The organism is Selenomonas sp. oral taxon 137 str. F0430 (assembly GCF_000183625.1).
Classification (GTDB): Bacteria; Bacillota; Negativicutes; order Selenomonadales; family Selenomonadaceae; genus Centipeda; species Centipeda artemidis.
In genome coordinates, this window is sequence record NZ_AENV01000005.1 from 425,260 (window position 1) to 482,930 (window position 57,671).

Sequence of the window (57,671 nt, forward strand, 5' to 3'; positions counted from 1 at the left end):
AATAAAAAAGTTGCAGAATCGCGCAAATTATATTACAATAAAACAAAATAAGAAGACAGAACTCATGCACAAGGGGGCGGAGGAATGGAATGACGATAGAGATGCTGCGCAGCCGTTTCGCCGCCCTTTCGCGCCGTGATATGCACATGGGCGCAGCCTTGCTCGTTGCCGCGGCGGCGCTTCTCTATCTCGTGCAGACGCCCGCCTCGTCCGCAGTGATTGAGCCGCCTATGCAGATGCGCGCGCAGGAAGAGGACGAGACGCGGGAGATCGTCGGACTGGACGCGGCGGCACGTCGTCCCGAGCTGCGCAATCCCTTTACCTACTCACACGAGACACGCGGCGAAGCGGCGCATACGCCGGGAGTGTCACCGCCTTCGGATGAGAAGCGGGCGGGCGCGGCGGAGAATTCCGCGCCGCTGATGCTCGCAGACCGCATGTCCGCGACTGCGCCCGCTTTGCCGGACGGCACGGCACAGCCCGCCAAAGAGCTGCGCCCGATCCTGCGCGGCACGGTGACGGGGGCGGACGGCAGATGCATTGCCATCCTTGCGATGGGGGAGGAGAGCGCCGCCGTTGCAGCGGGTGATACATGGCGGGACTATGCGGTGGAGGATGCCCACGATAATGCCGTGACACTGCGGCGCGGAGCTGAGACACTGACGCTGCGGCGGGAATAGGAGCGGACATATGAAGCGTTTCGTCATCATGGGGCTCGCTTGTCTTGCCCTCCTCGTTCCCGCACGGCTCTATGCCGCGCCCGTGACCATCGACGTGACGGGCGGCGATGTCCGCACCGTTCTGCTCGCTGTCGCGCGCATGGGCAACGTGCCGCTCATCGTGGACGACGGCGTAACGGGCGCGGTGACCGCGCATCTGACGGGCGAACCGGAGGAACTGCTGCACCTCATCGCGGCAGCGCGCGGCATTCACATCGAGCGGCGCGGCGACGTATTCCTTGCGCTCGGCGCGGAGGCGCGCACGGAGAACCGCCGCGTCCACATCTATCCCGTGCGCTTTGCCGACCCCGCGGAACTTGCGTACGCCGCAAATTTATCCCTCGGCGGTGAAGGAAAACGCGGAAACATGTCGAAAACTAACGATGAGAGTGGAAATGAGGTCTCAGCGTCCGATACCGGGCGGCGTGTGCTCGTCGATACCGCGACGAACACCCTCCTCTTTTACGGTACGGAAGCTGAGGCGTTTGCTGTGCGCGAAATTATTTCCGCGCTCGACGTGAAACCGCGGCAGGTATCGCTCGAGGCACGCGTCGTCTCCGTCTCGAAGGCGGCGGCAAAGCAGCTCGGGGTCGACTGGACGTGGTCGGCGCTCCCACAGTATCCAAGCGTCGATGCCGGCGGACGCGTCACCGGGCGCAGCACCGGCGGCGGCAGAACGGGGACGAGCGCACCGGGCATCATACGGTTCGGCAGAGGTCCTGCGGGCGTCCCGTATGAATTTTATTATTCGGCGGCGATCAGTGCGCTCATCACGGACGGCAAGGCAAAGATGCTCGCCCGTCCGAACGTGACCACGGTGCAGGGGCGCGAAGCCCTCATCAACATCGGCGCCGAGGTGCCCGTCCCGCGCACAACGATGTCCGATCATGTGACGACCAGCGCGATCGACTACCGCGAAGCGGGGATCATCCTGCGCTACACGCCGCGCGTAACGGCGGACGGCACGATCACAGCGCGCGTCCACACAGAAGTCAGCACCCCCGTCTATGTCGAGGAGCTCAAAGCGTATCGCTTTCAAAAGCGGAGTGCGGATACGACAGTGCGCCTGCGCGATGGCGAGACGATGGTGATCGGCGGGCTCATCGACAGCGACGAGTCGCGTTCGCTCTCAAAGATTCCGTTTCTCGGCGATCTGCCCGTCCTCGGTGCATTTTTCCGCAGCGTGCGCACGAACAAAACGGAGTCCGAGCTGATGATATTCCTCACCGCTCGCGTGTTAGATGAGAATTGATATTTGCAGGAAGCAAAGAAAAGAGGAGATGTAAGTGGCGATTAGAATACTTCTTGCGGACGATCATGCGCTGCTCCGCCAGGGGATCAAGCGCGTGCTGAATTTTGAGGACGACCTCGAGGTCGTCGGCGAGGCGGAGGACGGACAGGAAGCCCTCGCGCGGACACTTATGCTGAAGCCCGACATCCTCCTGCTCGACATCAACATGCCGGGGCTGACGGGACTCGAGGTCACGAAGCAGCTCAAACAGGCGCGCTCGCGGACGAAGATCATAGCCCTCACCATCCATGACAGCGACAACTACGTCCTCGAACTTCTCAAGAACGGCGCGCTCGGCTACCTCCTCAAGGATGTCGAGCCAAATGTGCTCATCAAGGCGATCCATATGGTCAACGAGGGCAATCCCTTCGTCTATCCCAAACTTGCCGAACGGCTCTTCGGCAGTACGGCGGTCTACGGTGATGTGAGCCGCATGGCGAAGGAGATCTGGGATGAGAGCCGCGGCGAGCGGCTGACCCCGCGCGAGATGGATGTGCTTGGCTGTATCGCAAAGGGACTGTCGAACCAGGACATCGGCAAGGCACTAGGACTCAGCGAAAAGACGGTGAAAAACCACCTCACGAGTATCTTCCATAAGCTCAAGGTCAATGACCGCACACAGGCGCTGGTATACGTTCTTAAAAATAAAATAGTCACTTTGGAATAAAAAGAAGCGGTTCACATGAAATTGATGTGAACCGCTTCTTTTATATTGTTTTCTGAAAAAAGAATAAAGAAAAAGAGCCGCCGGCAATCCACTGCTCGGGCGTGCTCTTCTTCTTGGAAAGGGATGCTCGCAGGTCGGGAAAACCTGCGGCTTGAGAAATGGGATGTAAGGACTTTGCCTTACAAGAGGAACGCAGGGAGACGTTCCTTTAGAGGGATGATCAACAGGGTGAAGATGTCGGGGAGGACGTTTCGTATCCCTGTTGACATTTGTATCATACCATATTGATTTCGAAAAAATTTGTGACTAAAGTCACGCAAAAACAAAATAATTCGATTAAAAATCGATTCATATAATAATGGCTTACGTTAAAATAGTGGGGCAGCAGAAAGCCGGAGAATTGAAACAATTCTATGTAAGAACCGGCACATCCTCTCTAAAATATAACACCCGATTGCGTTGCTTTTTGTGTGAAAGAATCGTATAATGTGAGATAAGGGTTATCAAGTGGAGACGCACCCGGAAAGAGCGTTTCCCGGAGGGAGGCATCCCTTCTTTGGTGATGGAGGAGGAATATTCATGAATGATTACTTAAGAATCGCTCAGGTCATCGGACGTGAGATCATTGATTCGCGCGGCAATCCGACGGTCGAGGCGGAAGTCGTTCTCGTCGACGGTACGATCGGACGCGGCGCGTCTCCCTCCGGTGCGTCCACGGGCGAGTTCGAAGCGCTCGAACTGCGCGACGGCGACAAGTCGAAATACGGCGGCAAGGGCGTTTCCAAAGCCGTCGAGAACGTCAACGAAAAGATCGGCCCCGCCCTTGAGGGACTTGAGGCGGCGGACATCTACGCCGTGGATCAGGCGATGTTCGACGTGGACGGCACGAAAGATAAATCGAATCTTGGCGCGAATGCAATCCTCGCGGTCTCCATTGCGGCATCCGATGCAGCGGCGAAGTCCGAGGGCATTCCTCTCTATCGCTTCTTCGGCGGACTTCAGGCGAATGTCCTGCCCGTGCCGATGATGAACATCCTCAACGGCGGCGCACATGCGACGAACTCCGTGGACACGCAGGAATTCATGATCATGCCCGCGGGTGCACCCACGTTCCGTGAGGCGCTCCGCTGGTCGACCGAGGTGTTCCACGCGCTCCAGTCCCTCCTCAAGAAGGAAGGCAAGACCACGGCGGTCGGCGACGAGGGCGGCTTTGCGCCCGACCTTGACTCCGACGAGGATACGATCGAGCACATCCTGAAGGCAATCGAGGCGGCAGGCTATAAACCGGGCGAGGACTTCGTGCTCGCGATGGACGCGGCATCCTCCGAGTGGAAGGACAAGGAAAAGGGCAAGGGCTTCTATCATCAGCCGAAATCCGGCAAGAAGTTCACGTCCGACGAGCTCATCAAGCATTGGGAATCGCTCGTCAACCAGTTCCCGATCTACTCCATCGAGGACGGGCTCGACGAAGAGGACTGGGACGGCTGGAAGGCGATGACGAAGGCGCTCGGCCACAAAGTTCAGCTCGTCGGCGACGATCTCTTCGTCACGAACACGGAGCGTCTGAAGAAGGGCATCGAGATCGGCGCGGCAAACTCCATCCTCATAAAGCTCAATCAGATCGGCTCCGTCTCCGAAACGCTCGAAGCGATCAAGATGGCGCACAAAGCGGGCTATACCGCCGTCACCTCCCATCGCTCGGGCGAAACCGAGGACACGACGATCGCGGATCTCGCCGTTGCACTCAACACGGCACAGATCAAGACGGGCGCACCGTCGCGTTCCGAGCGCGTCGCGAAGTACAACCAGCTCCTGCGCATCGAGGAAGAACTTGGCGCGAGCGCCGTTTATCCGGGCAAGCGCGCATTCAGCTTCATGAAGTAAGAGTCCCTTTAGGACAATAGAAAAACCACCGCTGCGGCGGTGGTTTTTCTTGTGGGGTGCGCGTATCTTCATAGGACTGTTACAATCTCCGACATCTCCTTACGCACCTCGTGACGCGGCGAGGGGACGCCGTTTTCCGCCGGATAGCCGACGGGGAAGATCGCGATGAGGTCATAGTCCGCCATCTCGGGGAAGAACTCCTTGAGTTTCGGCGCGTCAAAATGACCGACCCATGTCGAGCCGAGCCCCTCGTTGTGAATGGCGAGCATGATATGCGTTGCGACGATGGCGGCGTCCACGTCGGCGAAATTGCGTGCGTCGTACTGCCGTATCCATGCCTCGCCCGGCTTGCCGCCGACGACGAGGAAGAGCCCCGCGCCGAAGGTGAATTTCGTCGTCTCCGCGAGTTTGGCACAGGCCTCCGGGCTCTCTACCGCCCAGACTTTGAATGGCTGCTTGTTGACTGCCGTCGGCGCAAGCCGTGCCGCCTCGAAGATGCGCCCCATTACGTCGTGCGGGATCTGCTTGTCCGAAAGTGCGCGGCAGGAGAACCGCTCTTTGATGAGTTCGCTGTATTCCATATGATGACCTCCTCGATTACCGGATACATTCATTATACCACAGGACGAAAATCTTTTTCAGCAGAAAATAAGAAATCCATGTTATTCTGAGCACATTATCATATGGGGAATGAGAGGTGCAATATGCGGAAGAAATTCTCTGCGGCGCTTGCAGTCGCCGTCCTTGCAGCGGGGATGTTTGTTCCAATGCCGCGCGCGCAGGCAATCGACGCGTGGGCGATCGCGGCACAGGCACTCGGCGTATTCGGTGCATATAAGTCGTCGCTCGCCGCCGTGCTTGCGATGGGCAACGATGTCCATGCGCAGGTGGAAAGCAAGCGGCAGGATCTCGCAGAGCAGGGGCGGGCAAAGAACGAAAGCGACATTCATCTCGTGGACGGCATCATGGAACGTCTCGTAGAGCACGGCGATTATGTGCTGCGTGCGAACTCCCTGCCCTTTACATGGGCACTGACAGACAGTCCGGTCTTTAATGCGGCGTGCTATCCGACCGACTACGTGACCATCAACCGTGGACTCGTTCATGGGCTGAACGGGAACGTGGACGAGCTCGCCGCCGTTCTCGGGCATGAGATGACGCACGGGCTCCGACAGCACAGCGCGCATAACTATGCAAAGGCGGCGGCACAGTACTACGGCATGGCGTTCCTCAACATGAACACGGGACTCATGGACTGGGGAAAGATGAATGCACTTGTCAACTATTCGATTGCCAAGAATGTTACGCTCCCTACGGAGTACGAGGCGGACGAGGGGGGCTTCCGCATCATGACGAGCGCGGGGTTCAATCCCGGCGGCGGCGCGGCGGCAATGGCACGTATGGGCTATTATCTCACCTACGAGACGCAGGAGCTGCAGGAGTACCAAGATCCGACGCAGAAAGATCTGCCGCAGGATGATTTCTCTGATCATCCCGCGACGGAAAAGCGCGAAAACCGTCTCGCGCAGTATATGACCGACTACAGTGCGGGGCACGTTACGGTCAAAGACCGCAAAACGGTCTGCATCGACGGGACGCCGCTCTTTACCGTAACGTGGACGGACGAGAACTACGACAACAGCCCCGAGAACGCATACCTTGCCGCAGGAGCGCTCGCGCGTGCCTTTCATGACTTCGATGCGGCGGAGGATTGGGGGCTCGCCCTCACGCGGGACGGCGGCGCGACGCTGCGCGGCGACGCGCGTGTGAACGAGCTGCTTTACTATTTTTTGAAGACGTCGCATACGGGCGGACAGCTGCGTGACCTCGTGCAGGCAGCGTATGCGGGCGAGGCGGCGAGCGGTGCACGGGAGAAGCTGCGTGCCGAGGAACAGTCGCGTGCAGATGCCCGGGCGAAGGAACGAGCAGCGGTGGAGGCGGCGGATGCCAAGGCGATCGAAAAGATGCGCGAAAACAGCGACGCCTACAGCGACTACGGCGACACGGCGCGCGCCCTCGCCCTCATGGAGCGCGTCTTTGCCTCCCCCAATGACAAGGATCGCGCGCTCAGCTATGTGATTCGTGCGCGTGCCTATGCCGCGCGCGGCGATGCTGCCGCTGCGCTCCAAGATGCCGATCGGGGCGTCGCCGAGGGCGGGAAGAACGTCCTCACATGGGTGAACCGCGCGGATGTGCGCCGCACGCTCGGCGACCGCGAGGGCGCGCTCGCCGACTGCATGAAGGCAATGGAAGTGGACGCGAAGAGCCCGTATGCCTACCTCATAGCGGGGGAACTTTATGACGAGATGGAGGATACCGCGCAGGCACAGACGTATTTCAAGAAACTCTACGAGGTCGAGCCGCGTGCCGTTGCGCGTATTCCGGACACATACTTGAAGGACATTGACAAGAAAGCATACGATAAACGCATAAAGGAGCAGAAACAAGCGCGCGAAGAACGGGAAAAGGCGCTGCGGGAGAAAAATAAAAAGGAAAGCAAAATAAAATCCTGAGCATTCGAAAAGGGCTGCTGCACGCGCATATGAAACGCCGTGCAGCAGCTTTTTTATCGGATGATGTCTGCACAGAGCTGCAGAGCTGTCGCACCTCATTATCGGTACACCTCGTATGGGAGCTCTGTGCTGCGCGGTTATATATTCCGGCATATAAAATACATATACAATAAAAGGTTTTTTGCAAAATATATCGAAATAATAAAATTATTGTGCATTCATTGTAACCATACGACTTCTTTGTTGTCTTACACAATAAGATGAAGTCCGCAGTCAGGAGGAATCGTTATGACAAAAGAACTGCCGAAATCCCCGCCGCCAAAACAAGAGGTCGGCGTCATCCTTGGATGGATCGAGCGCATGGGCAACCGCATCCCCGACATCACAATGCTGTTCATCTGCGCCTTCGTCATCACCTGTATTTTATCCGCAATCCTATCGCAGATGCATTTCGACTACATCCATCCCTCGACGCACGAACCGATTGCGGTCAATAATATGCTGGACCCCGCCGCGCTCGTCACGTTGCTCACGAAGATGGTGACGAACTACACGGGATTCCCGCCGCTCGGCATGGTCATCGTGGCGACGCTCGGCATCGGCATCGCGGACGGCTCCGGCTACATCAATACGGGGCTCAAGAAAATCCTCGCCGTCACGCCGAAACGCCTCATCACGCCCATCGTCATCCTCGTCGGCATGGCGAGCCACCTCGCGCCGGACTCGGGCTATATGATTATCATCCCCATCGCCGCGTACATGTTCTATGCTTCGGGCAAGCATCCGCTCGCGGGCATCGGCGCCTCCTTCGCGGGCATCGCGGGCGCCTTCGCCGCCAACTACACGCCGTCGGCGATTGACCCCGTCATTCAAGGGTTCACGCAGATGGCGGCGCAGATCATCGACCCGACTTATGAGGTCAACGTCCTGTGCAACTACTTCTACGCGCTCGGCTCGACGTTCATCGTCATCGCGGGCTGCTGGTGGGTCACGGAAAAAGTCGTCGAACCGTGGTGCCGCAAGGCCTGCCCCGTGGACGCGGACATCGACGTCCCCGCGCAGAACCTCTCCGTCACGCCGCGCGAGAACCGCGCGTTCTATATCGCGAGCGCGTTCCTCGTGCTGCTCCTCGTCGGGCTCGTCCTCGCCCTCCTGCCCGAGGATTCCATCCTGCGCGACCCGGCGGGCAATATCGCGAGCTTTAAGGCGCCCGTCATGCAGTCCATCGTCGCCATCATCTTCCTGCTCGCGGCGGCGGTCGGCGTCGTCTACGGCATCATCAGCGGCAATTTCCGCAGTTCCAAGGATTTCACGCATTCGATGGAGGAGATTACGAAGACGCTCATTCAGCTCATCGTGTTCTACTTCTTCGCCGCACAGTTCATGTATGTGTTCGGCGCGTCCGGCATCGGCGCGCTGATTGCCATCGCGGGCGCGGAGTTCCTGAAGTCGCTCGCACTGCCGCCGCAGGTCACAATCTTCGGCATCATCCTCTTCGTCGGTATGCTGAACCTCATCATCACCTCGGCGTCGGCGAAGTGGGCCATTCTCGCGCCTATCTTCGTGCCGATGCTCATGGCCGTCGGCATCGCGCCGGAACTGACGCAGGCGGCGTTCCGCGTCAGCGACTCCGCCGTCAACGTCTGCACGCCGATGTTCGCGTTCTACCCGCTCATCATCGTCTACTGTCAGAAATACTATAAGGCGACGGGCGTCGGCACGCTCAGCTCGCTCATGCTGCCATATACGGCAACGCTGCTCGTCACGCTGACGATCACGCTCTATCTCTACTGGTTCCTCGGCATTCCGCTCGGCTTCCAAGCCGACTATGTGTATCCGCGCGTGATGTTTTAACACCTGTTGAAAGGAGACTCTCATGACCGACCGCGAAATCGAAGAAGCGCTTGTCGAGCGGTTTCTTCGCTATATCAAAATCCCGTCGCAGAGCGAAGCGAACGGCGGGACGAAGGTGCCGAGCACCGAAAGCCAATGGGATATGGCGCATTTGCTCCAAAAGGAACTCGCGGAGCTCGGCGCAGAAGACATCTCTCTGAGCGAGCACTGCGTCCTCACGGCGCGCCTGTCGGCAAATCTGCCCGCAGGGGCGCCGTCCGTCCCCGCCGTCGGATTCTGCGCACATATGGACACGGTGGACGTCTCGCTCAGCCCCGTCGTAAAGCCGCGCCGTCTGCACTATGAGGGCGGCGACATCGTGCTGAACGAGGAAAAAAACATCGTCATGCGCGCAGCGGAGCACCCGGAACTCGCGCCGTACGTCGGGCAGGAGATTATCGTGACCGACGGCACGAGCGTCCTCGGCGCGGACAACAAGGCGGCCATCGCAAACGTCATGACCGCGCTCGCGACGCTCGCGGGCGACGCTTCGCTCCCACACGGCGATATCTACGTCGCCTTCGTCCCCGACGAGGAATGCGGCCTATGGGGATCGAAGCACATGGACTTTGCGAAGTTCCCCGTCGCCTACGCCTATACGATCGACTGCTGCGCCCTCGGCGAGGTCGTCTATGAGACGTTCAACGCCGGCAGTGCGACCGTGACCATCCAGGGCGTGAGCGCGCATCCGATGAGCGCAAAGGGCGTGCTCGTCAACCCGACCCTGCTCGCCGTTGATTTCGTCAATCTCTTCGACCGCAGTGAGACGCCCGAATGCACCGAGGGGACGGAGGGCTATATCTGGTGTCAGACCATCCGCTCCAATCCGAGCACGGCGGTCGTCGAGCTCAACATCCGCGACCACGACAAGGCACGCTACGAGGGGCGCAAGCGACTCATCCTCGAAAATATCGAAAAGCTGCAAAAGCGCGAACCGCGCGCGCGCGTGACCTACACGATGGAGGACACCTACGGGAATATCGCGGACGCGGTGACGGACGCGAACCGCAGCGCCATCGACAACCTGTACGAGGCGATGAACCGGCTCGACATCACACCCAAGACCATCGCGATGCGCGGCGGCACGGACGGGTCTTTCATCTCGACGAAGGGCATTCTGACGCCGAATTATTTCACGGGCGCGCTGAACTTTCACTCGAACTGTGAGTTCCTGCCGATCCCCTCGCTGCGCAAATCGTATGAGGTGACGATGGAGCTGATTGCACTGGCGTGTGAAAAGGCGCAATAGTCGGCGAAGCGAAAGAACTTCTGATATTGTAAAAAGGCTGCTGCATGAATGCATTTTAGCACGCGTGCAGCAGCCTTTTTTTGTCAATCAGCCGCGCCGCCACCATGCATAGCACAGAGCCGCACACGCGACGACGGCGACGTCGACGACGCCGTAGGTGAAGGGAAAACCGCAGTTGACGGCGACAATGCCGAGCCCTGCCGCGGCGAGTCCGACGCTGATGTCGAGCGACCAAAAATAGGTCGCCGTTGCAACGCCTGCGCGTGCGGGCGGCGCGCTGCGCACCGCGAGCGTCTGGAATGCGGGCGTTGCTGCGCCGAACCCCATGCCGAGGAGCACTGCCGCCCCGAGCAGAGACAGTATGTCCGATGCATGTCCGAGACAGAAGAGACCGATCGCAAAGAGCAGCAGCCCCGGATAGACCACATAGTCCGCACCCTTGCGGTCAAAGATGCGCCCCACGAAGGGGCGCGTCACGACGATCGCGCCCGCATAGCACGCGTAAAAGAGACTTGTCTCCTCCGCGAGCCCGAGCGAGCGCGCATAGAGCGGGATGAAGGTGAGCACGCTTCCGTAGGCGAAGAACGTAATGCCCGCGACGGCGGCGGGTGCAAGGGCTTTTCGTTCGATGAATGTTTCGACAGAGAGCTTCCGCGTTTGCCCCTGCGGCAGGATGATTTCATCCGGCAGACGGAATGAACTCGCCGCGATCGCACAGGCGGCGAGCGCGGCGAGCAGGGCAAAGAGCGTCGCATCGGAAAAATACGCGAGCAGCAGCAGACCTACGAGCGGCCCCACGACCATGGCGAGATTCGTCGAGAGGGCGAAATAACCGATGCCCTCGCCCTTGCGCACCGCCGGGAGCATCATTGCCGCGAGCGTCGCCGCCGTTGTCGTCGACACAGCGAAGATCACGCCGTGCAGCAGCCGCAGACTGTAGATCGCCGACAGCGATGCGGCAAAGACGAACGCCGCCATCACAAGGAAGAACGCGAGGAGCACAGCGTGCATGAGTTTTCGCTTGTTTACTGCGTCGATGACGAGCCCCGCGAACGGCCGCGCGCTGATCGTGCCGATTTGGAAGAATGTCATCGCAAGCCCCGCCTCCACTTCGCCGCCGCCGTACTCGGTCATGATGACGATGGGCAGCGCCGCGATCATCGCATACTGCGCGATGTAGAGGAGGAAATTGCTCAGACTGATCCCGAGAAATTCCTTCGTCCATAATGGTTCACGCGGTTGTGTATTCATGTATGCCTTCCCCGTTCCGATTCCCGGATCCAATATACTACGACTGCAGCTGTCTGTAAAGCCGCACATAAAAATGACTGCATAATTCTTCGTATGAGATGATATTCTCATGAAAATAAAAGAAAAATGTTATTAAATATAAGTAACAAAACGCCGTTGATCTTATCATTGAGGGATACAGTGAAGATAAACGGTATTTTTTCGATAATGATTTATGGGAAATAAGTCCGGGGGAACTTATCCAAACAGGGAGGAATACGCCGATGTGTTACATGGGGAGCGGCGGAATGAAGATACGGAAATACTTGTGTGCGGCGCTCGCTGCAGGATGCGGTCTGTCCGCCTTGTGGGGAACAGCCGCCGCCGCGGCGGCGGAACCGCTCGCAGAGACGGCAAGCCCGCAGAAGTCCGGCATTTGGGTGAGCCGCTATACATTTATCGGTGAGAATCTTGTACCGGAGGAAGAGCTGCAAAAAATCCTCGTCATGCATCGGCATCGCTGCATGACGCCGGAAGAGCTCGACGGCACGGCGCAGGAAGTGACGAAATACCTGCGCTCGAAGGGGAGCTTCGTCGCGTTCGCCTATGTGCCGCCGCAGCGCTTTGAACGCGGCGTCGTGGAGATGCGCATCGTTCCGGGGCACTACGATACCATTATCATTAATAATACTTCTTACTTAACAGATCACGCAATTCGCCGCGAGATGGGCGTCACGACCGGCGATGCGGTGAAAAAAGAACCGCTGAACCGCGGCGTGTGGCTGACGAGCGACCTCTCGCGCGTTGAGGCGCGCACACAGCTGAAGGCGGGGAGCAAGCAGGGGACGACCGATCTTGTCGTAAATGTGAAGCCCAAGGGCAACCGTATGTGGGGGTACGTCGGTATCGACAACGGCGGGTACCGCTACACGGGGCGTTACCAGTACAGCGCATTCTTCAACTATGCGAGCCCGTTTCGGCAGGGCGACCTCTTCTCCATCGGCGGCGTCCGGAGCAACGGCGACATGTGGTCGGGCTCGGTTTCCTATGTAACGCCCGTTGCAAAGCAGGGGGAGAAGCTCGGCATCAGCTACGCGCGCTCGCATTACACGCTCGGCGGCGCGTTCACCGCGCTCGGATATATCGGCTCTGCCGAGACCCTCAGCGTTTGGTGGCAGCACAATTTCCGCCGCAGCCGCAATTTCAACCTCTACGGAACCGTGCGGCACGATTGGAAGGATCTGGACGAGAGTGCGTCGAGCATGTTCTACAAGAACCCGAAAAAGGCAAGCAACTGGGTCTTCGGCATCAACGGCGACAGCATCGACAGTTTTTGGACGGGCGGGCGCAGTACCTTCGCTCTGAACTACACGCACGGCGATATTCGATTTGACGATGAGATGCAGCGCCTCGCCGACCGCATGACTGCGCGGACGGGCGGGCATTTCGGCAAGTACAATCTCTCGCTTACGCGCCTGCAGAACGTGCGCGATCGGCTTGCGCTCTACCTCAGCTACAGCCGCCAATGGGCGGAGAAGAACCTCGACGCATCGGAGAAAATGTCACTTGGCGGTCCCTACGGCGTGCGTGCCTATCCGCTCGGCGAAGCGTCGGGCGACGACGGTTGGATGTGGACGTCCGAGCTGCGTTGGAACCTGCCTACGGGCGAGGGGGATAAAAATATCTGGCAGCTCATTGCCTTCGTCGACGGTGGTCATGTGATGAGCGTCCACAGCGGCGCGCCCGCGGGACAGCCGAACGGACGGAGTTTATATGGGGCGGGCATCGGCGTGAACTGGAGCAATGAGGCGAACTGGGTGGCGCACCTGCACTACGCGCGGCGCATCGGCGGCGCGCGTGCACTCTCTGAGCGCGACATCGGCGGACGGTTCTGGTTCCAACTCTATAAATTTTATTGATTCGTAATATCATATCGTGGGGAAATATGCGGCGTCCGGGGGGATATCCGCAGCTTGGCATCAATGGGGGAAATGTTATGCGTATCCAAAGAACACGCCGTCGGGCTGAAAAACGAAATACTTTTTTGGTGACACTACAGGATCGGATTCGCCGGCACCTCGGCGGCGGCATCGGTGCGGTCACGGCGGGAGCATTTATGCTCGTGGGAAGCGGACACGCCCTTGCACTGCCCCAGGGCGGTGAGGTCGCTGCGGGCGCCGCAGAGATTGCGCAGCACGCCGCGGAGATGGCGATCACGCAGGCGACGCAGAATGCCGTCATCAACTGGAACTCGTTTAACATCGGCGCGGGTGAGCGCGTCAATATCCTTCAGCCGAACGCACAGGCGGCGCTGCTCAACCGCGTCCTCGGCGGCAGCCCGTCCGAGATCTTCGGCACATTGCAGGCGAACGGGCGCGTGTTCCTCGTCAACCCCGCGGGCGTCCTCTTTGCCCCGGGCGCGCATGTCGACGTCGGATCGCTCGCCGCGACCACGATGAACATCACGAACGCCGACTTTATGGCGGGACGCTACGCCTTCCTCGGCACATCGGACGGCAAGGTCATCAACCGCGGCTCCCTCATCGCGCAGAATGAAGGAACGATCGCCCTCCTCGGACAAGACGTCCGCAACGAGGGCGTCATTGTCGCACGCAAGGGGACGGTCGCGCTCGCTGCGGGGGAAGCGGTGACGCTCGACTTCAACGGCGACGGCAAGGTCGGCGTGATACCGGGGAAAGCCGCGCTCGCACAGGTCGTCGAGAACAAGGGGCTCGTCGAGGCGGACGGCGGACTCGTCTTTATGTCCGCGGCGGCAGGCGATGCGCTCACAAGCTCCGTCATCAATCAGGACGGCATCGTGCGTGCGGGCAGTGTGGACGGCAGGACGGGCACGATCCGCATGACTGCGGGAGAGGTGCGTCTTGGCGCGGGAAGCCGTACGGACGCGGGCGGCGCATCGGGCGGACATATTGAGATCGGCGGCGGTTGGCAGGGCTCGGGCGACCTCGCACACGCACGGAATGTGAACATCGTGCAGGGCGCAGAGGTGCATGCCGACGCGCAGGCGGACGGCGGCACGGGCGGCACCGTCGCCGTATGGTCAGACAGGCGCACGGACTTCCGCGGCGCGATCTCTGCGCGTGGGAAAGGCACAGGCGCGGGCGGAAAAATCGAGACCTCGGGGCGCAGCGTTTATATCACGGGCGATGTGAACGCCTCCTCGGAGGGCGGCAAAGCGGGCGAATGGCTGATTGATCCGGGCAACCTTGTTGTACGCAACCTTACGGGGAGTGAAACGGAAACGGATTCGCTTACCGATGCGCAGCGCGTCAGCAGTACGCTGAGCGGCGGGACGTCGGTAACGGTACAGACGGCAGGCGGCGATAACGGAGCTAATGACTACAGCTTGACCGTGCAGGACAACATCACGAAGACGTCGGGCGGCGACGCAACACTGACGCTGAAGGCGACGGGAAGTATTGCATTGAATGCCGACATCACTTCTGCGGCAGGGAAGCTGAACCTTGACATCACATCCGATACGAACCATCTGGGCGGGGGCAACTTCAGCATCGCAAATGGCAAGCAGCTCAAGACATTCGGCGGCGACCTTAAGATCCACGGCGGTGTTGTAGAGAATGATATCGGATTTGCCAATTCACCAAATATGGGGACATCCGGCGTAGATATTGGCAGCGCTGTGATTGATACACGCGACGGCGGCGGCACGGGCGGTAAGGTCGAGATGGCGGGCAGTACGACAACGGCGGACGCGGGCGTGAAGCTCTCCGGTACGCAGATTCAAACCGGAACGGGCAAGGTCACGATCATCGGCAAGTCGGGAAGCGGAAAAGGTATCTCCATCGACGGCGGTTCAAACATCACAACGCGCACCGTCGAGCTGCGCACGGATTCGCTCGATCTGCAAGGGACGATCACGGGCGATGCCGATCCCGCAGGCTCAGCGAAGGTTTGGACGCTCACAGCAGGGAAGACCATCAATTTCGGCGCGGGTTCAGGCGAGCTTGAGCTCGCGGGCAATACGTTCTCGAGCGCGGGCAAGATAACGAATTTCTACAAGAACATCGTCGGCGACGCGAATCAAGCGGCAAATATCACGGTAAGCGGCGTGACGGCGGATCATGACCTCGCGATGTACTCCGGCGCGGGTACGCTGACGGTCGGCGGCGCGGTCAGCGCCGCAGGTCATGCGCTGACGCTCGGGGCGAAGAACGCGATCGCGGGTGCGGGCGTCCTCACGGCGGATGAGCTCGTGCTCGACGCGGCGGATGCGGATGTGAACCTCATGGGAACGCATCAGCTTGGCAAGCTCGACGGCGCGGCAAAGGGGCTCGCGCTCAAGAACAGTACGAACCTCACGGTCGGCGTCGATACGGGGTTGACAACGGCGGCGGGCGGCGCAAGTCTTGACGTAACGGGCAATCTCACGGTCGGCGCGCATGGCATGACGAACGGCGCGGGCGCGCTCTCCTTGAAGGCGAGCGGCACGCTGACGCTCGACCCGAATGCCGCGGTCAAATCGACGGGTGCGGCAGCAACAGCGCTCGAAGCCGGCGCCGTCAACTTCGGCGTGGCGAGCAAGGTATCGACCGTGGGCGGCACAATCAAAGTCAAGACGGATGCGCTGACGCTCCCCGCAGGAGCGCAGGGCACGCTTTCGAGTGCAAACGGCGCGGTCACGGTCGAGACCAGGACGGCGGGCAAGACAATGTCCGTCGGCGCGGCTGCCGCCGACGTGCACATGTCGGACTTCGGATTTATCAACTCCGGCACGGGCGAAGTGCACCTCGGCAACGCGAATACGGGCAACATCGACGTCGGCGCGGCGGACGTGAAGGCGCCGCTGACTGTGGAATCCGGTGCAACCGTCAAGTTCACGGGCGCACTTACGAACGCGAACGGAAAGAATACGACTTTTAGCGCCAACGCCATTGATTTCGGCACGGGTGCAAGCCTCGCGGCTGGCGCGGGCACGATGACGATGACCGCCGACAGCATCACGAATTGGAGCAACGTTACCTTTGCCGACACGACAGGTAAGGGGACACTCGCGATTAAGCCCAAGACGGCGGGTGCGTTTTCCGTCGGCGGGACGAGTGCGCTTGTTTCGGATGCGGGATTTAGCAGGATCAAGGCGGGCAACTTCTACAACGTCGCGATCGGCGACAAGACGAACGCGGGCACGGCGACGATCGATGCCATTTCGAGCGGCAACCTGCCCTCCTATACGAGCATTTTGACGAACGGGGCGATCTCCGTCGTGGGCGCGGTGCAGGGCACGGCGGCGGATACGCTCGCCCTGCACGGCGACGGGCTGACCGAGACCGCGCCGATTGAGGTCGGGAACCTGCTGCTTCTCGGTAAGGGCGCGATGGATCTCTCCACGCAGCCGAACAAGATCGGCAACATCGCCGCCGATATGACGGAGGGCACGCTCAAACTCAAAAACCAAACGGATATGAAGGTCGCGGTCGTGGAGAACCGCACGGTCACGCCGAAGGCGAACGTCGACGGACTCAAGACGAAGTCCACGAATATTAAGCTGGACACAGGCAAGAAACTCACGGTCGCGGGCAACTTGAATTCCACGGACGATACGCAGCTCGAAGCCGACAACATGGATCTTGGCAATAAGGTCAACGTCGGCAAGACACTCACGCTCGAAAAGGCGGACAAGACGCAGACAATCAACGTCGGCACGGGCGCAAGCGATTGGAACATCGACAACGCGAATTACGGGAAGATCAAGATCGGCGGCAATACGCAGACCGGCAATATCAACGTCAAGGGCGCGACCTTTAAGAAGCCCTCGGACATCGAAACGACGGGCTCTGTGAAGCTCACGGGCGCGACGAAGGCGGGCGCGGACGGCAAGTCCGACATGAAGATCAAGGCGCACGACGCCGCGCTCCCGACGGCAAGCGATACGCTCGCCGTGAAGAACCTCGACCTCGACCTCTCGGGCGGCATCGACCTCGGGCATGGAAAGGTCATCGGCCAGAAGGACGGCAAGGTCACGGCGCGCGGCGCGGCGGCGACGCAGGACATCTATATCTCGGACAACGCGGCGGACGCGCCGAGCGCGGACTACCGCATCTCCTACCGCTCGATCAACGACACACTGGACGGATTCGGCGGCTTTGACATTGCGGGTGAAAAGCATGTCTACTTCTACGGCGGCTCGGTCAAAAAGTCCATGAATGCCGCAGGTAAGCTCGGCGTCGAGGTGCGCGATAACGTGACGATCGAGGGCGAGGGGACAAAGCTTACCGTTGGTTCGGATCCGTCCGCGACGCCGTCGAATCCGGAAACGATCATCACGGGCGGCTTTACCGTCAAGAGCGGCAAGAGCGTCAGCGTCAAGGGCAAGGGTGCAGCGATTGACATCAACACCGACGGCGACATTACGCTGGAAAATAACGCAAAGCTTCTCGTCGAAGGAGACAATGCGGACTTCAGGCTCAAATCGCGCTCGCACAACGTCATCCTCGGCGACGATGCTGCGGTCAAAGTCCTCTCGGGGACGGAAGTGCACGGAGACGTGACGGGTACGACGCTGAATCTTGGCGCGCGTGCCGTGCTCAATACGGGCGCGGACACCGTCGGCGCACTGCGCGTGCATGTGGATAATATTGACACGCCTGCGGCGGACGACGGCGTGACGAATATTGAGGGCAAGAGCGGGCTCGTCATCACGACGCGCACCGCCGGCAGGGGCATGGTCGTCGATAATTCGACCGCGGCGACGCCGGGTGCGCTGCACGTTACGGCAGATCAGCTCAACGGCAAGCTCTTCGGCAATCAATTTGTCGCGCTCACCCTCGGCAACGGTCAGACGGGCGACGTGACGATCGACGGCGTGAACGTGGACAACCATGTCGCGATCGGGACGGGTTCCGGCAATAAGGTCACGATCGGCACAGGCGGACTCACGGTCGCCGCGAATCGCCGCGTGACGCTTAAAACAGGCTCGATTGAAAACTCGGGCGGCTCGGGCACGATGTCGGTCGGCGCAGGCGGCACGTTGACGCTCAACACGAACAGCATCGCGAACCTTGCGGCGAACGGGTCGAGCCCCTCCGTCACGGGCACGGGCACGCTCGGCATCGGCACCTACGACGGCTCGAAGAGCATCGGGCTCGGCAACGCGGCGACGGGCGACCTTTTGCTGCCCGATGCGAAGTTCGGCACGGTCTTCGACCCGGGCTTCACGCACTACAGCATCGGCGACGGAACGCAGGGCACGATCAATGTGAACGGCTCCTCGCTCGCCAAAGACGCGACGCTCCAAGCGAATACGATCAATTTTGCGGGCGACCTGACGCTCGCTGCGGGCAAGACACTGACCGTCAACGCCAAGACGGCGGCGCAGCAGGCGGCGGGCAAGATCACGGCGACGAATCTCGCCGCGCTCGGTGGCAATATCACACTCGACAAAGCAAATAATATCGGCACGCTTGCGGCGGACGCGCTCTCCGTGAACGTGAAGTCGAACGCGCTGACCATCGGCACGGTGACGATTCCCGCAGGCTCGCCGACCGCGCAGACCGCTCGCACACTGAGCGGTATCAAGGCAGGCGAGTCGGGCGGCACGGCGGGAGACATTGTGCTCAGTGCCGACACCATGACCTTTAACGAAGCGGTCGAGGGCAAGGGCAACCTCACCGTACAGCAGGCGACAGATACCACGAACCTGAACGTCGGTACGACGGGCGCAGGGCTGACACTGCCCGAGACGCTTTTCGGCGGCAATAAAATCAAGGACGGTTTCAAGCACGTCTACCTCGGTAGCGAGACCGCGACGGGCGCGGTGAAGGTCGGCGGCAGTCTGAACTTCGTTGACCCGACGACGATCCGCTCGGGCAAGACCTCGGGCACAATGACGCTTGACGGCACGGCGAAGATCGCGACGAACGGCAACGCATTTGCGCTCGAGTCGAAGGATCTGACGACGGCGGCAGGCAGCGAGGTGAATACCGGGGCGGGCGATCTCACGCTCAAGACGGACAAGATGGATCTGAACGGCAAGATGAAAGGCGTGAAGGCGCTCAATATCCTGCCGCTCTCGCACACACAGGATATCAGCCTCGGTGCGGATGATCCCACGAAACTATCCTTGCTCGAGAAATATTTCAACGGGAATGACCGCGCATTCTGGGACTATGAGGTCATCAACATCGGCGACAAGGACGGCGGCGGACACCTTTACCAGAGCGGTACGATCAACATGCCCTTTACCGTCAACATCCAACAGGCAATCACGAGCGGTTCGGGCGGCGTCAACATCACGGGCACGATCAATACGAACGGCAAGGACTACACCATCGGCAGCCGCGAGGTCAATTTCAATAATGCGACGATCTCCGCAGACAATCCGGACGGCGTGCACCACGGCAACGTCTCCATACAGGCGGACGAGCTCCATCATACGAACAGTAAGATCACAGGGCACGGCGACGTATCCTTCGACACCTATACGCCGGGCAAGACGATTTCCTTCGGTACGCCCGGCGGGGGCGGCTCTCCTGCGGGGCTGGTTCTGCCCTCCGATATTTTCAGTGGCACCGGTCTGCTGCAGAAGAATGCGGACGGCAAGGGCTTCCGCAAGATCCGCATCGGCGGGGAACGCGCGGGCGACATCTCGGTCGGCAACGTGACGCTGCCCGGAGGACTCGCCGACGGCGTCGCCATCAAGACGGCGGGCAATGTGACCTCGACGGGCGTCCTCAAAACCGTGCCGACGCTCGACGTCGACGCGCATTCCGTGAACCTCACGGGTGCGAACGAGATCACGAATCTCGGCAATATCACGTCCGCGACGGGCGTTGCCGTCGAAACAAAGGGCGGCACGACGGTTGCGGGCACGATTACGGGCAAGGACGCGCCGATTAAAATCACGAATACGAACGGCGGCAATGTGAGCATCGCGCCGGGCGGCAAGATCGTCGGCACGGGTACGTCCGACGTCCTTATTGAGGCGCGGGGCGGCGCATTCAAGAACAAGGGCGGCGCAAACGCCATTCAAACCGCGCTGGGGCAGCGTTACGTTGTGCATACCGAGGACTCGGTCGAGAACGAACTGGACGGGCTTGTCTTTGAATTCCGCCGATACGGAACGCCCTACGGAACGACGGGCTCGATCACGATCCCCGCGGGCAAGAACGCGATGTTCTATGCCTATCAGCCGGAGATCAAGCTCTACAGTTCACGCGCCTACGGCGACGCGAACTCAGCGTTCTTCAACGACGGCTCGGGCTACCATATCGTCGATGACGGCAATCTGAAGCGCCGCGAACTGGATAAAGTGGAAATCAAGAAAATTCACGATACGCGTGCAGACTCGGGCAGCCATTCCTTCGGTATGGGGATTAATACATCGACGAACGTCAACGCAGATATTAATACTGCGACAGGCGAAGTTGCCAAAGCGGATATCGATACGACGATGCGCGCGGGCGCACGCACCTACGGCTCGGATGCGACGAATCCCAACGAGAAGATCTCGTTTACGGGACCGAACGACCTCAACTACAAGGTCACGGTCGATTACCGCATCGTCCCGCGTACCGTCACGGTGAAAGGTATCGCTGATACGAAAGTCTATGACGGTACGGCAAAACAATACAGCGGATATAACGGTGTTACGTTTGCAAACTTTGCCAACGGTCAGACGGCAGCGACAGCGGGTATTATTAGTTCGACCCATGTGGTCTATACGCCGAATGTCGATCCGACCAAGACAAACGGGTTTGCAGAGGGCGCGCTTCACGCGGGCAATTACACACTTGGCGTGTCGGGGGATCTCCGCGCAAACAACTATAAGTTCAAATATGAGCCGGGAACGCTGACGATCACGAAGCGTGACCTCAGGTTCACTGCTCCGAGCGGCACACGGGTTTATGGAGCGCCTAACGACACAGTAGTCCCGGGAACAACGGGGACACTTGCTTCCGGAGATACGCTTGCCAAATACACGGTGCGGGCAATGGACGGTGCGAACCCGGTGACAGAGCGTACAAATGTCGGACACTATACGATGACGGTAGAGGGCATTGGACTAGCGCCGGGGAGCCGCGGATACAGCTCGGACTATGCCGTCACATCGACGCCGGGGACACTGACCATCACAACGCGTCCGCTTACACTGCGTGCGGGCAATAAAGCGCGCGCCTATGGTGCAGAGAATAGTACCGCTGTCTATACGGGCGGCACGAGGAAATTCAACGTCGATGCTGCGACGGCAACAACGGGACTTGTCAATGGAGACAATATCGGCGACGTTGCGGAAACGATCGATCCTACAGCAACCCTGACGACGGACGCGGGGACGCCCGGGCTTTGGACAGAGATCAATGGAGCGCATTTTAGCCGCGGCGCAGCATCCAATTATGCAATTAACTATATACGGGGCAGCTTTAAGATCCTGCCGCGTGAGGTTCAAATTGCGGCGGGCAATGCAAGCCGCTATGTCAATGAGCCGAATCCCACGCCGACCTATACGATTGAACGCGGTACATCGGCGGGGAGCCGCGGGCTGCTGCCGGACGACGATATTACCGGCATCATATCCGCTTATGCGCCGTCGATGACGGAGAGTACGCCGTTTGGCACCTATGAGGGCGTGATCAGCGTTGCGCCGGGAACATATGTCGGCGGGACGAACATGGCGAATTACCGGTTCAACTATATGCCCGGGACTCTCGTCATCCGACCGCGCGGCTTCGACAGCAATACACCGGGCGGGAGAGCCGTCGTTTCAGGTGCCGCGGTCAACACGCCGCGCAGCGCGGCGGACGGCGGTACATCGGCTGCGGGTGGAAATGCACCGGGCGTACGCGTCCCGGATGCGCGCGTCACCGCGGAGGATAATTCCGGTGGTGTGACCGTTCCCTCGGGCGATCTGCAAAACCGCGTGGGGGCATGGGAGAACCGTGTCGTCTCCGGCGGCAAAACCCTTGAAGCACATGAGCTGATCACGGGGGCGGACGGTTCGTTCGGCTACGACCTCGCACGCGACCGCGGGCGCACCGGCATTCCGGATGAGCGCATCCCGGGCGGTACGGCGGAAGCTGTTCCCGTACTCTTTACGGACGGCGGTACGCGGGATCTTGACGGCATTTATGCCATCAATTACAACCCCAATAAACTTTCGATTCAGCCCGCCTCGAAGAAGGTTGATATTCCGGATCCGAGCGAGATTCGCAGCGACTCGATCGAGCCGATGCAGTTCCTCTATCGCAACCAAGGCGGTGAATTCAAGGTACTCTTCGGCAACGGCATCGTGACGCTTCGCCCGCAGAACGACAAGGCGCTTTCCGTCGTGAAGGATAAGGACAAGGCGGCGGAGCGTGCCGTCCTTGCATCGGGGCTTTTGGCTGCAATTGAGGATCTTGGGGTAACGCCGGTTGAGATTCGGGCGGTGTATATCTTTAACGTTCTCGAGGAGGATGAGGAGTGACGGGAGGATTTTTGCGCGCTGTGTCATATCATTGACAACCTGATATGGCGCCGCGCCCGGCGGTGATTTATATACGGGTTACGATATGAACGACGCATCTCCTTCTATTTGATTGACGGGTTCCATATAAAACAACAAAAACTGCCGCATTGACACTGTTTTACGTCGGTGCGGCAGTTTTGCGTTGCAAAATCTTTTTTCTGTGATAGAATAGCAGGAGTTTTTTGGAAAGGGGCGGGACTATGGGGGAATACAAAAATATCGGTAACGCACAGGTACATGCGGTGCGCGCTTTTTTCTTTATCGGGGGATTCGGGTCGGCATCGTGGGCGCCGCTTGTGCCGCTCCTGCGGGAACGGCTCGCCATCGGCGACGATGTGCTCGGTATGTTGCTGCTCTGCGTTGGGATTGGATCGCTCGTGACAATGCCGCTGGCGGGGGCGCTCTCCACGCGGCTTGGATGCCGCAAAGTGCTGACGGTGACGGCAGTCGTTTATGTGGCGGTACTCGTTGCAATCTGCGCGGTCGATTCTCTTTTGCTCGCCGTTCCGGTGATTCTGCTTTTCGGCGCGCTGATGGGATGTGTGGACGTCGTGATCAATGTTGCGGCGGTGATTGTCGAGCAAGGCATTGGGCGGCGCATTATGAGCGGAACGCACGCCTTTTGGAGCATCGGCGGGTTTGTCGGCGCGGGGCTGTACGGTGTCTGGGTCGGGGCGATGGGGCTGACTCCGATGCAGTCGACGCTGATTGCGGCGGGCGTTATTCTCCTCTTTACGGGGCTGTTTGGCAGCCGGTTGATCCCCTACGGCGGCGGGGGCGGCAGGCTCATCGCCATACCGCGCGGTATCATTGTATTCATCGGCATCGCGGCGTTTATTGCGTTTCTCAGCGAGGGAGCGGTGATGGATTGGAGCGGCGTTTACCTGACGACGGTACGCGGGTTTGATCTTGCGCTCGCGGGCGTAGGGTTCTCGGTGTTCTCGGCGGCGATGTTCCTCATGCGTCTCCTTGGCGATGCCGTCGTGCAGCGGCTCGGGCAGCGTCGGGTTGCCGTGGGGGGCGCTCTGCTCGCGTGCGCCGGTATTTTGCTCGTTATGTTCGCGCCTGTGGATGCGCTCCCCTATGCGGGGTTCTTTGCGATCGGTATCGGGGCGGCGAATATTGTTCCGGTCTTTTTCTCTCTCATGGGGAAACAGAACGTTATGCCGATCGGCGCGGCGGTTTCTGCCGTGAGTACGATGGGCTACCTCGGTATCCTCGCAGGTCCCGCAGCGATCGGCCTTGTCTCGCATCTGGTGAATTTGCAGGCTGCATTTGGGATTTTGGCGGCGCTGTGTTTACTTCAAGCTTGTGTCGGTATGCATGTTTTCCGACGCATCTCCTAGTGTGACGAGGGGGGGACGCCAAAATCCCGCGTCAGGTACGCCCTTATGCCGTAACCCTAGTGATGCGCCAAAATCCCTCATCACGTCCGGCGCAACAAAAACACCGTTCCGATGATTCGAAACGGTGTTTTTCTATGATTACTGTGCCAGCGCGTTGACCTTTTTGGCGAGACGCGACTTCTTGCGGGCTGCGGCATTCTTATGATAGACGTTGTTGGCAGCCGCCTGATCGATGGACTTGTATGCTGCGACGAGGAGGTTCTTCGCCTCGTCCGCATTGCCGGCAGCAACGGCGTCGTTGACACTGCGGATGGCGCGGCGAACGCGCGTCTTCTCCGCGACGTTGCGCGCACGACGCTTGGCGTCAGACTTTACACTCAGGATAGAAGCTTTGATATTCGGCAATTCGTTCACCCCCTCGACGAAAAATGTACTCGGCTATTCTATCATACGGGTATGGAAATTGCAATCTTTTTTTCCACAGGCGTAATTTTCACATTCCAATAAACAAAAATAATGCACATATAAATAAAAATATATCCGTTTAGGACGATTTTACCGTCCTCAATTATAAATTGAAAAAAACGGTGAAAGTACGACAAAGCTTTGCAGGAAATCGGACGTATTTATCGAATTTAGTTATCAAGATATATAATAAATAAGGTAGGAAGGAGGATATGCAAACTGCAACTCAAAATGAAGAGAACGATTGTAAATGAGCTAGAAACACGGTGTATCGGACGGATGTACGTCGAGTCCGACCGATTTGCCATAGCATATATCATGGGGATACCGCCCGGCCGGTATCCGTGAGGGGAGAAATACCTTATGAAAAAAACAGAGTGCTTGGCAATGATTCTTGCAGGCGGTCAAGGCAGCCGCCTTGGCGCGCTGACAAAGCGCGTCGCAAAGCCCGCGGTACCGTTCGGGGGGAAGTACCGCATCATTGATTTCCCGCTGAGCAACTGCGTCAATTCGGGGATCGAAAAGGTCGGCGTTCTCACGCAGTACCGGCCGCTCGAGCTGAACCAGTATCTCGGGTCGGGCAGCGCGTGGGATCTCGACAAACGCGACGGCGGGCTTTTCGTCCTGCCTCCCTATGCGCGCGAAAAGGGGGCGGAGTGGTATCGCGGTACGGCTGATGCGATTTACCAGAACCTCAATTTCATCGATATGTCGGATCCCGACTACGTGCTCATTCTGTCGGGCGACCACATCTACACGATGGACTATGCGTGGATGCTCGAGCATCACAAGAAATGCAAGGCACAGGCGACGATCGGCGTGTTCGAAGTGCCGTGGGACGAGGCGCCGCGCTTCGGCATTATGAATACGGACGAGAGCGGACGGATTGTCGCGTTTGAGGAGAAACCGGCAAAGCCGAAGAGCAACCTCGCCTCGATGGGTATTTATATCTTCAACCGCGACTATCTTGCGAAGTATCTGACGGAGGATGCAAAGAGCGAGACGTCGAGCCACGACTTCGGCAAGGACATCATCCCGAAGATGCTCGCCGACGAGGGGCGGCTGTATTCTTACGCCTTCAACGGATACTGGAAGGACGTCGGGACGATCGAGAGCCTGTGGCAGGCGAACATGGATCTCCTGCAGGACGAGCCGCCGTTTGAGTTGTCGGGCAAGTGGCGCATCTACTCGTTCAATCCCTCCATGCCGCCGCAGTTTGTCGGAAGAGACGCAAAGATCACGCGCTCGATGATCAGCGAGGGGGCGATGATTCTCGGCACGGTCGAGAACTCGGTGATTTTCCCGGGCGTGCGCGTCGGCAAGGGTGCTGTGGTACGCAACTCCGTGCTCCTGCCGGGAGCAGTCGTTGCGGATGGGGCGCTTGTCGACTACACGATCCTTGCGCAGAACGCTCTGATCGAGTCCGGCGCGCAGGTCGTTGGTGAGGAGACGCAGATCACCGTGATCCCCGAGGGCGAGACGGTGCTTTCGGAGGCATCTCAGCAGCGCGTCGGCTGACGGTTCGGAAGAGAATGGAGTGAAAGCAATGAACAGTGTCATGGGTCTCATCAACCTGCAGGAGGACGGCAGCCTCATTCGAGAGCTTGCCGATCGCCGCGCCGTTGAGTCCATTCCCTTCGCCGGACGCTATCGTCTGATCGATTTTGCCCTCTCAAGCATGGTCAACTCCGGCATCAACAAGGTTGGTATTATGCTGCCCGACGAGCCGCGTTCTGTGCTCGATCATCTGCGTTCGGGAAAGGATTGGGATCTGGCACGTCGCCACGACGGCCTGTTCTACCTTCCTGCCTCGCAGGAGGACGCGATGCGGCGCAAGGGAGATCTCAAGAATTTTTATCACAATCTTGACTTCATTGAACACTCGTCAGCGCGCTATATTTTGCTGACAAACGGCAGCTTTGTCTATAATATAGACTTTGACAAGATACTGCGGTTTCATCAGAATACGGGCGCGGACATTACGCTCGTCTCGCATACGACGATCGATGAGAATACGGGCAACAACATTGTCATTGAGACGGCGGAAAACGGGCTCGTGCGCGATATTGCAGAAAAGCCCGTCGCTTATCAAGGAATGAAGGTGTCGATGGGCATCTATCTCATGGATAAGCGCTCCTTTGTCGACATTGTACGCTATGCTTACGAGCACGGCGGGCAGGACTTTGTCCTCGACGGCATCATTCGCCGAGCGGCAGACTATACGATGTTTGCGCACGAGCACGACGGCTACATGGCGCATGTGGATTCGATGTCCACCTACTACCGTGCGAACATGGAGATTCTCGATCCGGAGGTGTGGGAGAGCCTCTTCATGGGAGATCGCCCCATCTACACGAAGATCAAGGACGGTGTGCCGGTGCAGTACAAGGAGACGGCGAAGGTGACGAACTCGCTCATTGCGAACGGCTGCGTCGTGCGCGGTGAAGTGGAGAACAGCATCCTGTTCCGCGGGGTTAAGGTGGGCAAGGATGTGAAGATCAAAAATTCCATTATTATGCAGAAATGCGATATCCGCGACGGCGCGCTCGTCGAGAACGTCGTCTGCGACAAGAATGTCGTCATCACGGCAGAAAAATGGCTCAAGGGGGCACAGGAGTATCCCCTTGTCATCAAGAAGAATATCACGATTTAACACAGCATGTTTTGCCGTTAGAGTCATTTCTCACCCGCCTGCAGGGGGCGGGAAGGTGCTTTAGCGGCTTCTTGTTTCCCGGGGACTCTCATGGGGATGTCGCATGTGCGGCGAGGGATAGGGGACGACGCTTTTGGAAAAGGAGTGGACGATTTGGCACAAAAGGATCATGTTACAAGCCCTAAGGGGAAAGCGCTTGACACAATGAAGAAAATCTTGAAGAGCAGGTTCATCACGACGGCACACGTTATGTTCGGGCGTGATGTGGATCAGCTGACGGAGATCGAAATCTACAAGACGGTCGCCGCGACTGCCAAGCAGTCCATTTCGGACAACTGGGTCAAGACGAATAAGCAATACTCCGAGCGCAGGGAAAAGCAGATTTACTATTTCTCCATCGAGTTCCTGCTGGGGCGCCTGCTCAAGGCAAACCTCATCAATCTTGGCATTGAAGAAGCGCTCAAAGAAGTGCTTGAGGATTTTCACCTCAAGCTCAGTGACGCCTACGAGGCAGAACCTGACGCGGGGCTTGGAAACGGCGGTCTCGGTCGTCTCGCCGCCTGCTTCATCGACTCGCTCGCGGCGCATCGCCTCCCGGGACACGGATGCAGCATCCGCTATCAGTACGGGCTCTTCGAGCAGAAGATCGTCGGCGGCAACCAGGTCGAGATCCCGGACAACTGGCTGCGCGACGGTTTTGCGTGGGAGTACCGCAAGCCGGATAAATCCGTCGATGTCAAATTCGGCGGCAATGCGTACATGCGTGATGTTGGCGGCGGTAAACTAGAGCTCGTGCACGAGGATCCCATGATTGTCATGGCGGTGCCGTACGATATGCCGATCGTCGGCTATCACAACGCGACAGTCAACACGCTCCGGCTGTGGAACGCGGAGGTCAACCGCGATTTCTCCGACTACGGGATGCTGACGCAGGAGCAGATCCAGCAGCGCAACGACTACCGCAGTTTCGTCGAGGCGATCACGCGCTACCTCTACCCCGACGACAGCACATACGAAGGGCGCCGCATGCGCCTCATTCAGGAATACTTCTTCGTCTCTGCGGGCGTACAGAGCATTGTGCGTCACTACAAGAAGACGGGGATGAGCATCTACGATTTTGGCAAGAAGATCGGCATACATATCAACGATACGCATCCGGCACTCTGCGTGGCGGAGCTGATGCGCATCCTTGTGGACGAGGAACAGCTGACCTGGGAGGATGCGTGGGCGATCACGCGCGACACGATCGCATACACGAACCACACGATCATGCCGGAGGCGCTTGAGACGTGGAGCATTGACATGTTCCGTCCCCTGCTCCCGCGCATCTATATGATCATCGACGAGATCAACCGCCGCCATCTTGAGGAGGTGCGCCGCCGCTACCCCGGCAACGAGGAAAAGGTACGCGCGCTCTCCATCATTCAGGACGGCGTTGTGCACATGGCACGCCTCTCCGTCGTCGGCGGGCACAGTGTCAACGGCGTGGCGAAGATTCACACAGGCATTCTGAAATCCACGACGCTCAAGGATTTCTATGACTACACGCCGCGCAAGTTCAACAACAAGACGAACGGCATCACGCATCGGCGCTGGCTCATGGGGGCAAATCCGGAGTTGTCGGCACTTATCGACGAGGTGCTCGGCAGTCATTCGTGGCACCGCCACCCGGAGCAGATGCGCGGGCTGCACGACTATGTGGACGACAAGTCGTTCCGCGAGCGTTTGATGAAGATCAAGCATCTGCGCCGCGAGGGGCTTGCCCGCTACATCGAACAGCACAACGGGATAAAGCTGAACCCGGATTCGATGTTCGATATTCAGGTGAAGCGCATCCACTCGTACAAGCGCCAGCTCATGAACATCCTGCACATCATGTACCGCTATCACCGCGCGCAGAGCGATCCTGCGTTCCTCTCGCAGCCCGTCACCTATTTCTTTGGCGGCAAGGCGGCACCCGGCTACTACATTGCAAAGGAGACGATTCGTCTCATCAATACTGTGGCGGAGAAGATCAATAACGATCCAAATGTCTCGAAGTTCATGAAGGTCATCTTCATTGAGAACTTCGGTGTCTCCATCGGTGAGCTGGTCTACCCCGCGGCGGACGTCAGCGAGCAGATCTCGACGGCGTCGAAGGAGGCATCCGGCACGGGCAATATGAAGTTCATGATGAACGGCGCCATCACGCTCGGCACGCTCGACGGCGCGAATGTCGAGATCCGCGAGGCGGTCGGAAACGATCACTGCGTCATCTTTGGCCTGCGCGCCGAAGAGGTTATGAATTACTATGCGGGCGGCACTTACTCCGCGTGGGATGAGTACCATGCGAACGAGAAGGTGCGCACGGTGATGAACCAACTGGTCGACGGCACTTACGGAGATTTCCGTTCCATCTACGACTATCTCCTGCACGCGAACGACGAGTTCTTCATCCTGAAGGATTTCAACGCGTATGACGACGCGCGCCTGGAGGTGATGCGCCGCTTCAAGGACAAGGACGGCTGGGCACGCACGGCGGCAATGAATGTCGCGCACTCGGGCGGGTTCTCGTCCGATCGTACGATTGATGAATATGCGCGGGATATTTGGGATATCCACCCCGTCGTCATCTCGTAACAGCCGCTTTCAGATCATATTTAGGAGGGGATTTTGTGAAAACATCAGCGTTAAGTGAGTTTGATCTTTACCTCTTTCATCAGGGGACAAATTATCATGCACAGGAGATGCTGGGTGCGCATTTCCTCGAGCGGAACGGAAAACGCGGCGTGCGCTTTACGGTGTGGGCGCCGAACGCGAAAGCCGTCAGTGTTGTCGGCGTGTTCAATGATTGGAATGCCCTTTTGAACCCGATGAACCGTATTGCCGACGGCGAGATCTGGGAGACCTTTGTCGAGGGACTCGGCGAGGGCGAGATCTATAAATACGCCATCGAGCCGCAGTGGGGCGGACCGCGCATCATGAAGGCGGATCCCTACGGGTTCTATGCGGAGAAAAAACCGCAGACGGCGTCGCGCACGTACGACATGACGAAATACGAATGGCAGGACGGCGCGTGGCAGGAGCAAAAGGCGCGCGAAACGTCGTACGAGCGTCCGATGCTCACCTACGAAGTCCATGCCGGTTCATGGCGGCGCACGCTCGAGGGCGAATACCTCTCCTATCGTGAGATGGCGGATCAATTGATCGGCTATGTCAAGGATATGAACTACACACACATCGAATTCATGCCGCTCTGCGAGCATCCATACGACGGCTCGTGGGGCTATCAGGCGACGGGCTATTTCGCCGTGACGAGCCGCTACGGCACACCTGACGATTTCCGCTATCTCGTCGACACTGCGCATCAAAACGGCATCGGCATCATCATGGACTGGGTGCCGGGGCATTTTTGCAAGGACGAGCAGGGGCTGCGCCGGTTTGACGGTAAGAACCTCTACGAATCCGACAACGAGACGCGCGCGGAGAACCGCGAGTGGGGTACGACGAATTTTGACTACGGGCGGACGGAGGTGCAGAGCTTCCTCATCTCGAACGCTCTCTTTTGGCTCGAGGAGTTCCACATCGACGGACTGCGCATCGACGCGGTCGCGAACATGCTGTACCTCAACTATGGGCGCAGGGACGGCGAGTGGCAGCCGAACAAATATGGCGACACGGGCAACCTCGAGGCGATGGATTTCCTCAAAAAGCTCAACGAGACGATCTTCAAGTATCATCCGCATGCGCTGATGATCGCCGAGGAGTCGACCTCGTGGCCGCTCATCTCGAAGCCCGTCTACATGGGCGGCATGGGCTTCAACTACAAGTGGAACATGGGCTGGATGAACGATATGCTCGACTATGTGAGCCTCGATCCCATCTACCGCAAGTGGAACCAGGACAAGATCACATTCTCACTCATGTATGCGTTCTCCGAGAATTTCGTCCTTCCGCTCTCGCACGACGAGGTCGTGCACGGCAAACGCTCGCTTATTGAAAAGATGCCGGGCGACTACTGGCAGAAGTTCGCAGGACTGCGCGGGTTTTTTGGCTACTGGATCGCGCATCCGGGGAAAAAGCTGCTCTTTATGGGCGGTGAGTTCGGTCATTTCATTGAGTGGAACTTTGACGACAGCATGGACTGGCATCTGGTGGAGCAGTACCCGATGCATACGAAGATGCTTGCGTATTCCAAGGCGCTCAATAAGTTTTACGTCGAAAATACATGCTTTTGGCAGGTGGATTTCGACTGGAGCGGGTTCCAGTGGATCGACTGCAATGACAATGAGAACAGCATCATCGCGCTCGTGCGCCGCGCGGACGATCCGAGCGACTTCCTCGTCTGTGTGCATAACTTCACACCCGAGGTGCATCAGGGCTACCGCATCGGCGTGCCGACGAAGGGCACATACGTCGAGGTGTTCAACTCGGACGAGGAGGCGTACGGCGGCAGCGGCGTCGTCAATGCGGGGGATCTTGTGAGCGAGGACTATGCGTATCACGGGCGCGAGCAGTCCATCGTCATCACCGTCCCGCCGCTCGCATCTACATTCTACCGGCTGAAACGGCAGAGCGGGGCGGGTACGCCCGTCAGCAAGCTGCCCGAGATCGCCGATGCCGTTGCAAAAAAAAAGTAACGTCCGCTAAGCCAAAAGCGGCGGCCGCCCGCAAGAAGAGTACCGCAGCGGACGAGGGGGCTAAGCCCGCCCCGAAGAAGAAGGGGCGGTGAAGGCAAAGGCAGAGACCGCGGCAGAGGAAAAGCCCGCGCCGAAAAAACGCACGGCGGCGAAAAGACCCGCCGCAGCGGATACCGACGCCGTGCCCGCGCCGAAGAAACGTGAGAGCGCGAAGAAGAGCACCGCAGAAAGTGATGCCGACGCAAAGCCCGCGCCGAAGAAGCGCGCGGCGGCGAAAAAGCCCGCCGCAGAGAAAGTAGGCGCACAGGGCATGACCGCAGTCAAGAAAAAGACCGTCCGCAAGACGGCGCAGGGTGCGGAAGACGCGCCCCAAAAAGCAAGAAGCACGAAGGGATAGACAGATACATCCCCCGCGTGCGGGAATAGGAGAGAAAGAAGCCACGAAACAGATATAAACGGCGCGCGGAGCGGATGATTACGGCATCGCCCGCGCGGATCAAAGGAGGATATAGGGATGAAGGTTCTATATGTTGCATCGGAAGCAGTTCCATTCGCTAAGACGGGCGGTCTCGCGGATGTGGCTGGGGCACTCCCGCCTGCGCTCGTCCGGGACGGGGTCGACTGCCGCGTCATTTTGCCGAAATACGGCGCGATCTCCGAGGAGATCCGCAGCTCCATGGAACACGTCTACGACGGCGTACTGAACGTCGCGTGGCGCGATAAATTCGTCGGCATCGACAAGTATGTATTGGACGGCGTGACCTATTATTTCGTCGACAATGAGGAGTATTATAACCGCGAGGGATTTTACGGGTATCCCGACGATGCGGAGCGGTTCTCGTTCTTCTGCCGCGCCGTGCTGAACTTCCTCCCCGCGCTCGACTTTTGGCCGGACATCATCCACGCCAACGACTGGCACGCGGCGCTCGTCCCCGTCTTCCTGCGCCTTGAGCACATGGACGATCCGCGCTACACGGGCATCAAGACGCTCTTTACCATCCACAACCTCAAGTACCAGGGCGTCTTCCCGAAGGATGTCATGACCGACGTCCTGGGGCTTGATTGGCAGTATTATAACAACGGCGACTTTGAATTCTTTGACGCCGTGAACTTTATGAAGGCGGGCATCATCTACGCCGACTATGTGTCGACCGTCAGCAAGACCTACGCCGAGGAGATTCAGTATGAATACTACGGCGAGCATCTTGACGGTCTGCTGCGCAGTCGCCGCGCCGCGCTCTCCGGCATCGTCAACGGCATCGACTACGGCATCTACAACCCGGAGACGGATGCGAACCTCTACGTCAACTACGGGGTAAAAAATGCCGTCGAGGGCAAGAGCGACAACAAGGTGCGCCTCCAGCGCGACCTGGGACTCCCCGAGAACCGCCGCACGCCGATGGTCGCCATGGTTACGCGGCTCGTCGAGAACAAGGGGCTCGACCTCGTCGTGCGCGTGCTCGACGAGATCCTCCAGCACGAGGACGTCCAGTTCGTCCTCCTCGGCACGGGCGACCGCGGCTATGAGGACTGGTTCAAGGAGCTCGCGTGGCGGTTCCCGAACAAGGCGTCCATCAACATCCGCTTCTCGAACGAGCTGGCGCAGCGCATCTATGCCGCGTCCGACATCTTCCTCATGCCGTCCATGTTCGAGCCGTGCGGGCTCGGACAGATCATCGCCATGCGCTACGGATCGATCCCTGTCGTGCGCGAGACGGGCGGGCTGAAGGACACCGTCGTGCAGTTCGACCGCGCGGATGTCGACAAGGGGAACGGCTTCCTCTTCTACGAATACAACGCGCACGAGATGATGTACGCCTTGAAGCGCGCCCTCGCCGCCTATGCAAACCTGCGCGAGTGGCGGCAGCTCATCTACACCGCGATGCACAGCGACTTTAGCTGGACGCGCGCGGCGAAGGACTACGAGAAACTCTACGACCGCATCATGATCGGAGAATAAGGGGACTCCGGCATAAGAGACGATTGCGTGCAGCGCATGGAAATGTTTGCTCTGACGCGAAATTCAGGAAACCGCCGATGAATACACCCGAATGATAACATTCGATTCATCGGTGGTTTCTGTGCGTTTATTTTCAGGGAAAGGAGAGGCGCTATGCTCGAACAATATCAAGTGGAGCACAACTCACAAAACATCTATTACCGTTCCATTGTCGGAGCGGCGGAGGCGGGCGCGCGGCTGCGGCTCGGCATCCGCATCCGCACCTATGAACCGATCAGTCAAGTGCTCGTGCGCCTGTGGCAGGATCGGACGGGGGAGCGTCTTGTTCCGCTTGAGACGAAGGACACGGAGGGGGAGCAGTATTTTTATACCTGTTGGGTAAATCTGCCGGATCACGGCTGTCTCCTATGGTACTATTTCATCATCACGGCGGAAAGCGGCACCTATTTCTACGGCAACAACGAAGAGATGCTCGGCGGCGTCGGCACGCTCAGCCGCACCGCGCCCGCTTCGTATCAGGTGACGATCTACAACAAGGGCGCGCACACGCCCGATTGGTTCAAGAACGCCGTCATGTATCAGATCTTCCCGGATCGGTTCGCGCGCGCGGGGGACGAGATCGTCCGCAAGAAAGGCGCGGTCATTCGGACGGACTGGACGGACGATCCCATGTATCTCAAAGACCCGGATACGAAGGAGATCATCGCCTACGACTTTTTCGGCGGAAACCTCAAGGGGATCGTCGGCAAGCTCGACTACCTCGCCGATCTTGGCATCTCGTGCATCTACTTTAACCCCGTCTTTGAGTCCGAGAGCAACCATCATTACGATACGGGGGACTATCATAAGATCGACCCCATGCTCGGCGACATCGAGGATTTTCGCACGCTCGTAAAGGAAGCGCGTGCGCGCGGCATTCGCATCATCCTCGACGGCGTGTTCAGTCACACGGGCAGCAACAGCATCTACTTCAACCGGCGCGCGCAGTACGGCTCGCTCGGGGCGTACCAGTCCGAGGAGTCGCCGTATTACTCGTGGTATCACTTTCGGAATTACCCGAACGAATACGACTGCTGGTGGAACTTTGACACGCTGCCGAACGTCAACGAGACCGATCCCGCCTATATGGACTTCATCATCACGAGCGAGAACAGCGTTCTGCATCATTGGATGAACGAGGGCATCGCCGGCTGGCGTCTCGACGTCATCGACGAGCTGCCGCCGACGTTCTCCAAGACGTTTTTCTCGGAGCTGAAAAAGCACGACCCCGATGCCGTGATGATCGGCGAGGTGTGGGAGGACGCGTCGAACAAGGTCGCGTACGGCACGCCGCGCGAATACCTTTCGGGCAATGAGATGGATTCAGCGATGAACTACCCGCTGCGCACGATCCTCTTTGATTTTCTCACGGGGAGTGCGGACGGCGCTCTGACGGCGCGGCGGCTCGCAAGTCAGATCGAGAACTACCCGAAGGAAAACCTCTATGCGATGATGAACCTCATCGGCAGTCACGACGTACAGCGTGCCGTCACCGTGCTCGCGGGCGTGCCGTACTATGAGGGGATGCCCGCGATCGAGCAGTCGCGCGTGCGCATGACGCCCGAGCAGTTTGACCTCGGATCGCGCCGGCTCCTCATGGCAACGCTGTGGCAGATGACCTATCCCGGCGTGCCGAGCGTTTACTACGGCGACGAGATCGGGATGCAGGGCTTCAAAGACCCGTTCAACCGCCGCCCCTACGACTGGGCACACGGCAATAAGGAGATCCGCGGCTGGGTGGAGCGGTTCATCGAGATGCGCAACAAGAACGATGCCCTGCGCACGGGCGACATCCTGCCGCTTTACGGGGCGGGCGACGCCCTCGCCTACGCGCGCACGATCCGCTCCGGCTACGACGTGTTCAACCGGGAGAAGGAGGACGGCGTATTCATCGCCGCGTTCAACCGCAATACCGAGGAGAGCATCACGATCGAGGTGGACGTCAGCGACTTTGCCTGCGGCACGTTCGAGGACTGCTTCAAGCCCTCGCGCACCTACGAGGTCGAGCGCGGCCGCCTGCGGATCAAGATCCCCCCGCTTTACGGGCTCCTCCTGCGCGAACGCAAAGAACCGCGCCGCTACGAGCGCAAGGCGGGCGTGCTCCTCCATCCGACGTCGCTGCCGTCGAAATACGGCGTGGGAGATTTTGGCAGAGAGGCGTATCGTTTCGTCGATTTCCTCGCCGCGGCCGGGCAAAAGGTCTGGCAGATTCTCCCGCTCAGTCCCGTCGGATACGGATACTCGCCCTATCAGTCGATCTCCGCGTTTGCGGGCAATATCATGATGATCGATCCGGAACAGCTCGTGGAGGCGGGTTGGCTGACGGAACAGGACCTCTTCCTGCCCTACCAGGCGAATACGGCGTTCGTCGACTGCGACCGCGTCAAGCAGTTTAAGAAAAAACTGCTCGAGAAGGCGTTCGCGGCGTTTCGGGAGGAGAGCGAGGGCAATGAGGACTATCGGCTCTTCTGCTCGATGGAGGCTTACTGGCTGAACGACTACGCGCTCTTTCACGCGGCGAAAAAGGAATACGACCGCGCCCCGTGGACGGAGTGGCCGGAGAAGATTCGCCGCCGCGATCCCGCCGCGCTCAAAGAACTCGCCGAAAAACAGCGGGATGAGATCGAGCTCGACCGGTTCAAGCAGTACATCTTCCACACGCAGTGGAACCGCCTGCACGACTACGCAAAGAAAAAGGGAATCGAGATTCTTGGCGACATGCCCATCTTCATCGCGCGGGACAGCGCGGACGTATGGGCGCACGCACATCTCTTTGACCTCAATGAGGACGGCACGCCGCACACCGTTGCGGGCGTACCGCCCGACTACTTTGCCGCGAGCGGGCAGCTCTGGGGCAATCCCCAGTATGACTGGGACGCCATGGCGAAGGAGCAGTACGCATGGTGGAAGGATCGCTTCCGTAAACTCAGCGAGCAGGTTGACATCATCCGCATCGACCATTTCCGCGGATTTGAGTCCTATTGGTCGATCGACGGCAAGGCGGAGACCGCAATCAACGGGCGCTGGATCAAGGGACCCGGCAAGGTGTTCTTTGACGAGATCGAAAAAGAACTCGGCACGCTCGACATCGTCGCCGAGGATCTCGGCATCATTACGAGCGAGGTAGATCGACTGCGCGAGGACTGCGGATTCCCGGGCATGAAGATTATCCAGTTCATGCTCGCGCCGAACGAAGCGGGGCGCGTTGGTTTCGCCGTGCCGGAGAACACGATCATCTACACCGGCACGCACGACAACAACACAACCGTCGGCTGGTACATGCACGACATCGACGAGGTGATGCGCGAGACCCTCGCGAACATGGTCGGCACAACGTCCGACCGCCCGCAGACCATCTGCAAGCGCCTCATCAAGACGGCGTACGCATCACACGCGCGCATGGCGATTATCCCGATGCAGGATCTCCTTGCCCTCGACGAGCGCGCGCGTATGAATACCCCCGGTACCGTCGGCATCAACTGGCGCTGGAGTCTCAAAAAAGACTACCTCCTCCAACTCGACCCGCAAAAACTCAGGGCGCTCTGCATCCAATATCACCGGTAGCAAATCGGCCGCATATATGGAGTCGCCGTACCGTATTGCAGGGCGGCTCCGTTATGCGGCGGCATATTGTCTCGGATTATTATTTACATCGGTAAACCATGCATTGTGGTCATGAGAGGATTTTAAGGCATCATGTCGAAATATCCTGCATATGGAATTTTATGATGAAGGAGGGAGTTTATCATGAAATGGCTTGCGGCAATTCTTGCTTTTACTTTTACGTTTGGTCTCATGTCCTTCTGTGCAGCTTCAATTTCTATTGATGATTGTGTGTTGGGCGGAATTACAATAAGAAGCAATGCAGAGTATGTGAAAAGCGTTTATGGTGAGCCGACACGGATAACTCGATCGCTCATGCATGATTTACCGATGTATGAGTATGGTGATTCATTTTATATTGTCTTTAGCGATGATATGAACTTTGTTCAGGTGATGGGGACAACCGCGAATAACGGCATTGCGACGTCCAAGGGCATCTCCGTAGGCATGAAACGCATGGATGTGCTGGGAGCCTACGGTACACCGACGAAGACGGGGTATGATAATAAGCGGCGCGTTACTTCATGTTTTTACGATGCGGGATACAGTTATTTTGGTATCGTATTCAAAATTAATCCGGAAACGGATCAGGTAACGGATATCTTCGTTGGGATGCTTGATTGATTTGGAAAAACGATAAATGTACATAGAAAAAGCCTTTTGTTCACGGCACTGCCGATGGCAAAAGGCTTTCTTATTCTATATATCCCAGTGCAGCGTCTCCGGATTCGGCGTTGCGCGGTCGATTTCGCGCAGAATCCATGCGGCATTTTCGTGCGCGGCTGCAAAGGCGTCCGCGAGGGGCTGTTCGCAGGCGGGCGGAATCTCCATCGCGTGAATCGCCATGTGCATATAGTCCTTGGCGACGAGAGGGACGCCGCGCTCGGCGGCGAGGTGCGCCTTGAACCGATAGCCGTAGTAGAGATAGCTGTTGTGCGGCACGTCGGCGTCCAGTCCGTCAAAGGCGGCGATGCGCTCGTCCGCTTCCTGCTCGGCTTCCGCGGTCATCTGCATCTTGTGCATGAGGTTCCACCGATCCGCCCACAGCTCGCCGCGCAGGATGTATTTGTAGAGAAAATCGGTGGATTCGGCACACTCGATCGCCAGATTGATATGTTCGAGCGCCGCGTCGCGCAGCTCCGGGTTCTCGGACTCTGCGGCGGAAAGGGCTTGGAGCGCGTAGACCTTCTCCTCGACATCCTGCGCGAGATCTTCGTTGACCTCCGCGTCGGCAGTACTTTGGAGGAGCGCGATGCCGTCGGCACGGTGCTCGGGCATCTGTAAAAGGAAGTGGGCGAGCCGCGCGCGCGAATGCCAATCGTCCGCACCGCCCGCAAAGAGATCGTGGGGCGGCGCGGATGCGCCGAGACGATCGAGAACAACGTGGACGAGCCGGTGAAATATTTCTTGATTCATAGCCGTATTACCTGTTTCATATGATCCAGCAAGGGCAGATCATGCGTGATGACAATAAGTGTGCGCCCTTCGGCGCTGAGCGCCGTGAGGATGGCGCGGATGAGGCGTTCGCCGAGTTCCGCATTCAATCCCGCCGTCGGTTCGTCGAGCAGGAGGACGGGGGCGTCCGAAGCAAGCGCAAGCGCGGTGAGGAGCCGGTTGCGCTGTCCGCCCGAGAGCCGCGCCGCATTCTCGCCGAGCGGTTCGTCAAGGCCGCGGGGCAGGGCGCGTACGACGTCGGCGAGCTGTGCCGTTTCGAGCGCGCGGAGGATGCGCGTCTCGGTGATTCCCTCATGCAGGCGCATGAAATTATCGCGGATCGATGTGCTGAAGAGATAGCTGCCTTGCAGCGCCGCGCCGAAGAGCGCGCGCGTCTCGGCGAGCGAGAGCGCGTGTGCCGGAACGCCGCGATAGCGGATTGTCCCGCCGTCGCACTCCCATAGGCGGAGCATGAGGCTTGCAAGCGTCGTTTTGCCCGCGCCGCTTTCCCCGATGACGGCGGTATGTTCGCCGCATTTGATGGTAAAGGAGAGATCGCGCAGAACGGGAAGCGCGGGATCATAGCCGAAGGAAAGATGCCGTACGTCGACGAGCGGAGCATCCGTCTGTGCTTCCGGGGGAGGAGCGTCGGCGGTTTTTAACAATGTGCCGGATGTGTCCGTATGTGCCGGGGCATTGCCGTTCGGCAGAATCGTCTCCGCCGCGCGCCGTGCTTCGGACATGCCGAGCGCGGCGGCAGGCAGGGGGCGATACTCGGCGAGCACCGCTTCGAGCACGAGCACCCATACGGCGAATGCCACACCGCTGATATTTCCCGCCGCGACGTGCGGGATGAGCAGGATGATGAGCGCAATCCAAAGTCCGGTGCGCAGCACGTCGAGCGCGCAGAAGAGGCGGTCGCGGGACAGACTGCGCCGCCGCGTACTGCTTTGAAAAGCGGACGCCGCGCGTGAGAGGTGTTCCTCCGCGTGTGGAATAGCCCCCGCCGCGATCAGCTCGTCCCGCCCTGCCGTGAGATCGAGCAGGACGCCGCGGTAGGCGGCGCTCTCCTCGCGCAGACTGCGTTCGCGCAGAATGAGCACGGGGAGGACGAGGTGGAGCAGAAAGACGGCGGCAAGAGCCGCCGCGCCGAGCGTCGTTAGCGGCAGGAGGGCGGCACAGGTCATCGCCGTCAGAATCCCTGCGATGACGGGCTGTGGCACGGTGCGCAGGTAGAAATCGCGCAGTGTCTCACAGCCCGTGAGCAGGTCGTGCAGGAACGTGCCCTCGCGCACGCCCCCCGCACGCAGGGGAATCGTCTCCGCGGCACGCGCATAGGTCTCCCGCTGGAGCTTTTCATAGCAGTCAAAGGCGAGCACGTGGGAGAACCAGCGGTCGAGATAGCGGAACACGGCGCGCCCGATGCCGCAGGCGCGCACGAGCGTAATGGCGAGGGCGAGCGCCGAGAGGGGCGGGCGGAGCGCGGCGCTTGCGATGATCCATGCGGCGGTGCCGATGAGCCCCACGGCGCATAGGACAGCAAGCGTTCCTGCAAGGAGCGCGGGGAGCGCCTTTGCGGGCGCGGCAAAGGCGAGCAGGCGGCGCAAAACGGACACGGTCTGCATCACGTCTCACCTCCCAGCGTAATGATTTCATCCGCCCACGCCATGACCGCGGGGCGATGGGAGGATACGATCAGCGTGCGCCGATGAGCGAACGCCGTCAGCGATTGGAGAACGCGCTCTTCCGTCTCTGCGTCCAGTCCCGCCGTCGGCTCGTCAAGGAGCACGACCGGGCGGGCGGCGCAGAGGGCACGCGCGATGCCGAGACGATGCCGCTGACCTGCCGAGAGCGGATGCCCGCCTGCGCCGAGCGGGGTATCGAGTCTCTGCGGCAGGGCGCGCAGGAAGTCGCCAAGCGCCGCGCCCTCGAGCGCGGCGGCGGCGTCCTCCGGACTGCGGTTCTCCTGCCACAGCGTGACGTTTTCCGCGAGCGTCGCGGCAAAGATATGCGGCTCTTGCGGCACATAGCTGACGAGGGCACACTTCGTGTTCTCCGAGAGCGTTGCCAAATCAAAGGCGTGCGCCGCGCCCGCGCCGTCCGTGATCCGGACGCTTCCTTCCGTCGGCGCGGCAAGCCCCGCGAGCAGGGTGAGCAATGTCGTTTTTCCCGTGCCGCTTGCCCCTGCGAGCACCGTCCGTTTTCCGGCAGGAAATATGATGGAGAGATGCGTCAGCACGGCTTCTTCCGTCAACGGATAGCGGTAGGTGAGTTCCGACGCGGCGAGTGCGGGCGGGGAGAGGACGCGGCTTTGCGCGCCGTCCGCGGGCACTGTGCGGCTGAGATAGGGGCGCAAGGCTTCCTCGGCAGTCTTTGCCTCCATCGCCGCGTGGAACGCGATGCCGCCCTCGCGCAGCGGCTGATAGAAGAGCGGCGCGAGGATGAGGACGAAGAACGCCGTCCAAAAATCCATCATGCCCTCGACGAGCCGCAGACCGATCGATACGGCGATGAGCGCGATGGAGAGCGTCGTGATCAGCTCCAGTGCAAAGGAGGAGATGAACGCAAGCCGCAGGACGCGCAGGGACGCCTCGGAAAAGGATCTGCTCATGCGCGCGAGATGCTTGCCCTCCGCCTCACTGCGGCGAAAGATCTTCAGCGTCATCGCCGCACGGATCAACTCGCCAAATCCCGATGTGAGCCGTGACATCTCGTCCCACTGCCGCTCGCTCGCGCGCCGCGTCGCGCGCCCGATGAGGTAGAGCAGGAACGGCGCGATGGGCAGCGTTGCGAGGAAGAGCAGGGCGGAGAGCGGATCGAGGATCGCCGCAACGATGAGAATCAGCGGCACGAGCACAGCGAACGAGATCGCCGTCGGCAGTACCGTGCGAAAATATTGATCGAGCGCATCGACCCGCTCGAGCGCAAGCGTCAATAGCCCCGACACATCGTGCCGTTCCGCGAGCAGCGCCGCGTGGAGTTTCTTGCGGCAGGATAGGCGCGCCGCATCGGAGAGCCGCCGTTCAAGACGTGCCTTCGGCATACGCAGGAGCGCCGTGAAGAGCAGGCACAAAAACAGCACCGTGAGGTCCGGTGCTGTTTCCGCGCTCCCGCGCCCCTCGATGAACACGAGGTTCACGACGGACGCGGTTTCCCATGCGGCGGCGACGACGAGCAGTGAACTGATCAGTTCGGTGCCGATGCGCGCATAGAATATATTCTTTTGTGTCTTTAACGTATCAAATAGAATGCGTCGTTTCATATCCGTTTGGGATCAATACTCCGTATGTGCGGCGCTCTCAGGCGTGATGCGCTTGCGGAAGATATAATACGTCCAAATCTGATAGATGAGGACGATCGGCACAAGGATTACCGCTGCGACCGTCATGATCGAGAGCGTGTACTCCGTGGACGACGCGTTGCGGATCGTCAGACTCCAGCCCGGATTGAGGCTCGAAACCATGAGACGCGGGAAGAGCCCCGCGAAGAACCCGACCGTCGTGCCGACGATGGCGAGACCGCCGAGGATGAACGCCGGCTTTTGTGCGCGCATATACATCGCGCCGAGTCCCGCGACAAAGAGCACCGCCGAGACGAAGAGCGCCGCGCCCGCGACCGTGCTGTCATAGAGATCCGTCTCCGTATAGGTGAGGATCATGCAGAGCACATAGAAGACCGCCGCTGCCGCGCCGAATTTCAGCGCGAGCGTGCGCGCCCGATCGAGCAGGTAGGTGTTCGTCAGGCGGAGCGAGAGGAACGCCGCGCCGTGGAACGCGAACACGCAGAGGAAGGTCACGCCGCCGACGACGGTATAGGGGGTGAGGAGGTCAAAGAACCCGCCTTGATAGACCATATTCGCGCCGATGGGGAGTCCCGCGATGAGGTTCGTGACGGCGACGCCCCACAGGAACGCCGGGATCACACTGCCGAACGTCAGCGCGCACGACCAGCGGCGTTTCCACTCGTCGTCGTCGCGGTGATGACGGAACTCGAACGCCACGCCGCGCAGGATGAGCGCGACGAGCATGAGGAAGAGCGCGATGTAGAACGTGCTGAACATCGTCGCGTAGACGTGCGGAAACGCCGCGAACATCGCGCCGCCCGCCGTGATCATCCATACCTCGTTGCCGTCCCAAACGGGACCGATGGTCTGAATGATCTGCGTGCGATCCTTTTCATCCTTTGAAATAAAATGGAGCAGCGTGCCGACGCCGTAGTCAAAGCCCTCGAGGAAGAAGAACCCCGTGAAGAGCACGGCGATGAGGACAAACCAAAGAATATTGTAATCCATTATTGTGCGCCTCCTTCCGGTGCCGCCGTGATCTGCGTGCGGCGGATGAAGCGGAACGCGATGTAGAGCGCCGTCACGATGAGCAGGAGATAGAGCACGGTGAAGCCGAGCATCGTGAACCAAATCTCAGGAGAGGTGAGGTTCGGCGACACGCCGTCCACCGTCTTTTGCAGACCGACAACAAGCCACGGCTGACGGCCCATCTCCGCGACGATCCATCCTGCGGAGTTCGCGATAAAGGGGATCACGACGAGCCACGGCAGCGCAAAGAGGAGTTTCTGCATCGACTCCAGTTTGTTCTTCTTTGCGAAATAGTACACGAGGAACGAGACGAGCACCATGAAGAACCCGGCGCCAACCATCGCGCGGAACGCGTAGAAGAGGAGCGTGACGTGCGGACGGTAGTCGCCTGCACCGTACTTCTCGACCGCCTCCTTTTGCAGGTCGTTGATGCCGCGCACCTCGCCCGAGGGCTTATCGTGCACCATGAACGAGAACATGTAGGGAATCGTGATCTCAAAATCGTTCTTGCCCTGTTCCATATTGGGGTAGGCGAGAACGGCAAAGGGCGCGGGATCTTCCGTGTCCCACAGCGCCTCCATCGCGGCGAGCTTCATCGGGCTTGCCTGCGCCAGATACTGCGTGTGGAAATGACCGCTCGCGATGACGCCCACGACGCCGACCATCGTGTAGATCGCGCCCGCCTTGATCGCCTGCGTAAAGGCATAGCGCGACGCGCTGTCATTGAGGAGCTTCCACGCGGAGACCGCCATGACGACAAAGCCCGCCGTTGTGATGCCCGCGAAGAGCGTATGTGACTGCTCGCCGAGGATGTAATGGTTCGTTATGAGCTCGCCAAAGCTCGCCATCTCCGCGCGACCGTTGGCAAGCGTGTAGCCGACAGGATGCTGCATGAACGAGTTCGCGACGAGAATCCAAAACGCGGAGAGGTTGCTGCCGATGGCGACCAGCCAAATGCACGCGCAGTGCGCCTTCTCGGAGAGCTTGTCCCAGCCGAACATCCAAATGCCGAGGAACGTCGACTCGAGGAAGAACGCCGTCAGTGCCTCGAGCGCGAGCGGTGCGCCGAAAATATCGCCCATGAAGCGCGAATACTCCGACCAGTTCATACCGAACTGGAATTCCTGCACAAGACCCGTAACAACGCCCATGGCGAAATTGATGAGAAACAGTGTGCCAAAAAAATTCAGCAGCTTGCGGCAGGTTTTCTTCCACTCAGGATTCTTCGTCCGCACATAGCACGTCTCGAGCAGCGCAACGAAAATCGCCATGCCGAGCGTGAGCGGAACGAAGAGAAAGTGGTAGATCGTCGTGATGGCAAATTGCCATCGCGACAGCAGCACTTCTTCCATTTCCAAAACCCTCCTAAAAAGATAAAATAAAATGACCTGTAATATAATACCCCGGGCTTTCGTCTATATGTTTAAGACGAAAGCCCTGAATTGGATGAATTATATCATAGGTCAAAATGAAATACAAGTTAAGTTGATATATTTTACTATATAAGAATAATTTTTATTATAGCCGTTATCTTAGGGCATTTACCGCGAGCAAAACAAGCATTATAACGAGCGAACCAACGACGAAAACGAAAGGAAGTGCGATGCCTCCGAAGAAGGCGGGGGCACCTGCCGCAAGTACGGTGAAGAAAAGGAGGAAGAGGAATGCCAGCCCGCTGTTTTGTTTGGCGCGGGAACGAGCGGCATCTCCGGCATCGAGGAGCGCGGCGAGTCCCGGCAGTCCCTGTACATCGAGTATGATGTCGGGGGTATAGTTCTCCGTGCGTCCCTGGCTGCGCAGCGCCTGAGCCTCGAAGTATGCCGCATCCTCAGCCGGCATCAGAGGCTCGACGGGCTGCGCCGCGGGGGTGTCGGCATCAAGAGAACTGCGCAGAAGTTCTTCGTGCAGCGGATCTTTTTCTTCTGTTTCCGCATGCGGGCGAATGAATGAGGAGGGGCAGCCGATGCTGATGTCGGCGGCGCGCAGTGCGGGCTGATCCGCCTCCGGATCCCCAACCATTGCGACGACTGCGCCGCGCGATTGGAGCAGCCGGATCTCGCGCGCCTTGTCTGCGGCGGTGAGGTCACCGCGCACCTCGGCGATGTGGAGCTCCTTGCCCGTAGCGTTCGCAAGGCGCTTTGTCTCGCCCGTCAGCAGCATGAGGGTGAGCCCGCGGCGCCGCAGTTCGCCGAGCGTGCGCCTGACATCGGCACGCACGTCGTCGCGTACGGCGATGATGCCGCGCGCATATTTGCTTGAGCTGACGAAGAGCGGTGTCTGTCCGCTGGTCGCGAGCTGATCGGCACGGGTGAGGAGTGCGGCGCTGATCTCTACATCCTCATCCTGTAAAAATTCCTTCTTGCCGACACGTACGGGTGTACGTGCAATCAGTGCCTCCACGCCGAAGCTCTCGGTTTCGCGTGCAGCGGAGTGTCGCTGCAGGTGCAGACCGCGCTGCACCGCCGTATCGTAGATCGCATGTGCATATGGGTGCGACGCTTCGCGCTCCGCGCTTGCGGCGAGGGAGAGCAGAGAGCCTTGCGTCATGCCCTCTGGGACGAGTCCTGAGATAAACACACTGCCCTCCGTCAGCGTGCCGCTGCGGTTGAACGCAACGGTATCGACACGCATCAGCTCCGTGAGAGCGGCGGTTCTGCCGCACGTCACGGCGGATGCCTTGAGGCAGCGCTTGATGCGCAGCGCGATGAGCCGGCGTGATAGGATGAAGGGAAGCGGCGACGCGGCGAGGAACACGCCGACGAATACCTCAGACGCCGTTTCGAGCGCCATATCGCCCGCGACATACCAATAGCCGGCGACCACCGACGCGAGGATGACACTCCCGATGAAGTGGAAAAAACTCGAGAAATATTTTTTCAAGGACACTCGGCTCCTTTTTGAACGACAATTTTTCGAGAAAATTATACCATAGGCGAGGGAAAGAGACAAATTTATCTCACACGCCGGTGATATGGTAAATCATACAACCGGAAGCTTTCGTACTATGTCGCTTTTGCATCAGGAAACAGATTATTCATTTGAAATCAATTCGGTTCAATGTTAGAATACAGAAGAGTAGAAAAATTTTGTAGGAGGAAGCGGCATGAACACGCATCATGAAGAGGCAAATCGGGAGAAGGTGCTCCGCCTTATGGCGGAGAAATATCCGACCAAGGAGATTGTCTACGAAAAGATCGTCTATCTCCGCTCGCAGCTCATGCTTCCGAAAGGAACGGAGCATTTCATGAGCGACCTGCACGGCGCGTACGATTCGTTCTTTCACATCCTCAACAACTGTTCCGGCGTCATCAAGGAAAAGGTGGACTACTGCTTCGGCGAGCGCATGACGGAGGAGGATAAGGCGGAGTTCTGCACGCTCATCTACTATCCGCGCGAAAAAGTTGAGCAGCTTGCGGCAGAGGGGAAGAATACCGCGATTTGGTACCAGCAGAACCTCGCGAACCTCCTCGAGCTGACGAAGCTCATGAGCTGGAAATTCCCTGCGTCAAAGGTATACAGCTACATTCCGAAACGCTATGAGTCCGTCATCGTCGAGCTGATGAACACGCGTCCCGAGCAGGATGAGGCGCAGCTCTTTTACTATAAGCAGCTCATCGAAACGATCGTTGAGATCGGCGGAGGTACGGATTATATCGAGGCGTTCAGTGTCCTCATCAAGCGGCTTGCCGTCGAGCGCATCCACATCGTCGGTGACTTCTTTGACCGCGGTGACCGCCCTGACGGTATTTTGGACCTCCTCATGGAGCACCCCTCCGTCGATATTCAGTGGGGCAATCATGACGTTCTATGGATGGGCGCGGCGCTCGGCAGCGAGGTTTGCATCGCAGGCGTGATCCGCAACTCTCTCCGCTACCGCAATACCGACGTCCTCGAACGCGGCTACGGCATCAGCCTGCGTCCGCTCTCTACATTTGCCTCGCGCATCTATCCGGACGAAAACCCGATCAAGGCGGCGGAGCGCGCCATAACGATGATGATGTTCAAGCTCGAGGGCGCGCTCATCCGCCGCAATCCGGATTTCCGCATGGAGGATCGTCTGCTCCTCGATAAGATTGACTTCCGCTCGTCCTATGTCACGCTTGGAAACGGGCGGCGCGTTGAGCTAGAGAGCGCATATTTCCCGACCATTGACGACGGTACGGACTGCTACGAGCTGACCGAGGAGGAACGGCACATCATCGAGGATCTGCGCTCGTACTTCCTCGAGAGCAAAGTGCTCCAGCGCCATGTGGACTATCTCTATCAGCGCGGCAGTATGTATACGCGCTATAACGGCAACCTGCTCTTCCACGCCTGTGTCCTCCTCGACGAAGAGGGCGAGTTCCGCACCGTCACATATAAAGGAAAAGAATATCGCGGGCGTGCATGGATGGATTTCTGCGAGGAAAAGGCGCGCGAAGCGTGGAACGCGCGCACGCAGGAAGGGCTCGACTTCATGTATTTCCTGTGGTGCGGCCTGCTCGCGCCGACATCGGGGCGCTCGTTCACGACCTTTGAACGCTCGTTCATTGCCGACGAGAGCACATGGGAGGAGCCGTCCGATCCATATTTCCGCCTGATCAAGGACGAGCGCATCTGCGAGAAAATATTGGAGGAATTCGACCTCGACCCGAAGCGCGGGCACATCATCAACGGACATGTCCCCGTCAAGGTGAAAAAAGGGGAGAGCCCCCTGCGCGCGGGCGGTCGCGCGCTCGTCATCGACGGTGGATTCGCCGCCGCCTTCCGCGCCAAGACGGGCATCTCCGGCTATACGCTGATCTACAACTCGCGCGGCCTGCGCCTGCTCCAGCATCAACAGATCGCGAGCGTCAGAGACGCGCTCAAGGAGAACCAAGACATCGAGTCCGTCTCGCAGACCGTCGAACTCCAATCGCGGCAGACCATCGTGCGGGACACTGACCGCGGCGCCGTGATCGCCGCCGAGATCGCCGACCTGCATGAACTGCTGCGTGCGTATCAGAGCGGGCATATCAAGCCGGAGTGAAAGAGGAGATTACGTCTGATAACAAAAAGAGACTACTGCACGAACCTTCCTCGTGCGGTAGTCTCTTTCTGATTGTGTTACAGGCTGCCGGCTTTGATGACGTCTTCTAAATGGGTTTTATTGCTCGCGACAGCGGCAGAAAAATCATGATAGCTGCGATAGGCGCGTATCAGATTGACGGGCGCGATGAGCAGCGCTGTGAACCAGTGAAAAAGAGCCAGATTGCCGGCGGCGGAAAACGATGTGGGGACATATGGGTCGGGGGCGCCTCTCATCATGTAGAGGGAAATGGGGAACGACAGTATCCAAAGAGCAAGCAGCAGGAGCTCGGTCAAGTCTGAGAAGCTGCCAATGCCGCGTACATAGGGAAGTACAAAGAGTACGACCAAGACAATCCCTACAATGAAACGGCGGCGCAGTGATCTTATATGTTTTTCCTGCATCGCAATGAAGTTGGAGAAACATGTTGGGCAGAGGATGAATGAACCCAGATCAACGGCGCAAATGCGGCATAGGTGCTTATGACACTCCTCGCAGGACGCAACGGAAGGCGCACCGGGATGGTTAAAACATTCCATGAAAGTCTCCCAAAACGATGCGATTATTTTCCTGCAAAAGAAAAGGTGAGTCCCTGCATGAGCGAGGGGACGCTGCCGCCCTCGACTTCGATCTGCCCGGGCATCGAGCCGGTTGTGTTAAAGAGCAGTGTGCAGTGTCCGTTCTCGCGGATGGTATCGTTGGCGTTCTCGCCGACCCGTGTGACCTTGTATTTTTGCTTTCCAACGGTGAGCGTGTCACCGACGGAAATATCCTCCTTCAGCTCGCCCGGGGTATGCTCGACCACCATCTCGGCGAGGTTGGGATGCGTGCCGTCGTCGAGCAGGATCACGCTGCTGTTCGTTTCAAGGAATTTACGCGCCAGCTTGCCGATGGCGGTAGATGTGATTTCGTATTTTACGCTCATTCGTATGACCTCCCTGAATGATGACCCGAAATTCATATGAATCTCATTGTACCACAACGGTTTCTCCTTGTAAATTCTTTCACGGCGCCTTTATTGACAAGTGAAAGGGAACTTAGTACACTTGACTTCAATAGAAGGAATCATAAATTATCCGGGGGATTTCAAGGAAAAATTTTATAGGGGGGATTTGATATGCAGGACGTTCGTATTGACAGCCCGCTGCGCGGGCGGCTCATTCCTCTTTCGGAGGTATCGGATCCGGCATTTGCGAGCGGTGCGATGGGGCGCGGCGCTGCGATTGCCGATCCCGAGGGGCGCGTCGTTTCGCCGGTGGACGGCGAGGTGACGGTGCTCTTCGATACGAAGCACGCCATCGGGATTCATTCTTCAGACGGGATGGATCTCTTGATCCACGTCGGCGTGGATACCGTGAAGCTTGCGGGAGAGCATTTTACGGCGCATGTCGCACAGGGCGATACGGTAAAGCGCGGACAGCTCCTGCTCGAGTTCGATCCTGCGGGCATCAAGGCGGCGGGCTACGAGACAACGACGCCCGTCCTCGTGACGAATGCGGCGGACTATGGGAAGATCACGCTCACGCTGGACGGAGCGGAGATTTCCTCGGGCGGCGATGACGCTGCGGAAGAGCCGGCAGGCTCTGCGGAACGGGCATCCGTCATGGCAGCAGCGGAGACCAACATCGACCCTAATCTGCCGAAGGAGGAGCGCGTCGCAAAGCTCATTTGGAAATACGTCGGCGGGGCGGGGAATGTCCGCAGCGCGGAGCACTGTGCAACGCGTCTGCGTCTCATTGTGAACGATAAATCGATCATCGACGAGAAGGCGATTGAGAACATCGACGGGGTGAAGGGGCAGTTCTTTGCCGCCGCACAGTATCAGATCATCCTCGGCACGGGCTTTGTGGATAAGGTATACGAGGCGTTCGTCGCGGGGACGAATCTCGCGGGTGCATCCAATAGCAAGCAGGAGGCGTACGATCAGATGACGCCGCTGCAAAAGATTTCGCGCACGCTCGGCGATGTCTTTGTTCCGGTCATTCCGGTGCTTGTTGCGACAGGCCTTTTCATGGGACTGCGCGGGATGGTGCAGAGTCTCGGCATCGAGATGAACGAGAATCTCCTGCGTATGAGCCAGATCCTCACGGATACGGCGTTTGCATTCCTCCCCGCGCTCGTCTGCTGGTCGACGATGAATCGATTCGGCGGGACGCCGGTCATCGGCATCGTGCTCGGGCTGATGCTCGTTGCACCGCAGCTCCCGAACGCCTACGCAATTGCATCGGGCGACGCCGTACCGCTCAGCATGGAGCTCTTCGGCATTCCGATCCCCGTGGTCGGCTACCAAGGCTCGGTGCTCCCCGCACTTGTGCTCGGCATCTTTGCGGCACGTCTGCAAAAGTGGTTCAAGACCTTTGTGCCGGACATCATCGATCTCATCGTCACGCCGTTCCTGACGCTGCTCGTCTCGATGCTGCTCGGTCTGCTCGTGATCGGTCCCATCATGCACACGCTCGAGATCGGGATCTTCGGCGCGGTGCGCGCGTTCCTTGAACTGCCGTACGGCATCGGCGGCTTTATCGTCGGCGGTGTGCATCAAGTGATCGTCGTCTTTGGCGTGCATCATGTGTTCAACGCGCTCGAGGTACAGCTCCTCGCGACGACGGGCGTGGATCCGTTCAACGCCATCATCACGGGCGCGATCGTGGCGCAGGGCGGCGCGGCGGTCGCGGTGGCTGCGCGCACGCACGACGCGAAAAAGCGTGCGCTTTACATCTCCTCGGCGGTGCCGGCGTTCCTCGGTATCACGGAGCCTGCGATCTTCGGCATCAATCTGCGGTTCATGAAGCCGTTCCTCTACGGACTCGCGGGCGGCGCGTGCGCCGGCGCTGTGGCGGGATTCCTGCATCTGGCGGGGACGGGCATGGGCATCACGGTGCTGCCCGGCACGCTGCTCTATCTGGATCATCTCGCCGAATACATCCTCGTCAACGCGGTCGGCTTTGTCGTCGCCTTCGGCCTGACCTTCACATTCTTCCGTCCCGAGGAGTGAGCGCAGTGGAGAATTTTGACAAAGTGGAGATCGATGCGCGGATCGCGGCGGGATTTCCGCCGGTGCATCATCTGCACAATCGGCTGCACATCGAGATGCCGTTCGGTCTCATCAACGACCCGAACGGGCTCGTGTATCATGACGGTGCGTACCATATCTTCTATCAGTGGAATCCCTTTGGCTGCGCACATAAAAATAAGTCGTGGGCGCATACGTCTACACGCGATTTCTGCACCTACACGATGCCGACGCTTGCGCTCTGGCCGAGCGACGCGCACGATAAGGACGGCTGTTATTCCGGCTGCGGCACGGTGGAGGACGGGCGGCTACGCGTCCTCTATACCTGCAACGCAAAGGACGAGACGGGCGTCCGCAGCTCTGCACAGCGGTTCGGTACGCTCGTGCGGGGCGCGATTCGAAAGGAAGAGATCATCATCAAAGGGCCGCCCGCAGGATTTACGGCGCATTTTCGCGATCCCTATCTCTTTGACCGGGAGGGAACGCGGCATCTCGTCATTGGCGCGCAGACAACGGATGAGCGCGGCTGTGTGCTCATCTACCGGGAGCAGCCCTATGGATGGGAGTGCCTCGGCGAGCTCAAGACGCAGCTGAAGGACTTCGGTTATATGTGGGAATGTCCGAACCTGCTCTCATTCGGCGACTATGATGTGCTCGTGTTCTGCCCGCAGGGCGTACCCGCGCGCGATTATGACCGGCAAAATATCTATCAGGCGGGCTACATCGCGGGGCACGCGTCGATCGATGCGATGGAGATGCTGATGCACGGGCGGTTCAAGGAGCTTGATCACGGATTTGATTTCTACGCGCCGCAGGTCATGACGCATGAGGGGCGGCACATCCTCATCGGCTGGATGGGAATGCCCGACCGCGAGGCGGACTACCCTTCGCGCGAGGAAGGCTGGATGCACAGTCTCACGCTGCCGCGTGTCCTGACGCTGCGGCAGGGGCATATCTTCTCCGAACCTGTGCGCGAGCTCAAGGCGCTGCGCCACCGCGAGACGGAGCGCGCGCTGGAGGCGGCGGGGGAGAGCGAGTTCAGCACAACGCTCTACGATCTGACGGAAATCCTTTTGGATCTGACGCTCGGCGAGGCGTACAGCGTCTCGGTGGAGCTGCTCTTTGGTCTTGAAAAACTCGTGCTGCGGTACGATCGTCTCGCTCAGGTCATGCGCATCGACCGCACGGGCATGAAGCGCGGCGGGCGCGGCGAGCGGAAATTCAAGCTCTATGCCGAGCAGACGCTCTCCCTGCGGATGTACGTCGATCGCGGCGCGGTGGAGGTGTTCTTCCAGCACGGTGAGGAGGCGGCGACGATCGCGCTCTTCCCTGAGAAGAACATCCGCCCAACGATGCGGATCTTCTCCGACGTCGATATGGAGCAGATTTCGGGCGTCCTGTGGGAACTCGAGCCGCTGCATTTCGAGGGAGAAAGAAACGGGTAGGCGTCTGACGCCGGGAAACACCTCAAAAACAATTTGAAATCAAAAGGGGCTGTAACGAAATGCCCACAACAAAACAGGTATCACATTCAGATACCTGTTTTGTTGCGTTTAGTATTTGGTAAATACACTACATATTGTGTTTCTTACTTCATATAGAAAAAGGAGCTGCAACGAAATTGTGTAAAAACACTATTTCGTTACAGCCCCCCCTTTCTATATACGGAATCAACTCATCCTTGATTGAACTTCGGTTTGCGTCCTTCGAGGAAGGCTGTGACTGCTTCGCGATGGTCGGCGGATGCGCCCGCCTTGGCGAGATTTTCCGCCTCGAGGCGGCTGTAGTTCATGTATTCCCGGTAGAAGATTTCATAGTAGAGCTGCTTCTGCATGGCGATCGCGCCGAGAGGGCGGCGCAGGAGTTTTTCTGCGAAAGTCTGCGTCTCTTCGAGGAGCGATCCCTCCGCCGCGAGACGCGTGGCGAGTCCGAGGTAGAGCGCTTCCTCGCCGTAGACGGGGGCGCTGAATGCCATGAGTTCCGCGGTCTTTGCGAGTCCGACGATCTGATGGAGGTGGTAGATGCAGCCCGTGTCGCCCGGGAGCGCGACGTTCGAGAATGCAGTGAGGAGGTAACTCGACTCGCTCATGATGCGGAAGTCCGCGCCGAGAGCAATGCCGCAGCCGCCGCCCGCCGCCGCGCCGTTGATCATGGCGATGACCGGCTTCGAGCACTTCTTGAGTGCGAGCGAGGCTTCGCCGGTGAGCATGGAGAGCTCGTAACTGATGAACTCGAACGTCGCCATTTCGTTGATGTCGCCGCCTGCGGAGAAATTCTTGCCCGCGCCTGTGACGATGATGATTTTGACCGCGCTGTCTGCGTCGCAGCACTCGACGGTCGCAATGAAGTCGCGGAACATCTGCGTGTTGAGGGCGTTGTTTGCCTTTTGGCGGTCAATGGTGATCGTTGCGACGCCGTCCTCGACGGCGAGCTTGATATGTTCGTACATGAGAGCCTCCTTTTTGGCACAGTCTTGTTCAAAAATCTATGAACATTATAAAATATTTTAGGGCATTTGGTCAATGACGGCATGGAATGCGATATTTTGGCGGTTAATCCATAATTTAATTGAAAAAAAATGCGTCAACTGCTACAATGAGGTATCCTATCAATAGATTTTCGTTGTGTTGACACAGTTTTTGGAGCAGTCCGCCACTCGGGTGCATCCTGCTTATGGACGAGGAGGAAAGGGTTTTGAACAAAGGGAAAAAATTTGCGAAGCGTCTTGCACGGGCACTCGCACTGACTGCGGCGATCGGACTTTTTACGGGGACGGTCTCGGCGGAGACGGTAAAGGTGAGTCTCTCCGACAGCGTCCAGATGGCGCTTGAGAATAACCGCACGATTAAAGAATCCCTGACGGATGTGGACAGCGCACACTGGGCGCTCTCGAAGGCGAATCGGTCGATGGGACCGACGCTCACCTGGGAGTCGACGGCGAACCGTATCGGCGGCGAGGCGTATGAGCAGGCGCGATTGACCGGCATTAAATATGATTATAACTACGGCAATACGGGTACGGTCTCGATGCCCGTCTATAATGCGACACTGAATGCACAGCGGAAAGCGGCACGTTACGGACTGAACTCTGCAGATCTTACACTCGAGCAGACGAAACAGTCGATTCGCCTGACGGCGACGACGGATTATTTCAACATCCTGCAGGCGCGCAATCTCGTGAAGGTGCGTGAGGACGCTGTGGCGACAATGACGACGCATCTCTCGGACGTCAACGCGCAGCTGCGCGTCGGCACGGTCGCGCGCGCCGATGTGCTTGCCTCCGAGGTCGATCTTGCAAATGCAAAGCAGGCGCTCACGACGGCACAGAACAACTATCAGGTGGCGGTTGCGACCCTCAACAATGTCATCGGTCTGCCGACGGATACGGAACTGCAAATTGATGATGAGCTGCGCTATACGAAATACGATCTCGCACTTGAAGACTGCACGGACTACGGACTTCTCTACCGTGCGGATGCAGCGGCAGCACATTATGCGGTAAAACAGGCAGAGGCGAGCGTACGTGCGGCAGAGGCGGGCTATCATCCGACGGTCAGTGCAGCGGCGACACGCTCAATTGCGGGCGAGAATGCCTTTAAGGACGATCATACGAGCAGTAATCAGTGGGCTGCGGGGCTGAGTCTGTCGTGGAACCTCTTCGACAACGGCGTGACCGCAGCGCAGGTACGTTCTGCAAAGGCGTCGCTGCGCAAGGCGGAAGAGGCGCGTGCCGCGACAGAGGAGCAGGTTCGTCTCGATATACGTACGGCATATTTGAATCTGCGTGCAGCGGAGCAGAACATCGCGACGACGGAGACAGCAGTTGCGCAGGCAGAGGAAAATTATAAAATTGCACGTGTACGCTATAATGCAGGCGTAGGGACGAATCTTGAGGTCATGCGTGCATCGGACGATTTGACGACGGCGCGCATGAACTACTATACGGCGCTCTATTCCTACAATACGGGAAAGGCGACCCTCGATAGTGCGATGGGCGTTCCCGTCGATCTTGATGCCATGCAGTACCGCGCGGCGGAGGAAGAAGGCAAGCGTGCCAAAGGAGCACGTGAGGCGGCGCGGCTGCATGATGACGCGCTCTTTGAGACCCCTAAGGGGGATACCGTACGTGAGACGCCCGGCGTTCCTACATCTGCGTCAGCAGCGCAGGCAGTACAGCATGTAAATGCAGCGCACGACGCCTATGATAAGAGTATGAGCAAATAATAGGAGCGAATGATGCTCCCCGCAGAGGAGACCTATGAGACGGAAAGCGTATGTCGGGATTGCGATACTCGCCGCAATCCTTGTCTGCGCGGCAGCCGGCATCCACATCGTGCGCGCACAGGCGTTCATGACGCAGATCGGGGCGATGGCGGAGAGTCTCGCGGCGCAGACGCTCGGAACGGATGTGCACATCGGTGCGGTGCGGATTCTCTCGCTGCATGAAGTGTCGATCGACGATATTGTGATTTACGATAAGCAGGCGGAGGCTGTCCTGCGCGCCGATGAGGCGCGGGTGACGCTGCGCCTGCTTTCGTTGCTTTCGTCGCCCGAAGCATCTGTTGACGAGATTCGTCTCGCAGGGGCGCATGCACATATTGTGCAGCGTGCGGATGGGTCGTGGAATTATGCCGATCTGGTTCCGGAAACGACGGAGCCGAGTACCTTCACGGGGCGCATCCGCGTTGCGGATGCGGAGGCGGACATCACGGCCGACGGTCGTGCGGCGTCGGCAACAGGCATTACGGGGACGGTGGATATTGATCGCGGTGAAGCTGCATGGGATCTCGCCGGGGATCTCTCAGGCATAACGCTTCGGGTGCGGGGAGAGACGGCAGGGGGGACGCAGAAGCTCCTCTGTACGGCAGATGGTGCGGATCTCCTGCCCGTACTTGATCTGCTCCCGCAGGGAACACTTCCTGCAGAAATCACAATTCACACGCTCCGTGCTTCTCACATTGAGGGGCTGATGACGCGCACGGACGGCGTACTTGCGTTAGATGGACGCGCGGACGGGCTGGAAGGGACGGCGCTGCTCTATGGGACGGAAACAACGCTCCGGAGCGCAGCACTGCACTTTAACGAGCGAGAACTCTACATCGCAGCGACAGCGGAGGCAGAGGGGGAAACTGCGCGCATCGACGGAACGATCCGCTTTGACACGGGAGAGCCGTATCTCGATCTCAATGTGCGGGCACAGGATTTTGCCGTGGGGAAAATTCTCAAAAATGCGCCGTACGAAGGCGATGTTACGGCGGATGTCCGGCTGACCGGAACCGTGGGCGATTTTGCGGCCGCAGGCAAACTCACAGCGGCGCAGGGAACCGCTTACGGCGTACCGTTTACGGATGCATCGGCGGATGTCTCCTATGACGCCGGCGTCCTTTCGTTTCATGACCTCTCGGCATCGGCATTTGCCGGCACGATTGCGGGCGAGGGAAGGCTTGATACATCAGACCTTTCTTATATAGCGCATCTGACGACGAAGGGCGTGCAGGTCGCGCGGCTCTCTGCGGACGTCGATGCTGCTCTGCCGGTCGGCATTGAGGGAGCTCTTGATGCCGATCTCGGTATTGTCGGGCACGGCGCGGATCGGACGGCGCTGTCCATATCCGGCAGTGCCAACGTGATGAACGGCATGTACCGCAATATTCCTGTGGAACGTGCGAGCGCATCCTTTGCGATGCAGGGCGGGGACATCACGATCGATTTCCTCAGTCTCAATCTGCCGAATGATACGGATCTTGGCATCGAGGGGCAGATTACAGGCGGTTCTGCGCTTGATCTGCGCTTTTACGGCGGTCACGTCGATCTTTCTTTGCTGAATCGACTTGACGACCGCATCAATTGTTCCGGATTCTCGGATTTCAGCGGGACGGTACGCGGCGATATCCATGACCCTCAGGTCACACTGCAGGTGTCGGCAACGCGCGGCACATTGATGTATCAGCCGTTTGACAGCTTAATCTTTCGCGCAGAGGGATCCCTCTCCGGGATCGGGATTCATGATTTTTCAATGGAACGAAATGGGCGCGTGGTCTGGCTTGTGAACGGTACGGTCGGTTTTACAGGCGCACGCAATATTGATCTGCAAATCGACACCATCGGTGCGCGCATGGAGGATGTCGCGGCTCTTGTGGCACCGGATCAGCCGATTACGGGCAACATCGATAATATCATCAAATTTACGGGAACCCTCGATAACCCCCATGCCGTCGGCTATGTGCATTTCTACCGCGGCAGCTACGGCGG

General features: G+C 58.8%; 33 protein-coding genes and 1 pseudogene (1 of these 34 running past the window's edge). 22 read left to right on the forward strand and 12 right to left on the reverse strand.

The features are described 5' to 3' along the window. Positions 1-89: 89 nt before the first annotated feature. From HMPREF9162_RS03365 to eno, 4 genes are all read left to right on the forward strand, one after another. Entirely contained in the window at positions 90-680 is a 591-nt protein-coding gene (locus tag HMPREF9162_RS03365) for a transcriptional initiation protein Tat (RefSeq protein WP_009438207.1), read from the forward strand. 10 nt (positions 681-690) lie between these two features. Continuing rightward, positions 691-1,971: a type II secretion system protein GspD gene (locus tag HMPREF9162_RS03370; protein WP_009438264.1), complete on the forward strand. Its 1,281-nt coding sequence runs from the start codon at positions 691-693 to the stop codon at positions 1,969-1,971. Between the two features lie 34 nt (positions 1,972-2,005). Then, positions 2,006-2,677: a response regulator transcription factor gene (locus HMPREF9162_RS03375; RefSeq protein ID WP_009349676.1), complete on the forward strand. Its 672-nt coding sequence runs from the start codon at positions 2,006-2,008 to the stop codon at positions 2,675-2,677. A 579-nt stretch (positions 2,678-3,256) separates the two neighbouring features. Next, complete coding sequence (gene eno / locus HMPREF9162_RS03380; protein WP_009438286.1) at positions 3,257-4,561, forward strand: phosphopyruvate hydratase; 1,305 nt, start codon at positions 3,257-3,259, stop codon at positions 4,559-4,561. 68 nt (positions 4,562-4,629) lie between these two features. Here the strand turns inward: eno and HMPREF9162_RS03385 are convergent, their stop codons facing one another. Beyond that, positions 4,630-5,142 carry a nitroreductase family protein gene (locus HMPREF9162_RS03385; protein ID WP_009752766.1) on the reverse strand — a complete coding sequence of 171 codons (513 nt, stop codon included), beginning with the start codon at positions 5,140-5,142 and terminating at the stop codon, positions 4,630-4,632. A gap of 123 nt (positions 5,143-5,265) precedes the next feature. Between HMPREF9162_RS03385 and HMPREF9162_RS03390 the strand changes: the two genes are divergently transcribed. The 3 genes from HMPREF9162_RS03390 (at position 5,266) to pepT (ending at position 10,216) form a co-directional block, all read left to right on the forward strand. After that, on the forward strand, positions 5,266-7,074 hold the full coding sequence (locus tag HMPREF9162_RS03390) for a M48 family metallopeptidase (protein ID WP_009752493.1): 1,809 nt from the start codon (positions 5,266-5,268) through the stop codon (positions 7,072-7,074). A 288-nt stretch (positions 7,075-7,362) separates the two neighbouring features. Next, positions 7,363-8,928 (forward strand): AbgT family transporter, encoded by a 1,566-nt coding sequence (locus tag HMPREF9162_RS03395; protein ID WP_009752512.1) that lies wholly within the window; start codon positions 7,363-7,365, stop codon positions 8,926-8,928. A gap of 22 nt (positions 8,929-8,950) precedes the next feature. Further along, positions 8,951-10,216 (forward strand): peptidase T, encoded by a 1,266-nt coding sequence (pepT, locus tag HMPREF9162_RS03400; RefSeq protein WP_009438307.1) that lies wholly within the window; start codon positions 8,951-8,953, stop codon positions 10,214-10,216. Positions 10,217-10,303: 87 nt separating this feature from the next. Here pepT and HMPREF9162_RS03405 read toward each other — a convergent pair whose 3' ends face one another. Then, positions 10,304-11,467, reverse strand: a complete 1,164-nt coding sequence (locus tag HMPREF9162_RS03405) for an MFS transporter (protein WP_009752726.1) — start codon at positions 11,465-11,467, stop codon at positions 10,304-10,306. 263 nt (positions 11,468-11,730) lie between these two features. Between HMPREF9162_RS03405 and HMPREF9162_RS03410 the strand changes: the two genes are divergently transcribed. From HMPREF9162_RS03410 to HMPREF9162_RS03420, 3 genes are all read left to right on the forward strand, one after another. Next, positions 11,731-13,365, forward strand: a complete 1,635-nt coding sequence (locus tag HMPREF9162_RS03410) for a ShlB/FhaC/HecB family hemolysin secretion/activation protein (protein ID WP_009752664.1) — start codon at positions 11,731-11,733, stop codon at positions 13,363-13,365. A 77-nt stretch (positions 13,366-13,442) separates the two neighbouring features. Beyond that, complete coding sequence (locus HMPREF9162_RS03415; protein WP_009752561.1) at positions 13,443-22,886, forward strand: filamentous hemagglutinin N-terminal domain-containing protein; 9,444 nt, start codon at positions 13,443-13,445, stop codon at positions 22,884-22,886. Positions 22,887-23,128: 242 nt separating this feature from the next. Next, a complete protein-coding gene (locus HMPREF9162_RS03420) occupies positions 23,129-24,274 on the forward strand; it encodes an MFS transporter (protein ID WP_009752715.1) in 1,146 nt (381 codons plus the stop codon). 138 nt (positions 24,275-24,412) lie between these two features. On the opposite strand, the gene rpsT is transcribed toward HMPREF9162_RS03420, so the two are convergent. Then, positions 24,413-24,679: a 30S ribosomal protein S20 gene (gene rpsT / locus HMPREF9162_RS03425; RefSeq protein ID WP_009438217.1), complete on the reverse strand. Its 267-nt coding sequence runs from the start codon at positions 24,677-24,679 to the stop codon at positions 24,413-24,415. Between the two features lie 423 nt (positions 24,680-25,102). Here rpsT and HMPREF9162_RS03430 point away from each other — a divergent pair, with 423 nt between their 5' ends. The 7 genes and pseudogenes from HMPREF9162_RS03430 (at position 25,103) to HMPREF9162_RS03460 (ending at position 38,237) form a co-directional block, all read left to right on the forward strand. Further along, entirely contained in the window at positions 25,103-26,257 is a 1,155-nt protein-coding gene (locus HMPREF9162_RS03430) for a glucose-1-phosphate adenylyltransferase (RefSeq protein WP_009752543.1), read from the forward strand. A gap of 28 nt (positions 26,258-26,285) precedes the next feature. Then, positions 26,286-27,392: a glucose-1-phosphate adenylyltransferase subunit GlgD gene (glgD, locus tag HMPREF9162_RS03435; protein WP_037350123.1), complete on the forward strand. Its 1,107-nt coding sequence runs from the start codon at positions 26,286-26,288 to the stop codon at positions 27,390-27,392. 90 nt (positions 27,393-27,482) lie between these two features. Continuing rightward, positions 27,483-30,011 carry a glycogen/starch/alpha-glucan phosphorylase gene (locus HMPREF9162_RS03440; protein ID WP_009752687.1) on the forward strand — a complete coding sequence of 843 codons (2,529 nt, stop codon included), beginning with the start codon at positions 27,483-27,485 and terminating at the stop codon, positions 30,009-30,011. A 35-nt stretch (positions 30,012-30,046) separates the two neighbouring features. Continuing rightward, a pseudogene (gene glgB, locus HMPREF9162_RS03445) lies at positions 30,047-32,408 on the forward strand (1,4-alpha-glucan branching protein GlgB). Between the two features lie 117 nt (positions 32,409-32,525). Continuing rightward, a complete protein-coding gene (gene glgA / locus HMPREF9162_RS03450; RefSeq protein WP_009438235.1) occupies positions 32,526-33,971 on the forward strand; it encodes a glycogen synthase GlgA in 1,446 nt (481 codons plus the stop codon). A 153-nt stretch (positions 33,972-34,124) separates the two neighbouring features. Continuing rightward, positions 34,125-37,574: a 4-alpha-glucanotransferase gene (gene malQ / locus HMPREF9162_RS03455; protein ID WP_009752755.1), complete on the forward strand. Its 3,450-nt coding sequence runs from the start codon at positions 34,125-34,127 to the stop codon at positions 37,572-37,574. 183 nt (positions 37,575-37,757) lie between these two features. Then, a complete protein-coding gene (locus HMPREF9162_RS03460) occupies positions 37,758-38,237 on the forward strand; it encodes a hypothetical protein (RefSeq protein WP_009752551.1) in 480 nt (159 codons plus the stop codon). Positions 38,238-38,312: 75 nt separating this feature from the next. Here HMPREF9162_RS03460 and HMPREF9162_RS03465 read toward each other — a convergent pair whose 3' ends face one another. From HMPREF9162_RS03465 to HMPREF9162_RS03490, 6 genes are all read right to left on the reverse strand, one after another. Beyond that, the gene (locus HMPREF9162_RS03465) at positions 38,313-39,029 is read right to left on the reverse strand and encodes a hypothetical protein (protein ID WP_009752592.1); all 717 of its coding nucleotides are present in this window, start codon (positions 39,027-39,029) and stop codon (positions 38,313-38,315) included. Next, positions 39,026-40,672: a thiol reductant ABC exporter subunit CydC gene (gene cydC / locus HMPREF9162_RS03470; protein ID WP_009752738.1), complete on the reverse strand. Its 1,647-nt coding sequence runs from the start codon at positions 40,670-40,672 to the stop codon at positions 39,026-39,028. Before cydC ends, HMPREF9162_RS03465 begins: the two co-directional genes overlap by 4 nt. Beyond that, positions 40,672-42,309: a thiol reductant ABC exporter subunit CydD gene (gene cydD / locus HMPREF9162_RS03475; RefSeq protein ID WP_009438259.1), complete on the reverse strand. Its 1,638-nt coding sequence runs from the start codon at positions 42,307-42,309 to the stop codon at positions 40,672-40,674. Before cydD ends, cydC begins: the two co-directional genes overlap by 1 nt. 12 nt (positions 42,310-42,321) lie before the next feature. Next, the gene (gene cydB, locus HMPREF9162_RS03480; RefSeq protein WP_009438216.1) at positions 42,322-43,338 is read right to left on the reverse strand and encodes a cytochrome d ubiquinol oxidase subunit II; all 1,017 of its coding nucleotides are present in this window, start codon (positions 43,336-43,338) and stop codon (positions 42,322-42,324) included. Next, on the reverse strand, positions 43,338-44,711 hold the full coding sequence (locus HMPREF9162_RS03485; protein ID WP_009752511.1) for a cytochrome ubiquinol oxidase subunit I: 1,374 nt from the start codon (positions 44,709-44,711) through the stop codon (positions 43,338-43,340). The genes cydB and HMPREF9162_RS03485 overlap by 1 nt, the downstream gene beginning before the upstream one ends. A 175-nt stretch (positions 44,712-44,886) precedes the next feature. Then, positions 44,887-46,239: an HAD-IC family P-type ATPase gene (locus HMPREF9162_RS03490; protein WP_009752549.1), complete on the reverse strand. Its 1,353-nt coding sequence runs from the start codon at positions 46,237-46,239 to the stop codon at positions 44,887-44,889. Between the two features lie 223 nt (positions 46,240-46,462). Here HMPREF9162_RS03490 and HMPREF9162_RS03495 point away from each other — a divergent pair, with 223 nt between their 5' ends. Next, on the forward strand, positions 46,463-48,367 hold the full coding sequence (locus HMPREF9162_RS03495; protein ID WP_009752497.1) for a fructose-bisphosphatase class III: 1,905 nt from the start codon (positions 46,463-46,465) through the stop codon (positions 48,365-48,367). Between the two features lie 77 nt (positions 48,368-48,444). On the opposite strand, the gene HMPREF9162_RS03500 is transcribed toward HMPREF9162_RS03495, so the two are convergent. Both HMPREF9162_RS03500 and HMPREF9162_RS03505 read right to left on the reverse strand, forming a co-directional pair. After that, a complete protein-coding gene (locus tag HMPREF9162_RS03500; RefSeq protein WP_009752591.1) occupies positions 48,445-48,756 on the reverse strand; it encodes a hypothetical protein in 312 nt (103 codons plus the stop codon). Between the two features lie 212 nt (positions 48,757-48,968). Then, a complete protein-coding gene (locus tag HMPREF9162_RS03505) occupies positions 48,969-49,331 on the reverse strand; it encodes a PTS glucitol/sorbitol transporter subunit IIA (protein ID WP_009438246.1) in 363 nt (120 codons plus the stop codon). A 192-nt stretch (positions 49,332-49,523) separates the two neighbouring features. On the opposite strand from HMPREF9162_RS03505, the gene HMPREF9162_RS03510 reads away from it, so the two are divergent. Beyond that, positions 49,524-51,401, forward strand: a complete 1,878-nt coding sequence (locus HMPREF9162_RS03510; RefSeq protein ID WP_009752499.1) for a glucose PTS transporter subunit IIA — start codon at positions 49,524-49,526, stop codon at positions 51,399-51,401. A 5-nt stretch (positions 51,402-51,406) separates the two neighbouring features. Beyond that, positions 51,407-52,864, forward strand: coding sequence for a sucrose-6-phosphate hydrolase (locus HMPREF9162_RS03515; protein ID WP_009752528.1), 1,458 nt, complete (start codon positions 51,407-51,409; stop codon positions 52,862-52,864). Between the two features lie 230 nt (positions 52,865-53,094). On the opposite strand, the gene HMPREF9162_RS03520 is transcribed toward HMPREF9162_RS03515, so the two are convergent. Beyond that, positions 53,095-53,868: an enoyl-CoA hydratase/isomerase family protein gene (locus HMPREF9162_RS03520; RefSeq protein ID WP_009752697.1), complete on the reverse strand. Its 774-nt coding sequence runs from the start codon at positions 53,866-53,868 to the stop codon at positions 53,095-53,097. 224 nt (positions 53,869-54,092) lie between these two features. Here HMPREF9162_RS03520 and HMPREF9162_RS03525 point away from each other — a divergent pair, with 224 nt between their 5' ends. Continuing rightward, on the forward strand, positions 54,093-55,643 hold the full coding sequence (locus tag HMPREF9162_RS03525; protein ID WP_175282238.1) for a TolC family protein: 1,551 nt from the start codon (positions 54,093-54,095) through the stop codon (positions 55,641-55,643). A 34-nt stretch (positions 55,644-55,677) separates the two neighbouring features. Beyond that, positions 55,678-57,671: the beginning of a translocation/assembly module TamB domain-containing protein gene (locus HMPREF9162_RS03530; RefSeq protein WP_009752678.1), read on the forward strand. The gene runs 2,344 nt beyond the window's last position; only the first 1,994 of its 4,338 coding nucleotides appear in the window; its start codon is at positions 55,678-55,680; its stop codon lies beyond the right edge, outside the window.

What these genes read in the sequence shown, in the direction of transcription:
- HMPREF9162_RS03365 (WP_009438207.1), top strand. Translation starts at nt 90, where the DNA reads ATGACGATAGAGATGCTGCGCAGCCGTTTCGCCGCCCTTTCGCGCCGT.
- HMPREF9162_RS03370 (WP_009438264.1), top strand. Translation starts at nt 691, where the DNA reads ATGAAGCGTTTCGTCATCATGGGGCTCGCTTGTCTTGCCCTCCTCGTT.
- eno (WP_009438286.1), top strand. Translation starts at nt 3,257, where the DNA reads ATGAATGATTACTTAAGAATCGCTCAGGTCATCGGACGTGAGATCATT.
- HMPREF9162_RS03385 (WP_009752766.1), bottom strand. Translation starts at nt 5,142, where the DNA reads ATGGAATACAGCGAACTCATCAAAGAGCGGTTCTCCTGCCGCGCACTT.
- HMPREF9162_RS03390 (WP_009752493.1), top strand. Translation starts at nt 5,266, where the DNA reads ATGCGGAAGAAATTCTCTGCGGCGCTTGCAGTCGCCGTCCTTGCAGCG.
- HMPREF9162_RS03395 (WP_009752512.1), top strand. Translation starts at nt 7,363, where the DNA reads ATGACAAAAGAACTGCCGAAATCCCCGCCGCCAAAACAAGAGGTCGGC.
- pepT (WP_009438307.1), top strand. Translation starts at nt 8,951, where the DNA reads ATGACCGACCGCGAAATCGAAGAAGCGCTTGTCGAGCGGTTTCTTCGC.
- HMPREF9162_RS03405 (WP_009752726.1), bottom strand. Translation starts at nt 11,467, where the DNA reads ATGAATACACAACCGCGTGAACCATTATGGACGAAGGAATTTCTCGGG.
- HMPREF9162_RS03410 (WP_009752664.1), top strand. Translation starts at nt 11,731, where the DNA reads ATGTGTTACATGGGGAGCGGCGGAATGAAGATACGGAAATACTTGTGT.
- HMPREF9162_RS03415 (WP_009752561.1), top strand. Translation starts at nt 13,443, where the DNA reads ATGCGTATCCAAAGAACACGCCGTCGGGCTGAAAAACGAAATACTTTT.
- HMPREF9162_RS03420 (WP_009752715.1), top strand. Translation starts at nt 23,129, where the DNA reads ATGGGGGAATACAAAAATATCGGTAACGCACAGGTACATGCGGTGCGC.
- HMPREF9162_RS03430 (WP_009752543.1), top strand. Translation starts at nt 25,103, where the DNA reads ATGAAAAAAACAGAGTGCTTGGCAATGATTCTTGCAGGCGGTCAAGGC.
- glgD (WP_037350123.1), top strand. Translation starts at nt 26,286, where the DNA reads ATGAACAGTGTCATGGGTCTCATCAACCTGCAGGAGGACGGCAGCCTC.
- HMPREF9162_RS03440 (WP_009752687.1), top strand. Translation starts at nt 27,483, where the DNA reads ATGGGGATGTCGCATGTGCGGCGAGGGATAGGGGACGACGCTTTTGGA.
- glgA (WP_009438235.1), top strand. Translation starts at nt 32,526, where the DNA reads ATGAAGGTTCTATATGTTGCATCGGAAGCAGTTCCATTCGCTAAGACG.
- malQ (WP_009752755.1), top strand. Translation starts at nt 34,125, where the DNA reads ATGCTCGAACAATATCAAGTGGAGCACAACTCACAAAACATCTATTAC.
- HMPREF9162_RS03460 (WP_009752551.1), top strand. Translation starts at nt 37,758, where the DNA reads ATGAAATGGCTTGCGGCAATTCTTGCTTTTACTTTTACGTTTGGTCTC.
- HMPREF9162_RS03465 (WP_009752592.1), bottom strand. Translation starts at nt 39,029, where the DNA reads ATGAATCAAGAAATATTTCACCGGCTCGTCCACGTTGTTCTCGATCGT.
- cydC (WP_009752738.1), bottom strand. Translation starts at nt 40,672, where the DNA reads ATGCAGACCGTGTCCGTTTTGCGCCGCCTGCTCGCCTTTGCCGCGCCC.
- cydD (WP_009438259.1), bottom strand. Translation starts at nt 42,309, where the DNA reads ATGAAACGACGCATTCTATTTGATACGTTAAAGACACAAAAGAATATA.
- cydB (WP_009438216.1), bottom strand. Translation starts at nt 43,338, where the DNA reads ATGGATTACAATATTCTTTGGTTTGTCCTCATCGCCGTGCTCTTCACG.
- HMPREF9162_RS03485 (WP_009752511.1), bottom strand. Translation starts at nt 44,711, where the DNA reads ATGGAAGAAGTGCTGCTGTCGCGATGGCAATTTGCCATCACGACGATC.
- HMPREF9162_RS03495 (WP_009752497.1), top strand. Translation starts at nt 46,463, where the DNA reads ATGAACACGCATCATGAAGAGGCAAATCGGGAGAAGGTGCTCCGCCTT.
- HMPREF9162_RS03505 (WP_009438246.1), bottom strand. Translation starts at nt 49,331, where the DNA reads ATGAGCGTAAAATACGAAATCACATCTACCGCCATCGGCAAGCTGGCG.
- HMPREF9162_RS03510 (WP_009752499.1), top strand. Translation starts at nt 49,524, where the DNA reads ATGCAGGACGTTCGTATTGACAGCCCGCTGCGCGGGCGGCTCATTCCT.
- HMPREF9162_RS03520 (WP_009752697.1), bottom strand. Translation starts at nt 53,868, where the DNA reads ATGTACGAACATATCAAGCTCGCCGTCGAGGACGGCGTCGCAACGATC.
- HMPREF9162_RS03525 (WP_175282238.1), top strand. Translation starts at nt 54,093, where the DNA reads ATGGACGAGGAGGAAAGGGTTTTGAACAAAGGGAAAAAATTTGCGAAG.